Raw genomic sequence first — 55,982 nt, forward strand, 5'->3', positions numbered from 1 at the left:
CGGGCGCAGCCGTGGAGAACCTGGCCCATAGCGCATCCCTCCATGCCGGCGAGAAGACTGCACCATCAAAGCCCGGGACCAAACATCTAGGCTGCTCGGAGCGCCGGATGGGGCAGTCAGGTTAGCGCTGAACACGGCGGCCTTGGGGGCGACCACGTAACTGGCGGCTTTCTTCCGTAAGCCGCCCGGGAGCGGAAATGCCGCTACCGGACAACGATCCGCGGTAGCGAACGCTCGCTTCAGGTAGGACGCCGCCGGCCAATCCACGGGCAGGCTCCCCGCAAGAGTCCCAGCATCTCCCAGCGTTGGTTGTTGCTTTGCCGGCTGGCAGACGCGGCTTCAAGATAAGGACGCTAAGTCTCATGCTCACCCTCGACCTCCCGGCCGAGCCGTATTGGCTCGACCTGCCGCGCGGCGTGCGCGTTGAGATCCGGCCGGTGACGACCGCCGTGATGGCGGCCGCGCAGGCCACCGCCGCGCGCCGCCTCGCCGCGATCCGCATCGCCGACCCAGACCTCGACCCGGATATGGCGCGCGGCCTCTCCTTCGCCTTCCTGGTCAAGGCGCTCGCCCGCCACGCGGTGACGGCGTGGGAGGGCATCGGCGACGCCGCCGGCACACCGCTGGCGCTCTCGCCCGAGGCAGTCGAGCGCCTGATGGACCTCGACGACATCGCCGCCGCCTTCTGGGACCGCGCCACCGCGCCCGTCGCCGCGGTGACCGCCGAGGGAAACGGCTGAGGGCTCGCGCCGCCTGGCACTTCGGCCGCGGGCCCGACTACTGCCGCGGCTGCGCAGCGCTCGATCGCGACTGCGGTCTGGCCTGCCCCTACGCCGCCCACGCCCCCGCCAGCGTCGAGGGCCACGCCTGCTGGGCCGCCGGCACCGCCTGCGCTGAGGCGAGCATGGCCGGCCTGACGCTCGATACCGCTGGCGCACTCGCCGCGGCGCGCGAGATGGGCGCGTCCGGCTGGGCCACCGCCGAACTGCTGCTCGCCATCCGCATCGGCATGGCCGAGGGCAGCGCTGCCCGCCGCGAGGGGGAGACGACCTGACATGGCCGACGCCACCCGCCGCGTTTCGGTCCGCCTGTCGCTGGACGACGCCGCCCGGGTCAAGGCCGAGCTGCGCGAGGTCGGCGAGACCGGCCAGCGCTCGCTTGAGCAGATCAAGGGTGGCGCCGAGCGCGCCTCCCGCTCCCTCGACCTTCTGGATGTCGCCACCCGCGGCATCCAACTCGCTGGCGTCGCGGTCGCCGCGCGCGCCCTGGTCCAGGCCGGCGATGCGCTCACCCAGAGCCTCTCCAGCCTGCAGAACGCCACCGGCTCAGTGGAGCGGGCGAGTTCGGTCTACGAGGCGCTGTATCGCAACGCGCTGTCCACCGGCGTCGCGGTCTCCGAGAGCGTCGACGCCTTCCAGCGCTTCTCGATCGCCGCGCGCGAGATCGGCGCCACCTCCGACCAGGTGGTCCGCCTTGTCGGCGGCCTCCAGCGCGTCGCCATCGTCTCCGGCGCCTCGACCCAGGAGATCTCCTCGGCCACGCTGCAGCTCGCCCAGGCGCTGGCCTCCGGCGTGCTGCAGGGCGACGAGCTGCGTTCCATCCTCGAGGCCATGCCGCTGCTCGCCGAGGGCCTGGCCAAGGAACTCGGCGTCTCGATCGGCGAACTCCGCAAGCTCGGCTCCGAGGGCAAGCTCACCGCCGAGCGGGTGTTTCCGGCGCTGCTGCGCGCCACCGAGCGGCTCGGCGCCGAGCTCGACCGCGCCTCGCTCTCGCTCGGCCGCGCCTTCGGGCAGCTGACGGCAGCGACCGAGAACTTCCTCGGCCAGCTCGACCGCGCCATCGGCCTGTCCAATGCCCTGGCCCGAGCGCTGTCGGCTGCGGCCCGCGCGGTGGATGGCGTCCGCCAGGGTGCCGGCCTGCTCAGCGAGGAGGAACGCTTCGCCGGCATGCGGCGCCATGCCGAGGCGCTAGCCGCGCAGATCGCCCGGCTGGAAAGCCAGCAGGACGGCCGCGCCAGCCTCACCGCGCCGGTACGCCGTGGCAGCATCCGCCCCGGCCTGGTCGGCGCCGCCGAGCAGCAGGCCGGCGTGGATCGCGCAGCCCGGCTGGAGGAGCTGCGCCGGCAGTACACGGACCTCCAGGCCGAGATCACCCGCGGCGAACAGGCCGCCGGTGAGCGCCAGCGCAGCGAGCAGGAGAGCGCTGCCGCCCAGGCCGGTGAGGCCCGCCGGCGCCGTGCGACGCAGGACGTCCAGGAGCTCACCCGCGACCTCGATGACCGCTTCCGGATCAACCGGGAATACGAGGAGCGGGTCCGCCGCCTGCGCGAGGCCGAGGCGGCCGGTGGCGTCACCGCCGCCGAGCGCTCCCGGCTCGAGACCCTGGCGCTGCAGGAGCGCGACGAGGCGCTGCGCCGGCTGGAGCCGCGTGTCGCTGCCGTCCGCCGCGCCAGCAATGAGGGGGCGCGGGAGGCGCGCGAGGCCGAGCGCGAGCTCAACGAGCTGCTGCGCGAGCGCGAGCGGCTGATCCAGCAGAACGAGACCGCCTATGAGCGCGACCAGCGCCGTCTCGCCACCCTGTCCAGCCTGGTGGAGCGCGCCGAACGGGCTGGCCGGGCGGTGCCCGACGAGACCATCCAGCGCGAGGCGGTCGCGGCGATGGAGGAGCTGGAGCGGGCGGAGGAACGCGTGCAGCGCGGCGCGGAACGCACCTCCGATACTGTCCGCGAGCTGGGCCTGACTTTCTCCAGTGCCTTCGAGGACGCGATCGTCAAGGGCGAGAAGTTCTCCTCCGTGCTGGAGGGGCTGCTGCAGGACATCACCCGCATCCTCGCCCGCAAGGTCATCACCGAGCCGCTGGGCAATGCGGTCTCAGCCGGACTGTCCGGCATCTCCTTCGACAGCCTGTTCACCGATCTCGGCTCCTGGCTGGGCGGCCTGTTCCGTGCCGAGGGCGGGCCGGTCGCCGCCGGCCAGCCCTACGTCGTTGGCGAGCGCGGGCCGGAATGGTTCGTCCCGCGCCAGGCCGGGACGGTGCTGCCGAACGGTGTCGCCCCGGGCGGGGGCGGCCCGACCATCCACACCAGCATCACGATCGACGCCCGCGGTGCGGACGCCGGCGTCGAGGCGCGGCTGCGGCTGCTCGCCGGACAGATCGCCCGCCAGGCCTCGGCCATGACGCTGGATGCCATCCGCCGCGGCGGCGCGGCCTACGACACGGTGCGCGGATAGCGGGGAGGGCGAGCCATGACCGAATACGCCTGGCCCGCTGCGCTCCGGCCGTCGCGGCTGAGCTTCTACCTGCAGCACAATACGCTGCGCTTCGTCTCGCCGGTCAGCCGCGCGACGCAGGTGCTGCGCCGCGACGGGGCGAGGTGGATCGCCGAGGCCAGCTTCGATCCCCTCAACCACGCCCAGGCGGGCGTGCTGGAGGGGCTGCTGGCCGCCCTGGCAGGATCGGCCAACACCGTCCGCATCTGGGACTGGCGGCGCGAGTACCGCACCGGCGATCCCCGCAGCCAGGGGGAGGTGCCCTCGGGACCCTACTCCTTCTCGGACGCCACCATCTTCACCGATGGCACGGGGCTGGTTGTGGGCTCGGGCACGCCGTCGCTCGCCGTCGGCGCTGCACGCGGCGCTCTCTCCCTGCAAACCCAGGGCTGGTGGCCGAACGCGGTGGCGGTCGGGGCGGGCGATCATATCGGCCTCGCCGGCCGGCTCTACATGGCGACCGAGACGGTCAGCGCCTCCGGCACCGGTACGGCGACCATCCCGATCGCCCCGCCGCTGCGCGCGGCGGCCCCGCTCGCCGAGCCGCTGGTGCTGACCACCCCGACCGTCGCCATGCGCCTCGCCTCCGACGATGAGGGCGCCAACCCCACGCGGCCGGGCCGCTTCACCGCCATCACCATCCGCCTCGAGGAGGCCCTGCCGTGAGCGACGGCATCGTCGCCACGCCGCGGCTGTCGCCCCAGGCTGCGGCCGCCGCGACCGCGCCGGTCGCCACGCCCGTCGTCCTGGTCGAGCTCGACTTCGCCTCGGGCCCGATCCGCGCCTGGACCGGACTTGGGTCGCTCCATTGGGCCGGCGTGGTGTTCGAGGGCATGGGCACCATCGGTGCCGTCTCCGACATCGAGGAGACGGCCGAGCTGCGCGCGGTGCGCATCACCCTGACCCTCTCGCCGGTGCCGCAGGAGGTCGTGGACATCGCGCTCGCCGAGCAGTCCTTCCGGTTGCGCCCGGCGCGGCTGTGGGGTGCGCTGCTCGATGCCGAGGGCGCCTTCGTCGCCGACCCATTTCCGCTCTGGGCGGGGCTGATGGACACCATGCAGGTGGTGGACGGGGCCGAGCCACGCATCTCGCTGACCTGCGAGAGCCGCCTCGTCGACCTCGAGCGCGCCGAGGTGCGGCGCTACACCGACGCCGACCAGCAGGCGGAGTATCCGGGCGACCGTTTCTTTGAGTTCGTCCCCGCCCTGCAGGAGGCGGAGATCCGGCTGCCGGCCAGCTAATGGCCCGGCTGCCGGATTGGCACGCGCGGCTGGCAGCCCTGCTGTCGGCGGCGGAGACGCGCCCCTTTCACGCCCACCGATGGAACTGCGGGCGGTTTGCCCTGGCAGCGGTGATGGCTACGACCGGCCGCCGGCCGCGCTGGCGCAGCCGTCCTTCGCTGGAGACGACTGCGGATAGCGCCGGCTTCCCGCGCATCCCGCCGGCCTTTGCCCGGGCGGGGGATGTTGTCCTGGCGGGCGATCCACCGCGCCTCGGCGTGGTGGTCGATGGCGGCCGTGCTGCCTTCGTCGGGCCGTGCGGCCTGGTCCGCATCTCCCTGACCGATTGCACCACTGCCTGGCGCATCGACTGACGCCTCGGAGGATCGCGCCCGATGCCTGCCGCTGTCCCCCTCATCGCCGTCGCCGCGGCTGGCATCGCCTCCGCCGCGGTCGGTGGTGGCATCCTCGGCGCGGTGGTCGGTGCCGGCGCCGCCTTCATCGTCTCGGCCATCGGCCAGTCGGTCTTTCCGCAGAAACAGAAAAAGCAGGCCAGCCTCAGTCCGCAGGCCGCGGCGATCGCCGGCTTCGACGCCGGCCAGCCCGGCGCCGGCCGCACCCAGGCCTTCCGCCAACCGGTCACCGAGCACCAGCTCGTCCTCGGCCGCTGCAAGGTCTCGGGGCCGATCGTCTTCCTGCACTCGGCGACCGACGACGAGGGCCGCGCCGACGGCTACTTCTACTCGGTGGTCGTGCTCGCGGCGCACCGGGTGAGGGCGATCGGCGAGGTATTCCTCGGCGACAAGGTCGAGAGCGACGGATCGCTCGCCGGGCTGGTGCGCATCGACCGCCATCTCGGCGAGCCCGACCAGGTGGCGGACGGCAACCTGATCGCCGAGACCGGCGGCCAATGGACCGCCGAGCATCGCGGCCGCGGCCGCGCCTATGTTGCCGTCCGGCTCAAGCTCACCGCCGAGGCCTTCCCCGCCGGACCGCCCAACATCGCCGCCATCGTCGAGGGCGCCGACACCATCCTCGACCCGCGCACCGGGGCGACGGGCTGGTCCGACAACCCGGCCCTGCTGCTCGCCTGGTACCTCACCGCGCCCTTCGGCTGGCGGGCCGCCTGGTCCGACATCGACATCCCCGCGCTAATGGCCGCGGCCAACATCTGCGACGAGTTGGTCGGTACCAGGGCCGGGATCTACGAGCGCCGCTACACCGCCAACGGCGTGCTGTCGCTCGCCGAGGGCAAGATCGCCATCACCCGCAAGCTAGCCGCTGCCATGGCCGGGGCGCTGGTGGTCTCGGGCGGGCGGTTCTTCATCCATGCCGGGGCGCCGGCGCTGCCGGCAGCCACGCTCGCCTCCGACGATCTCCGCGGCGACGTCACCATCCAGGGGGCGCGGCCGCGGCGGGATCTCTTCAACGGGGTGCGCGCCGTCTATGTCGAGCCCACCGCCAACTGGCAGCCGACCGACGCGCCACCGCTGCTGGCCAGCAACTACGTCGCCCAGGATGGCGGCGAGATGATCTACCGCGACCTTGAGTTCCCGCTGACCACCTCCGTCAGCACGGTGCAGCGGCTGATGAAGGTCGAGCTGGAGCGCAACCGCCGTCAGCGCACCGTGGCCTTTCCCGCCAACCTCTCCGCCCTGCGGCTGCGGCCCTGGGAGGCGGCGACGGTCGCCCTCGATCGGCTAACCCCCTTCCCGGCGCGGGTCACCGCCTGGTCGCTCGCCGCCGAGGGCGGTGTGGATCTCACCCTGGAGGAGGAGGACGCCGCGGTGTGGGACTGGAACCCGGCGGTCGATGAGCGCGCCACCGGGGCGAACCCCGCCGTGGTGCTGCCCAACCCGGGCGTCATTGCCGCGCCGGCCGCCATCACGGTGGAGACGCCGCAGGCGACGGCCTTTGCCGCAATCTCTCTGTCCTGGGCGGCGGTCGGCTCCTCGCACCTCGCCGGCTACCAGGTCGAGTTCCTGCCGGCCTCGGTCGCGGCCTGGCAGGGCTATGGCGGCTCCCTGGGTGCCACCGCCGCCGCCATCCCCACCGCCGAGCCAACCGGCGTCCGGGTGCGCGCCGTGGCCCGCAGTGGGGCGGTGTCGGGGTGGCGGCAGGCCCTCGTCCCGGCCACGGTGGCGGCGCCGACCGCCACCGGCATCACTGGCGGCATCCGCCTCTCCGGCGGCTTCCCGCCCGATGCCGTGCGGCTGCAGGTGTTCGAGGCCAGCACGAACAGCCTCGCTGCCGCGGCCAAGCTGGCGGAGGAGCCGACCAGCCTCTTCTGGGACCGCATCGGCCTCAGTGCCGGCGACACCCGTTGGTACTGGCTGCGCGCCGTCTCGGCCGAGGGCAACGTCTCCGCCCTCGCCGGGCCGGTGACAGCGACCGCGCTGTAGGGAACTCCACCATGCCCGCCCGCATCGACGACCTGCTGGTGCTCGACACCGCGGTCAGCAAGACCGACCTCGCCAAGTACCTCCGCGACCGCGAGGCGGTGCTGCCCTCCGACTTCGGCGGCCTCGGCGACGGCGTCGCCGATGATCGCGCTGCCATCCAGGCCGCCTTCGACCGCGCCGCGGCGGACCAGAAGTTCGCGGTCATCCCGCCCGGTACCTGGAATGTTTCCTCCGGTGTCACCCTCGGCGGCAGCGCCCGCGGCCTGATCATGCACGGGGTCATCCGCTACACCGGCACCGCCCCAGCGACGGTGCTGACGCTCGGTGATGGCGGCACCGTCCGCAACGGCGAGAAGCACTATGCCGGGCTGCAGGTGGTGCGTGCCACTCAGTCCGACTGGCTCGACGAGGCCGACATCGGCATCCTGGTGCGCAACATCGACGCCTCGGTGGTCGAGCTGCGGTTGGTGTCAGGCTTCACCATCGGCATGCGCACCCTGGGCGACGGCCGCGGCGTCGAGGACAGCACCTTCCACCTCGGCCGCATCCTCAACAATCGCGTCGGCCTCGACATCCACTGCGCCACCGCGACCGCCTGGAACACGTCTGTTCGCTACTATGGCGGCCACTTCGCCATCGCGACCGGGATCAACCCCAGCCTGGACCGCTTCGGGATCCGGCTGTCCAAGGCGGATGGCGCCTATTCCAACCACAACCGGCACGTCTTCGACGCGCCGAACTTCGAGCTGCGCCAGCTCGATCCCAACGTCGCCATCCCCTTCCTGAATGAGACCAGCGGCTCGGCGATCATCGGCCGGGCGTTACGCATGGAGGCCTGCTCGCCGATCGTCGCCCGGCACACCGCCGCGGCACAGGATTGCGAGTACGAGGTCGCCTGGTCCAACACCTACCAGGTCGGCATCGACTACACCGCGCCGGCCACCCGCTGCGGCAACACGGTGCTCAACCGGCACCGGGCGCCGGCGTCGCGGCATCTGCGGCTGCTCGGGGCGGTGCCGAATGTCCGGGCCAGGGCCTTCCGCCACAGCGCGACCGAGATCGGCGTCGAGGGGTTGGCAGTCGTTGCGACCTCGACCACCAGCGCCACCACGCTGGCCGGGCTGTCCTTCAACGGGCTGGACGACATCACGCCGACCGGGCGCGGGCTGCTGCTCGCGGCGCAGCGGGGGTTGGCCTTCGTGGTGGAATGCAGCCAGGCGAAGGAGTTCGCCCTGGTGCATTCCCTCGTCGGTGGCACCGACGGTGGGCGGATCTTCGTGCGCTGCTTCGATGCGGCGATGAATGTGCGGGAGAACGTCGCCGGCGACGCGCTGGCCTCGATCACCACGCTGCTGTGGAACGTCCCCTCCAAGGCCTGGACCGGCGGGGCTGCCATGGCCGACGCCTCGCTGAACAGGCGCATGACGGTGCGGCTCGGTCCCGGCGTGGCCTTCGCGCAGATCGGCATCGTCGGCTTTGACGGGCAGATCGAGCTTGAGGCGCTGCGGCTCTGCGGCCTGCCGGAGGCGGCACCGGCGCTGCTCTGCGGCACGCCGGTTCTCCCGGTCGGGCAGCGGGAGTTCGCCGCAGAGGCGGCCTGGGACCTGCCGAGCCTGGCGCCTGGGGCGACCAGCCTGCTCGACGTCACCGTCAATGGCGCACGGCAGGGGGATCTCGCCCATGCGGCGCTGGCGTCCTCGACGCGCTTCATCGAGCTCGACGCCGCAACCTGGTCCAACAACACCGTCCGCGTCATGGCGCGCAACATCTCGCCCACGGCGACTTTCGATCTGGGTGCTGCGACGCTTTCGGTCAGTGCGCGAAAGCGAAGGGTGCCGTGACCGTTCAAAGCACCTGGTCGGTGATCACGTACGGCGTGCCGCGCAGCCCCGACGACCCAGCCGCTTGCGCCGCGACTTCATGGCGGGCACGGCGTCCACCCAAGCCATGCCCCTCTGTCGAGCATAGTGCCTGGCGAGAGCCAACACCGTTGTGCGCCCCTCGTCACCAAGTGCCTCCATCAGCCGAATGAACTCCTCCCGCTCATCAGGGCCCATCGGGCCGCGAGGAAACCGGGGATCGTCTTCTATGCCAGCCATCGCTGTCGTCTCCTGCGTCAACGCCATGGGAGATGATCCGATAGAACGGGGCATCAGGGAGGTGATGGCCCAATGCGCGCTCGGCAGAAGGCGTGCCCAGCGCTGTCACTGTGCCGGGCACGCTTCCACTGTTCGGCCGGTCCCATGGCGGCCGGCCTGGTGGGCACCAGCGGGTTCGCCGCCATCCCCACCACCACCCTCGATCCGCCCCACCGTGCGGCTTCTCCGGTGGTCCCCGCGCTTTCGGGTCCGGGTCCCCATCTCAACGGCCAGCCCCGCCCGGCCCACCGGGTGTCATGCTGCTGCTGTGTCGCCCTCGATGATCCGCTGAAACTCTGCGAGGAACTCAGGATGCTGCTGGGCAAGGTATCGAACCACGCGGGCGTTCCCGAGCAGCCTGCCGAGATAGCCGCGTGCGACGACGAGATGCATATGGTCCGGGCCGTAGCTCCGCTCAGCAACCCGCAACTCTCGCTCGAGCTGGCTGCTTTCGCGCTCCATCAGCGCCATCTGCTCGGGCGTCAGGCCGCGAACCTGCTTGGGTTGGTCGTCGGCCACGAGTTGGTTCTGTGGCGTGGCCGCCAGCAATGCTTCGGCATAGGTGATCGTGAAGCGATCCATCGCAATCATGAGCTCCACTGCCTCGATCTGGCGCAACGGCTGCATTCGCTTCAGGACGCGAAACAGGCCCTCCGCGATAGAGCGGTCCTTCAGCAGGTCTACTGCTTCTGGACACACGCCGGCCAGCATGCGCTTCTTTGCCCGAAGCGTCTGCACGTCGATATTCAGTGCGCGTGCGATGCGCTGCTCCGACGCGCCGTCCTCGATCGCCTTCAAGATCATGCGGTGTTCCTGCACGGCCGCGAGGCGGCTGATCCGCTTGTTGTACGTGAAGGCTTCGTCGTCCGTGGCCAACAGGCAAGCGACGTGCTCCGCTCCGCGAGATGCGAGGACATCAACGCGGAGGTGCCCATCCAACAGAAGGTACCGATCGTTGTTCGGCGAGCGTCGTGCAACGACCGGCGGCTCGATGATTCCGACTTCGTCAATCGACGCCGCGATGCGCGCATACTTCGCGGATCGGCGCACCTTTGGCGCAACGGGTCGCAGGAAGTCGATCTGACTGATCGGGAGCGAGACGAGCTTCTGCTCGAAGCACGCATGGACCGCTTGGCCTAGCGGGGATTTCGCCATCATGCGCCCTCCCGCGCACGGAGGCGCTCGGTGAGGCTGCGAGGCAAGGTCTCGATGCGCTCAGCCGTAAGCAGCGCGGCGAAGCTTGCGTCAGCCATGAGGGCGCGGAGCGCCTCAAGGACGAAGACAAGCCGATCGCGCGTCGCCTGGGCTCGGCGAACGAGAAGGCGCTTCTTTTCGGTGTCCTGCTGGTAGGTTCGTACCAGCGCGTTGAGCGATAGTGGGCGTGCGCGTGCCCCGCGATCGCGCTCTCCTTCGTAACCTCGCTTCCGGCGACGCTGCTCAACGAGGCGCTTGGCGGCCATGAGCTTGTGGCCGCGCAGCAAGTTCTTCTCGTAGGCTTCCTGCAGCACGCGCTGAGTATCGGTATCGGCGGCCAGGGCAATATCGACGGCGATGCTGACAGGGATGGTTCCCTTCTCCACCGCGGTGAGCAGGCGCGTCTCGCTTTTCGTGATCAGGCGGAGGACGCCGCGAACATACTCCCCGGTTAATCCTGTCTTCCGGGCGATGTCGGCCTCGGAATGCCCGCGCTCGCGCATGCCTTGGATGTCATGGAGAAGGTCAAGGGCATGGTGTTGACGCCGTGCCAGGTTCTCCACCAGGCTCATGATCTGGAGTTGCTCCGGGTCGGCCTCGACAATCACCGCCGGAATTGTCGTCTGGCCCAACTCTCTGAAGGCTTCGAGACGCCCTTGGCCGCAGACGAGGTCATACCGACTCCCCTCGGTGGAGGACCGCGCCGCAACTGTGATCGGCCGCTTCAGACCGACTGAGGCGATGCTGGCGACGAGTTCGTCGAAGGCGCGCGGGCTACGCGCCCGCGGGTTGGAGATGTGAATGAGGTCGACCGGGATGGCTTGCGCTTCGCTCCTGGTGTCTCGCTCGGTTATCATCCCACTCCCCTGATCGGCGCCCGTGCTGCCAAGTCGAAGAACGGCTCCAGCGTGTCGAACCGGAAGGCGTCCAGGCCGAAGCCGTTGGCCTGCCGCAGGCGCAGCGACGCAAGCTGCAGGTCGATCCAGGGCAGCAGGTAGTAATCGAGCGTCGTCGTCTCGCCCGGCTCCAGCCGAACGGCCACCGTGATGTCTGGGGTGAGGCCCTCATCCAACCGGATGAGCCAGCGCCGCATTCCGCTTGCAGCCACCCGACATCGCGAGATCACAACGGCCGCCGTGAACTCGTCATTGATCGTGAGCAGGTCGGTTTCGGGATCGCGCACAACCGCGCCCCCCGCACGCTCCAGGCCGGCCATGACCCCCGCCATCACGGATGGATGCATCTCACGCACCGCGCGATTGGCATCCAGAAAGGCGAAATCGCGCTCTGGCGTGTAGCCAATCAGCTGGTACGCCCTCAGCAGGCTCTTGAAGCGCTGCGCGTAAGCGCTGCTCGACGGCGTGTCATCGGCCTCGTCGATCAGGATTCCGGTCAGGCGCCCATGCGTGGCAAGCACCCGACGAAGGGCTTCCAGCATGTCGTCGTCCGTGAGCTTGCGCGAGCGTTCCTGGATGATGACCTGCGCCGCATCGAAGAGCAGCCGGTCCACCGCGGCTGGAAAGGCGCCATCGCGCCGGATCCACTCATCGGGCGTGTTCTTGCGCCGCCGCTCAGTGAGTTTGGCTGAGACGCGATTCCACACATTGTCGCCGACGTATTTCTCGTTGATCAGGACTTGGTGGATATTCCCTCGAGACCAGGGGTGGCCGACATCGTTCAGGATGCCGCGCCCGTTCAGCAGTCGCGCGATCGCCTCCTCGTTCTGGCCGTCCTCCACGAAGCTGCGGTAGATCCAGCGGACGGCTTCGACCTCATCGACAGGCCCCAGCGTCAGTACGACGCGGTCGGTCTGGATGCTCTTGTGTTGGCCGCGAGTGAGTTCGCCCTTCGGCGCTCCGGCGCCATCGATCAGGAATCGGCGCAGCCCGAAGCCTGCCGAGCCGCCCTGCCGAAAGCCCAACTCGATGAGACGGCACTGACCCTTGAACACTTTGTTCCCGAGTTGCCGACTGTACTCCCCTGACATGGTACGCTTGATGCTCTTCAGGAGCTCGGAGGCGATGCTGCCATCATTCTCGAATGGCTCCGCGCAGTAGATCACGCGGACCCCGGCCTTCTTGCACTTGTACTCGTAGTAGGCGCTTTCGTCCGTGTCCTGGAAACGTCCCCAGCGGCTGACGTCGTACACGAGGATCAGGGAGAAGTCGGCCTGTCCGGCCTCGACATCGGCGAGCATCTGCTTCATCGCGTCGCGCCCCGCGATGCTCAGCCCGCTCTTGCCGTGATCGGCATATGTGCGAACGATCTCGATGCCGTTCCGCGCCGCGTACTCGCGGATCTCATCTGCCTGGTTCTCGGTCGAGTAGCGCTGATGGTCGGTGGACATCCGCACATACTCGGCAGCCCTGGTGCGCGGGGGTGTCTGATCGAGTCCTCCCCCTGCGCCGGTTGCTGCTGCATCGACCACGGCACGTCCCCTTCGCACAGTCCTTCGGGAAGGAACGCAGCAGCATCGTCACGTCGCGACATGCCGGGCGGGGCGGTCGAGCGCATTGCACCTTCACTCTCATGATATCGGGAGTGGAATGTGCTGTGCGGACGAAGAAGGGCAACTTGTTGCACTCGAAGGGCAAGAAGTTGCCCTTCTTCGACATGGCTTCGCAGCCGCCGGTCGGCTATGCGCGCGCGATCGCCGACGCGCTGCGACGCGAAATGACCGCGGACGGCGCCTCAGCGAAGACCATCATGCGCTGGACCGGCGCCAGCGAACGCGCCGTGAAGGGATGGATCGGCGGAAAGCGTGGCCCGCGCGGTGAACACCTCATCGCCCTGATGGCCGGGTCCGATGCCGTCTTCCTCGCTGTGCTGCGCCTCGCGCGGCGTGATCGCTTTGAGCCTTCGCCGGATCTGGACGCAATCAGGGACCATCTCCGGCAGGCCTTGTCGGCGCTGGACGAGCCTGGCCCCAATGTCGACCCAGAGAATACCTAGTGATGGCCGCCAGTGCGGCAGCACGTCTCGCCACGCCGCTGCCGCATGGTCAGGATCGCGACGCCGGCCGGGCCATGGACGACGATGCCACCCGTCCCCAGACGCCGGGCGCCCGCCTCGTGGAGGATTCCGCCCGGCCGGGGACTGCCGTAGTATGCGGCGGAGGACGATTGACAGCCGAGATGGCACGAGCCGTGCAAATCAATCCCAGGGTTCTGTCCTGGGCCCGCGAGACCGCCGGGTTCGCACCCGAGGAGGCGGCGGCCAAGCTCGGCCTGAAATCCACGGCAAAGGCAACCGCCGTCGAGAAGCTCCTCCAGGCGGAGAGCGGTGAACGGCCGATCGGCCAGGGTATGCTGGAGAAGGCGGCTGCGATCTACCGTCGGCCCCTGGTGACCTTCTACCTGCCCCAGCCCCCCACACGAGGCGAGCGAGGCGAGGACTTCCGTACCATCGCCGGCGCGGCGTCCCCTCGCGAGGACGCTATTCTCGACGCTCTGATCCGCGACATTCGCACGCGCCAGCAGCTGCTCCGCGAGGCGCTCATCGAGGATGAAGATACCACTCCTCTGGACTTCGTCGCCTCTTGCCGAGTCGCCGACGGGGCGAAGGCTGTAGCCTCCCGCATCCGGAAGACGCTCGGCGTCACTACGGCTGAACAGCGAGGGGCCAGGGATCCTGCAGCCCTATTCAGCCTACTGCGCACCGCCGCGGAGCGGGCAGGCATCTTCGTGCTTCTCCTGGGCGATCTCGGCTCCCATCATTCCGACATCAGCGAGGAGACGTTCCGAGGCTTCGCTCTCGCGGATGACGTCGCCCCCTTCGTCGTGATCAACGACAACGACGCGACCCCGGCCCGTTCCTTCACACTGATGCACGAACTGGCGCATATCTGGATCGGTGCGACTGGGGTGAGTGGGCCGCTTCGGGGTGCTCCGGCCAACATCGTCGAGCGCTTTTGCAACGAGGTGGCAGGGGAGTTTTTGCTACCGCCGGAGGCGCTGAAACCAATCGCCGCGGCAGGTGCTGCCAGCTTCGATCTAGACAGCGCGCTGTCTCTCACCGACGACGTGGCTCGGATTTGGAACGTGAGTCAGGGCGTTGTCACATACCGACTTCTCCTGAACGGCTGGATCTCCAATCAGGTTGCGACGGCGATGTTCCGCGCCTTTGCAGACCGGTGGAGAGCGGAGCGTCAGCGGGCTCGTGAGGCTCGGGAGCCTGACGAGACTGGGCCAGGCTACTACATAGTTCGGCGTTCCCGCCTTGGGGCAGGGCTTATGGACGCTGTCCGACGCGCGCTGCAGGGCGAGATACTCACTCACACGAAGGCTGCTCGAATCCTTGGCGTCGCGCCCACCGCGGTGGATCAGCTTTTGCGCGAGCGGCCGCGCGCAGCATGACGGTCTATCTGATAGACGCGAACGTCCTCATCAGGGCGCACGGCGACTACTACCCAATAGATCGCATCAAGCCCTTCTGGGATTGGTTGCTCGCCGAGGCTGAGGCCGGCCGGGTTAAGATGCCGCGCGAGATCTACGATGAAGTTGCGAAGTCTTCCGATCTGCTGGGCCAGTGGCTGCGGCAGCCCGAGGTGAGGGCGGCGATCATCTTAGCAGAAGCCACGGATGGCACGACGGTAGCTACCGTCATTGCCAAAGGGTACGCCCCTGATCTTGATGACGTTGAACTCGAGAAGATCGGTCGCGACCCTTTCCTCATCGCGGCCGCGTTAGGCGGACCGGATCGGGTGGTGGTGACGCGCGAGGTATCGAGCCCAAAGAAGCAGCGCGCGAACCGAAAGGTTCCGGACGTCTGCGTGACCATGGACGTGGCATGGATCAACGATTTCGAGCTCTGGCGCCGCCTCGATTTCCGTATCGAGTAGGTCGGGGTAGCATCAATCTGCGGTCCCGTTGCATGCGAGGGGTGGTACCGGACCGACCGGGAGCCTTGGTCGGAGTATTCTGCCGCCGGGCAGACGAATCAGGGGCCGGGCACGGCGGCTGAGGTTAATATGTGCGTTTCCGAGGCATCTTCGGGTCCGATCTGGATGAAGCTGATCGCGCGCCAACCAACCTTGCCTGTCTTGTTGGCGCGCCGGATAGCCCAGCAGCGGACCTCACGGGCTTCGCCGGCGGTGAAGTCTTTCGCGAGATGAGGCGGGACGAAGACGTCGTCTGTATTGGTGCGAATGAAGGCGAAGTCCTGGTCGGGCCTACGTTCCAGCCAACCCCAAGCCGCCTCGTAGAGACCGGGCAGGCTCCCGTGTGGCGCTGAGCGCCATTTCTGTGGCGCCCCGCCCACCTCCGCGCAGCCGATTTCGACCAGCGTGCCTGGTGGCAACTCGGCGATAGTGGGGAAGGCATGATGCAACAGGGCGAACCCATCCGTTGCGCTGGTGGCGACGTAACTTAGGCGCTTTTCGGCGTTGACATGGTCGATGACGCCCTTCGTATAGGTGAGCTCGCGCGCATCCAACGCGTCAAGCAGGGCGTGAGCCGCCGTCGCCGCTGGTGGCACACGCCGCAGGCTGCCCGCCGCCACAGCGTGGTGATACCAATCGCTCGCTGCTAGCGCGGCCAGATCGGTGGGTACCTTGAAACCCTGCTGCTCGCGAAACGCCAGGGCTCGCTGCACTTCATACGCGGCCTCGTCGAATCGATTGGCATGGACGAGGAGTTGCGCAAGGCGTGGGCGAACTTTTGCGACCTCCAGCTCCTCCCGCGCGAGATGACTGGCATGGGTGAGGCAGATGAGCGCGTCGAGGGGCCGAGAGGCTTCCAAGATCAGGCCGAGCAACGACCAGGGCCAAGCCGCGCGGGGTTGCCGCCGCAGGATGGGGAACAGACGCTTAGCCGCCGGCTCGACCTCGCCCCGCAGGAGGTGCATCTTGCTGCTGTAGAAGTTCAGCCACTGGTCGTCGGGGGTCTCCCTCAGCGCTTCCGCGAGGACGCCCTGACCCCATTCAATCAGTTCCTGATCCACGCCAGGCATCCCCGCCATGGCGACTGTTTGCTTGGAAATCGCGCGCTTCAGGCGCGTCTGCTGGCTATCTAGTGTCTTGCCGTCCTCGTTGATGAAAGTACGGTTGGCCTCCGGATCCAGGTCTTCTGTCCCCGCCCAACGCGCAAAGATCAGGAAGTCAGTCCAGGCCCCGGACGCCTTCATCGCCAGCCGCACCATCTGGGAGAAGCAGGTATCCCGACGCAGCAGGCCCCCGAACTTGGAAAACTCCTTCATGTACGGCGTGATGCGCTGGGATAGGGCGGTAGCTGACAGCTGCTTCGCCTCGAAAGCATCCGTCGCCTTCTTCACATAGTCATAAAGCACCCAAGCATAGGCGCGGAGCACCCAGGTGTCCTTCGGATCCCGCGCATATTCGGTACGTGCAAGCCCGAGCGCCTCGTCGAGTTTGCCCGCCTTGCGCGCGGCGAAGATTTCCTTCGCTGCCACAGCGTTCAGGCCTTTGCCATGGCCATCAGCCCCTGCACCTCCTCATACAGGCCTCGGCTGCTTCCCGGCCCGCCGACTTCCTGTGCGGCCGTCCAGGTGGAAGCGTCGTTATGGATGAAATCTACTGCTCCGCGGCGGGTCGCATCAGCGAAGGTCACGCGCAGGCGGTTGCGCATGACCTCATGGCCGGTCCGTTGGATGGAGGCGCCCGTCATTGCGGCGTCGAGGCGGGAGAGGAATTCCTGGATGAAAGGTTCCGGCTGTCGCGCGTTCGGCCCACCCGAGAGCCTTTGGAAGGCGGCCAACGCCTCATCGGCGAGGGTCGCGTCATGGAAGGCTCCCGGCGCAGTGCCGGAGCGGCCGACGCGGAACTTACCATCGTACCAGTATTGGACGACCGCGCGCTTGCCCTCCCGCTGGAGGGAATAGCGCTCGCAGTATTGCAGGTGCTGTAGCTGCTCGATGGTGATGCCCTGTTCCTGCCACGCCCCACGCAGCTGCTGGTGCACGGTCATCAGGGCAGCGAGTTGGGAGGAGAAGGAGAGCCGGTTCCAATCGGGATCGGCCGTGAAATCCTTCCGCTCATCCAACTCAGTGCGGATGGAGGGAATGTTCCATTTCATGTCGCTGTCATCGGTGAAGTCGGGTGGATTCACGACGACAAGCCTTTTTACCGCGCGAGTGATGGCCGTATATGCCCAGCGGAAGGACGATGAATTTCGCCCGTCGCCGGGGAGTGAGAAGTGGACGATGCCGCTGTGCCATTCGCCGCCCTGGGCCTTATGGCAGGTCATGGCATAGCCATACTTCACTTGAAGCGCGTTGAAGTAGCCATCATCGGCAATATTCAGGCGGAACGCCGGCATGTGGGGTTTCAGCTGCGGGTACCGCATCCGGAAATGTACCAATAGTGCCCGCTGCTCCGCCGGGGAAATGTCGCGCATTGGCGATGCCAGGAGGTTCTCGAGCAGCAGGCACTCTCGCCTGATGACGGTGCCATCAACATCCCGGAAGGCGACCTCGGCCTCGCGGAATCGAAGCTCAACTGGAGCTATGCCCTTCATCGGCACCAGGACGCTCTCGCATTCCGCCCGCACCGAGAGGACCTTCACAAGGTCACCGTTGCTGAGCTGGTAGGGCCGCGAGTTGCGGTTGACCAATAAAGTGTCGCCGACCTGGATAGGGAGGTCCGCATCCCCCCAGAGCCGATCACGTACTGCGCGATTGTAGTCCAGTGCCATGGCATTCGAGAAGACCACCGCTACCGTGGATTCCTTCGCCCGAAGACTCTCGACGATCAGGTCGAGGGCTCGCTCCGGGTCCACCTTCTCGACCTCGGCGTCGAAGGGTTTCAGAGTGAAGGTATTGAAGCGCTTGGCGCGCAGTGCATCTCGGATTTCTGTCGCCCGAGCGAGGATGGCGCTCCCTGCCGCTTGGCGCACCACGGAGTTCAGTTCAGCGGTGGCGATGCGGAGCCCGAATTTTGTCTGGAGGTATTCCTCCGAAAGTGCTGGAGAGGTGTCCTCTCCCACCGGCGGCAGCTGTGCGGGGTCACCAACAAAGAGCAGTTTGGTGCGGTGATCGTTCCCCCGTCCTGGGCGCCTGATCCGGGCATAGGTTACCAGATCCTGGAGAAGGCGGCCGGAGCCAAATTGGACATAGTCGCCCGGGGTTTCTCGGTCACCAACCATGGAAGCCTCGTCGATGACGAAGAGAGCTTCCATCGCTTCTTCGGAGCTCAAGGGGAAGACGAGGCGGACGCCAGGGTCATTGGCGCTTTCCGCTTCCTCGTTCACCTCGACTTTGGGAGGCTTGAAAATTCGCGAATGAATCGTGCTCCCCTTGCCCTCGACCGTGCCCCTGATCAGGCGCACCTTGTTGCCGAGGATACGGGCCGCGCGGCCCGTGGGCGCAAGCAGACTGAAGGATAGCTCCATCTCCTCCAGCACGGCGGTCAAGGCGGCAATTAGTGTTGTCTTACCGGTGCCCGCGCTGCCACGAAGGATGAAGGCGTCCAGCGCGTCGTCGCGCAGAAAGGATCGAATGGTACGGAGCGCCGCGTCCTGCTCCTCGTTTAGTTCGATCACCATCTGTTAGGGCATTTCACTTGCTTGGTGACCGTTGGGCTCGAGGGTGCAGTAGGCAAATCGGGGAAAGGCGGCTGGAGGCTGGCGGGGGCAAAGGGAGTCTCGCTTGCCATCCCAACCGCCCACGGGCGCGGGCCTGCGCCAATGCTTCTCTTGCCGCGTCTGCCCAGCATGTTAAAATCATCGTCCCCGGCTAATTCTGTTCACATCCTGCCAATAAATAGATGTTGTTGGCAATCAGCGCGGCAGGTTCTTGCCAGCCCGGGCACTGGCAGATGCCTCGGCCGATAGTGCAGGGGCCGCTTACCATCCTGTTGATCGGAGCTGAAGTGCGGCGCCTATCGATTGAGCTTCTGATGGCGCGCGGCAGACTGCAACTGTACACGAATCTGTAGGCAGCCAGACCATTTCAGTGCGCGGTTCCCACCACTGCGTCACCGGGCCGGTTCCCGCGGGGGCGGCGAGTAGAGACGGTTCGAACCCGGGAGCACTTCCTCCGCCAGTTCCAATGGACGTCCGCTCGAGGCGCTCCCCCTCAGATCACCGCCGTCCACCGCGAGATGCTGCCGCGGCAGCCATTGGCTTGCACAGCTGCTGAACTTCTTGAAGGACCTTCCGGCGCTCCGTGAACAGCAATACTGCCCATTCCGACCGACCGGTAAGGCCCTCAGCATCTTCCGCCATGATGTGCCGCGCCGTCTCGGCCGCAATCCGGGCCAGGTGGTCGGTGTGACGATGAACAGTGCCGAGAGTGCCGTCGCCGCTTAGTTCGCCATTACTCGCCGGAAGAAACTCAAACCGGGAGGTCCAAATTCTTGCTGTCGAGCCCAGGCCGTTCACTCCCTGGCCATCTGCTCCGCGTCGCGGCGCCGCCTGGGCAGTTGCCGCCCGCAGAGGAGGCCGCCGTCCGAACTGTGAGGGTACGGCACAGCGCAAAAGCGCGAGCGACGCACCGCGGCCGTAAACTTCCGTTCGGCAGTGTTGTTTTGTCGTCTGATAGCAGAAAAGGGGAATGACCATGGCTCGCGCACTGGCAAGTCCGTCACCGCTGAAGCTGGCACCTCCGGCGAATGCCGCCGTGACACACCGCTCCTATCCGATCGGACAGCAACTCGCGAAGCTGTGCCCAGGCACGATCAAGAAGGCGCCGCCGCCGCGCATGGAGAGGACCTAGAGATCGATGCGCGGCTCTCGAAGTGCCTTCGTGAGCCTCTGGCTTAGCGGGGCGAACCGCGTTGCCGCTGCTGGATTGGAGATGGGCCTCGCCGCAGGAAGGCGCGTGCAAGCCGCGGTAGCCTCGGGGGGCGCGACGGGCCTTTTGGCACGTGCCCCGGCGCCGTCGAAACAGCGTCGGCGAAAGCGGAGGTAGCGAGGCAGACCATGAGGCCGCTCCCCCTCGTCATGCTCGTTCTCGCCGGCTGTGCTACCGAGGCCGGCTTCGATGCGCGCCTGCAGCCGCTCGTGGGGCGATCGGTGGATGAGCTTGTGCAGACCGTCGGCGTGCCAAACAGCGATTTCACCACGCCAGAAGGAAGGCGCTTCTTGCAATACGACCAGTTGGGATCGCAGGGGCCCTCCGTGGCACCAGGCATTGGTATTGGCATCGGCGGCTTTGGTTGGGGCGGCGGCGGCGCAGGCTTGGGGCTTGGCCTCGGGACCGGCTACCCGGCCTATCCGTCACCGTGCCGAACGACTTTCGAGGTCCGTGCGGACAGGGTCGTCGCATTCAGCCGATCAGGAGCAGGGTGCGTAGCCTAACCGCAGGCGTATTGAGGGCTCGCACGATCACACGACAAAGTCGCCGCCGCCTGGAGGCAGCAGGCTGCACTTCGACCTCGCGGGCCGGCACCCGGCGGGTTCCTTCGCGCCCTATCCCGGCACCGCACATCCTTCGCGAACAATGAACTGCAGCGGCGCCGCCGGGCCGCGCGGGAGAAGTCGCTGAACAGCGCACTGACCCGCGAACCTGCTTTCGGGCTTGGGTCCCTCATGTACCAGGACCCGGATTGCCTTTCCGCCCGGCCGCGCCCTTCACCGGGCCGTCCTCGACGGTAGCTCCGGGGGAGGATGCGGGGTCAAAGCTCGTCAATCTCGTCGCCTTCGACCATTTTCCCGATCAGCCATAATACTGCCTTCTGATCATCGGGACCGAGGCGACGGAGCTTCTCGCACGCTGCTTCGATCTGTTTCTTCGTCGGCTTGCGACCAAGCCGCGAGCCCTTCTCTTCGGCAATAGAATGCTTATGCATTGACCATCACTTTACGCGATCGTCACAGTTTGCTCTCGACACTACGATTCCGCCATCGCTTTCGTGAGCGTTCAGCGGATGTCGTCGTTAGCGAGCTTAGCGATCAGCCAAACTGCGACCTTTTGGTCGGCTGGCGGGAGGCGCCGGAGTTGCTCGCACGCTGCCTCAACTTCGGCCCTAGTGAGCTTGCGGTTCAGGCGGGCGGCTTTCCGAGCGTCATCGGGAAGGATGCGGCGCATCCCGTCGCTCGCCTGGGTTCGGGCGGGCATGCGATCACCATTTTCTTGCGGTTGAACCCACCGTCCTGCCGGACGGCATTCCACCCGGACGGCAGACTTCCTTGGCCGGGCTGGAGCAGACGCGCCAGCCGGTAGAGGCGTCACCGGCGGTGAGGAACTCGCGGCTGCCGTTAGGGCGGTGGACCTTTGGAAGAGAAGTGCAGCCCGATGACAGTTTGCTCGCCGAGAGCGTTAATAACGGGGCCTGCATGTCGATCCAGTTCCAGGATTTGGCACGTATCTTGGTCCAGACCGCTCCGAGTCCACCAGCCGAGATATGCACCTTCGCCTCTCGGTGCCCCGGCCTGCGAGTCTCCGCCTGAAGAAGGCAGGAGGTGACAGGAACAAGGCCATCCGCCAGCGGCGAAGGCGCACACGCGAATCGCATGCCTGGCTGGCCGGCCGCCCGCGCTGGAGCCTCCAGCGGCTGGGCGCTGGCAAGGCCATCAGGTCGCCGGTCCTTCCGTTCGACTAACGAGGCAGCCGATCCCGTTCACGACCGACTTCGGCGGCGATGGCCCCGTAGTCCAGACCCCGCGCGCTGTCGCGCAACCCCAGCCGAAGAAAGCGAATGGGGAAAAGGATCGCCTCGGCATTGGCGTTCCTTAGCGCCGCGGCTCGGGCAGATGCGCCCCCTTCAGCAACGGTAAATGCCCGCTCCAGATCTTCGTCAGTCAGCACGGCCCTGCGCCGCAACTCGGCGCAGAGGGCCGCAACCGCCAACAGCACACCTTCCATCTGCAGGTTTGCGGTGTTCATCCGAGTTCCTCCGATCGGTCGTTCAACGTGTTGCTGGGGCCAGTGGAGCGGGAGAAGCTCTCTCGCTGTCGCTCTCAGGATCCAGGACCAGGGCGCCGTCGAGCCGCCGGAACTCAAAAGCCAGGGATGAGCGCCCGTTGCATCTTCGCGGCTCTGTCGACGGCGCGGCGTGCTCCTGGCCACGGGCCGACACATAGGGGCGCCAAGGAACCATCGCAGACCGGCGTCAGATGCGCGGTGGTTCGCGCGATCATACCGCCGGCCCACAACCGAGGACCATGACGGACGAGCCAGGACGCGTCACCTCATACCTGACCGAAAGGCCGGCAACGCCGCTGCCCACGACGACCTCATCCACCGGGCAGGCCGCGATCAGACGCACCGCGTGCGGCGTCACTGCGATCTCCATCCGGTTCCGGACGTTCATGACGCCTCCGTCCAATGGGCCAGGAACGCGACGTCGCAGGTTTTGTTTCCGGAGAGGCGGCCGGCGAGCGTCGGCAGTCCGACCGTTTGCCGGCGCGGTTCTCTGGCGACGAGGTTCAGATCGGGTGTCGGCCGCGGCACCCCTACTGACCGCGCCGGAGCGGTTGGGTGGTCCCCAACGATACTGGCCGGAACCGGCCGCGCGGAGTTGGGCCGCCTGCGGCCCCCGACGATCGCCGGGGTGGGCGCCCGATCTGTTGCGCCCGCTAACCGCAACCTTTGCTTGCAGGTCGCCGCGATTCCCTATTCCAATTCTTCCCACGCCCTCCAAGGGGGCGGAGGGAGAAGACGCCATGACCATACGACGCCTCCTGGCGGGAGTTGCGATCGCCCTTGTCGCCATCCCGGCCTACGCACAACAGCCCGCGGTGCCCGGATGGGCCATCGGGCGTCCCGAAGGATCCACGCTGGCACCGCACGCGCCACGTCTGACGGTGACGCCGGCCGACCAGCTGCCGGTATCCTCCCTGCGCCTGCCCCCGGGCTTCCGGGCGGAAGTGTATGCGCACGGCATTCCCGGCGCCCGGATGATGGCCGAGGGGCCCAACGGCACGATCTTCGCCGGCTCGCGCGCCATCGGGCGCGTCTATGCCATCTCGCGCAATGGCGACGGCACGACGCGCACACGAATCATCGCGCAGGGCCTGCCGCAGCCGAACGGCCTCGTGATGATCGGCAACAACCTCTACGTCTTCGCCGTCAATCGCGTCCTGCGGTACGACAACATCGAGGCCAACCTCGACAGCGTGCCCGCGCCGGTCGAACTGACCCAAGCCTTTGCTCTGCCGACCGATGCCGACCACGGCGGCAACCATTCCTGGAAGTTCGCGGCACTCGGGCCGGATGGCCGGATCTACACGAATGTCGGGGTGAACTGTAATATCTGCGAGACGGACCGCGACAAGTTCGCGCTGCTCGTGTCCTTCAACCCCGATGGCAGCGACCGGCGCATCGAGGCGCGGGGCGTGCGCAACAGCGTCGGCATGGCCCACCATCCGGCGACGCGGGAACTCTGGGCCACGAACAATGCCCGCGACTGGGCCGGCAATGACTGGCCCGATGATACGCTGCACCGCGTTCGCCGCAGCGGGGAGGACCACGGCTTTCCGTTCTGCTCGGCCGGCCGCGCCGATCCGCAATACAATGCCAGCCGCGATTGCAGCGAGTTCGTGCAGCCCGCCGCGTTGCTCGGCCCGCATGTCGCGGCCCTCGGCATGCGCTTCTACACCGGCACCATGTTTCCCGAAGCGTATCGCAACCAGATCTTCATCGCCCGCCGCGGTTCCTGGAATCGCGAGAGGCTCAGCGGCTATGACGTCGTCGTCGCGCATCTCGACGCGCAGGGGAACGTCTCGCGCATCGAGGAATTCATGACGGGCCTGCGCGACGATGCCAACCAGCGCTTCCTTGATCGTCCCGTGGATGTGCACGTGATGCGCGATGGCTCATTGCTCGTCTCCGGCGAGCAGCTCGGCGCGATCTATCGTATCTCGTATCAGCAGTGAGATTGCGCCTGCTGACGGCGACGGCCGCGCTGGCCGTCGCATTCTGCGGTTCCACCGTGGCGCAGGATGCCGCCCGTGGCGGCAGCCTCGCGGCCGAACGCTGCGCCGCCTGCCATGGCGACAATGGCCGCAGCCAGATGCCGGAAACGCCTTCCCTGGCCGGGCAGCACGCCAGCTTCGTCACGCTGCAGATGATCCTGATCCGCGAGGGCATCCGCCAGGTTCCCGCCATGGCGGCCGTCACCGAGGGCATGGCCGACAAGGACATCGAGGATTTGGCCGCCTACTTCGCCAGCCTGCCGCCTGGCCCGCCCGATGATCGGCCGGCGCGAGACGCGGCCCTTTACGCCGCCGGCGAAGCGGTGATCGGCCCGCGGCGCTGCGGCGTATGCCACCTGCCGGCGCTGACCGGGCGCGAGCAGGTGCCGCGGATCGTCGGCCAGCGGGAGGAATACCTCCTGCGCGCTATGACGGAGTACCGCGACGGGCAGCGCGTCGGTGCGGACGCGCAGATGAACAGCGCCATGGTCGGCATATCAAATGCGGAGATCGCCGCGCTGGCGCACTTCCTCGCGCAGCACGACTGAAGTCGACGGTCAGCCGAACGCGCGGTACCGGAAATCGGCGGCGCCCGCCTCCGCTACCGCGTCCGCCAGCATGGCATGATGCGGCGACAGCGCGCAGGCAGGATCGGTCGCCGCCGCATCCCCGAGCAAGGCGAAAGCCTGGCAGCGACAGCCGCCCCAATCGCGCTCGGCATGCGCGCAGCCGCGGCAGGGGGCGGGCATCCATCCCGTGCCGCGGAACCGGTTGAAGGCCTCACTCTCCTCCCACGCTTCGCGCAGGGAGGTCTCGCGCACATTCGGGAACACCATGCCCGCAATGGATTCCGCGGCGTGGCAGGGCAGCACGCGACCGGCCGGCGAGACGGCGAGGAAGTTGTTGCCCCAGCCGCCCATGCAGGCCTTCGGCCGTGCCGCATGGTAGTCGGGCACGACGTAGTCGATGACGAGCCGGCCTCGGTGTGCCTCCCGCGCCGCGGTCACGATGCGCGTCGCGTCGTCAAGCTGGGCGCGCGTCGGTAGCAGCGCGTCGCGATTGGCCAACGCCCAGCCGTAGTACTGCACATGCGCCACTTCGAGCCGTGCGGCGCCCCACTCCAGCGCGGTGTCGATCAACAGCGGCAGATTGTGCAGATTCTGCCGATGAACGACGGCGTTGAGGGTCAGTGGCAGCCCCGCTTCGCGCACCATGCGCGCCGCGGCTTCCTTGCGTGCCTGCGCGCCCTTCATGCCGCCGATGCGTTCCGCGCCGGCCGGTTCGGCGTCCTGCACCGAGAGCTGTACGTGATCGAGCCCAGCCGCGACGAGCCGCGCCATCAGCACCGCATCGAGCAGCACGCCCGCGGTGATCAGGTTAGTGTAGAGCCCTGCGTCCCGCGCCGCGGCGGTGATGGCGACGATGTCGCGCCGTGCGGTCGGCTCGCCGCCGGACAGATGCACCTGCAGGCAGCCCAGCGCAGCCGCTTCCATGAAGACGCGCGCCCATTCCTCGGTCGTCAGCTCCGCCGAGGCACGGGTCAGCTCCACAGGATTCGAGCAGTAGGGACAGCGCAGGGGGCAGCGATGCGTCAGCTCGGCCAGAAGCGCGAGCGGAGCCTTCATCCTGCGAGCGCCCCGCGCGCCACCAGATCATCGAGCATCGCGCGCACGTCGGCGTCGATCTCCTCGCGCGGCGCGGCGAAGGCGGCTGCGAGGGCATCGACGATCGCCGCCACGTCGCGCGCGCCGTCGACCAGGCGCAGCACTTCCAGCGCCGTCTCGTCCGGGACGAACATCCGCTCGGGCGCCATGACGACCCAGCGTTGGCGCGCGGTGTCGTGGTGCAGGCGAACGCCGGGGGCGAAGCGCGGGGTCATGGCCGGAAGGCACCGGGTGGCGGCAGCCCCGGGGCGACATAGGCGAAATGCAACGCGTCGAGCTGCGCCCAGAGCAGGTCGCATTTGAACCGCAACGCTGCGAGTACCTGTTCCTGCCGTTCGACCGTGGTCGCGTGCTCGCGCACGTAGGACAGGGCGAAGGCCACGTCCTGCGGGGCCTGCGTCAGCCGCGGCGTGAAATATGCGAGCGTCTCCTCGGTGACGAAATCGTAGTTCCGCAGCATGCCGGAGACGCGCTGCGAGATGATGTTGGGCGAGAACATCTCGGTCAGTGAGGACGCGATGGCTTCCAGCAGCGACTTCTCCCGCACGAAGCGGACATAGGCATCCACCGCGAAGCGTGTCCCTGGCAGCAGGCCGTCGAGGGACACGACGTAGTCCCGGTCGAGCCCGAGCCCATCGGTCAGAGCAAGCCAGCGTTCGACGCCACCGGGGTGCACGCCGTCCCCGTCATGATCCTCCAGCCGGCGGCGCCATTCGCGGCGCAGCTCGGGGGTGGGGAGCCGCGCGACGAGCGATGCATCCTTCGCCGGGATCGAGGCCTGGTAATAATAGCGGTTGAGCGCCCACGCCTGAACCTGGGCCTTCGTCAGCTTCCCGCCGTGCAGCAGGTGATGGAAGGGGTGATGGATATGGTAGCGCTCCTCCCCGATGGTGCGGAGCGCGGCTTCGAGCCCATCCGGTGTCAGCAGTCTCACAGGCGGATCTCCATCCCGTCCTCGGCTACCTCCCACCCGGCGGCGTTGAGATGCGCACGCTCGGGGCTGTCGGCAAGCAGGGCGGGGTTGGTGTTGTTGACATGGACGAAGATGCGCCGCGCCACGGGGATCTCGGCGAAGGCCTCAAGCGTCGAACCCGGGCCGGTCATCGGCATGTGCCCCATCCTTCGGCCGGTCTTGGGGCCCGCGCCGAGGCGGATCATCTCGTCGTCGATGAACAGGGTACCGTCGAACATCACGCAGTCGGCCCCGGCAAGGCGGGCTCGCAGCGCATCGGTCATCACAGCGCAGCCAGGGATGTAGTGCAGCGTGCCGCCGCCGGCGGACAGGCGAACGCCGGCCGCCTCGCCATCCTCCGCCACTTCGGGCGTCGCGGTGTCCTCGGCGAACAGCGGCACCTTGCCGGGCACGGCGTACACAGTGACGTCGATGCCGAGCGTCTCGAAGGCGCTATCAAAACCGATCGTCCGGCGATGGACATGCGCTGGGTTGAGTGCGCGGAAGATGGGATTGGCGTCCAGCACCGCCAGCGTCGGCTGCGCGGCGAACAGCACCAAGTCCTGCCGCTCCCGCAGATGCAGGAGACCCGCGATGGCGTCCACTTCCGCCCCTGTCAGCAGGACGGCGCCGATCGGGGAATTGCGCAGCGAGGCGGGGCGGGGATGGAGCGCTGGTGTGGCGGCAATCTGCTGGCGCAGATCGGGGCTCGCGTTGATCAACAGCCACCGTTCGCCGTCAGCCGACACGGCGAGGCTTGCCTGGGTGCGCGGGGCCGCCAGCGGCTCGCCGGCGCGAGCGCGCATGCAGCCATCCCCGGCGGAGTTCCACTGCGGGAAGCCTCCGCCGGCAGCAGCGCCCAGCACAATGGCCCGGAGCATGCCGTAAGCCCCGGGGCGGTAACGTCAGCCGATCTCGGCGCAGGCGTAGCTGTTGATTTCGAGGGCGAGGGAGATCTCGACGATCTTGGGCTTCTTCCAGGCCATGAAACTTCCTCCTCCGATAGGCCGGCGGATTGCCGGCACAGGGTTAAAGATGACGCTGCCGCGCACCCGTATCAAGGATCGATCGGCCGGCGTGCTCACTGGCGGTTCGCCGGCGGCGCGCCGGGTTGCGCCGGCGCGACGCGCCAGACCGTGTTCGACAGGTCGTCGGCGACGATCAGAGCGCCGCGCGGATCAACGGTAACGCCGACCGGCCGACCACGGGCATTGCCCTGGTTGTCCAGGAAGCCCGTTACGATGTCGAGCGCCTCGCCGGCCGGTCGGCCGTCCCGGAACGGTACGAAGATGACCTTGTAACCGGACGGCACACGGCGGTTCCAACTGCCATGCTCGCCGACGAAGGCGCCTTCGGCGAACTGCGCGCCCATGGCAGGCGTGGAGAAGCTGAGACCGAGAGCGGCCACATGCGCGCCGAGCGCGAAGTCCGGCTGGATGGCGCTCGCGACCCGTTCCGGATTCTGCGGCCGGACGCGCGGGTCGATGTTGCCGCCCCAGTAGCTGTAGGGCCAGCCGTAGAAGCCGCCCTCCCGCACCGATGTCAGATAGTCGGGCACCAGGTTCGGCCCGATCTCGTCGCGCTCATTCACCGCCGCCCAGAGCTCGCCGGACGCGGGGTGGATAGCGAGGGCCGTGGGATTGCGGAGGCCCGTCGCATAGGGTCGGTGTGCACCGGTCTGCACATCCACCTGCCAGACCAGGGCGCGATCCACCTCGGCCTCCATGCCGCGCTCCGTGATGTTGCTGTTGGAGCCGATGCCGACATAGAGGAATCGTCCGTCGGTGCTGGCCGTCAGCGCCTTCGTCCAATGATGGTTGATGGCGGATGGCAGCGCCGCGACCGTCGTCGGTGGTCCGCTCGCCTCGGTCTGGCCATCGGTATAGTCGAAGCGTACCAGCGCATCCTGATTGGCGACGTAGATGACGTTGCCGATCATGGCGAGGCCGTATGGCGCGTTCAGGTTCTCCGCGAAGACCCGCCGCATCTCATAGCTGCCGTCGCCATCGGCATCGCGCAGCAGCGTCAGCCTGTTGCCGCCTTCCACCTGGCTGCGGCCAAGTCCCTTGATGAAGCCGGCGATGATGTCCTTCACGCGAAGGGCCGGTGCGCTCGCACCCCGACCTTCGGCAACGAGGATGTCGCCGTTCGGCAGCACCAGGGTCTGCCGAGGCACTCTCAGATCCGTGGCGATGGCCTGGATCGTGTACCCCTGGGGTACGGTGGGGCGTTCATTGCCCCAGCCTACCGGCCGCGGGATGGTCATCTCCGGCAGCAGGCTGCTTTGCGGTTGCGGCAGGTTCGGGTTCGCGCCGCGTTCGACCGGCCCGGGATCACCGTCGCAGGCACTCATGACGAGGGCGGCGCCGAGAAGAAGTGCGGTTCGCATCATGTCACCCCTCCCGGGAGCGTTCGGGAATAGCCCATCCAGGCGGCGATCGCCGCGAGCAGCGCGGTGGCGGCGGACAGGTAGAGCCCTTGGGGCATGGCGCCCCAGGCATCGCGCGCATGGACCAGGGCGTTGAAGAAGCCGAGTACCCACATGGCGAGCAGCACGACAAAATAGATGACGGCGCGCCCCCGATGCGGCGTGTGTGGGAACAGTTCGACCAGTGCCCAAAGCACGGCGAAGGCGCCCATGACGAGACCGCCGACGATCAGCCAGGATGCGAAGTTGGCCCACTGCACATGGTAGCTGCGGGCATAGGCGATGTCGCTCAGCAGCGCCCCGACGAACAGCGCCAGCGGAAACGCCAGCAGCATGGCGTGGATCGGATGGAGAGGCCTCACGGCCACGGTTTCTGTAAGTCCCGACACCCTTCTTCTCCTGGAGCTGACCGCGTCAGAGGATCAACAGACTGCGCCGGCTATGGTTGCGGCGCGGCGACCGTCGGAACGTAACTTTGCGACGCGTGGACCGGATCCGGTCATCGCATGACGGGCGCCGAGTCCCGCGGCGCAGCGTGCTGCTGTCACGTGAGGGGTGCGCGTGCCGCGGCTCTGGTCGTGGCCGCGCACGGAACCGACGCGGTTGCACCGCCGTCGCGCGACAGGGATGTGCATGAACGAGCATTGTTGGGGGCCATCGGCATCGGCAGCGACCCGCGGATTCGCTGCCTCCCGGCGCTCGCAGGGGATGTCGAGGACGAGCAGGACGCCGGCGTCGACCGGCGGCGCGACCATCGCTTCGTCGATCAGGGCGCGCCGCAGCGTCCTTACGCCGGGAAGACGTTCGACCAGTCGTCCGCCATCGAGATCAGGTGCCAGCCGCGCCGCGCCGCGTCGTTCAGCGCGCGATCGAGCCGCCCGAAATGGGACTGCCGATCATAGGCGTACTCCCGCAACGCATCGTCATGATGGACGATCATGCCGAGGCGTCGTCCCGGCCCGGCGGTGACGACCTGCAGCATCTCATAGTCGCCGTCCGAATTGCCGAAAGCCGCTTGCGGAAGGCCCCCGAGGAAGCGCGACATGCCGACCGGCTTGCCCGGCCCGTCATTGATGAGATCCATCTCCGGCAGCCGCAGAAGACGGCCATTCTCGAAGCTCATCTGGAAAGTGGTGCCCACCACGTTGCCGGGCGGGATGCCATAGACGCGCTCGGTCCAGGGCCGCATGAACTCGGCCGTTCCGCCGGAACAGATGCAGGTGCGGAAGCCGCGCGCCCGGAACAGGGCGAGGACCTCCAGCATCGGCTGGTAGATCAGCTCCGTGTACGGTCGCCCGAAGCGCGGATGGCGCGCCTGCCTCAGCCAGTCCTCGACGATGACATGGAACTCGTCGGGCGACATGCCGGCATGCGTCGCCTTCACGATCTCGACCAGTCCGCGCGTTCCGGCGCGCGACAGGCCCTCGCGATCATGCGCGAGCACGCTGCGGAACGGTTCCTGCGTCTGCCATTCCGGGTGTTGCGGGGCAAGCGCGTGCACGCGGTCCAGGGCGAAGGCCAGCTGGGTATACATGGGCTGTTCGACCCAGAGCGTGCCGTCATTGTCGAAGACCGCGAGGCGGTCCCCGGGCGGGACGAAGCCGGCATCGCCCTCGGTGGTCGTCGCGGCGAGGAAGTCGAGGATGGCGCGCTTGCGTTCCCCGTCGCGCCAGGACGGCAGCGGGTCGTCGCCGGCCTGGGCCGCGGTGGCCCGCGCTGACAGCGCGGCGAGCATCATCCCGGAAAGGCCGCGGCGGGACAACAAGGGCAGGGTGGACATCGTGGCGATCCTCGTCATCAGCGAAGCCAATACGGTTGGGTCAGGCGCGGAGCGCGCCGCGGCAGGCTGGTCGGATTGAGGGCAGGCAGCGCCACCCTTCCTGTGCGGGGTGCCGCGCGGTGCAGGCTGCGTTCCACGCGGCGCGCCGCGTCGAGCAGCGGCCGGCCTTCCCATCGGCCAGCGCCGTGCGAAGCGAGTTGCGCGTCGAGCCGCGCCGCCTGTTCCACCAGCTCCGGCACCTCGGCGCGGCGGGCCAGCGCGGCGATCGTGCGCTCGCTGCCCGGCGGCAGCAGGCCATCGGCCCAATGGTAGAGCGCACGCAGCGCCGCCTTCGGGTCCCGCGTGCGGCAGGCCGCGGCGAGGGCCCGGAAGGGCGCTGGCCTGGCCAGCCGCCGCCTGCGCCACGACCACAGCAGCAGCCCGGCCAGCGCGGCGGCGGCGCCGGTACCCGCGGGCAACAGCCAGCGTTCCCGGCGCTTCGGTTCGGCGGCCGTGGTCCCGCCGCCTGCGGCGGCTGGGAGTACGTCCAGCTGGAGGGGTTCGACCCGGACCTCGCGCGCGCGGCCACTGCGCGGCTCGAACCAGGTCACCGAGAAGCCAGGGAGCTCGAGCTTTCCCGGCCGCTGCGGCACGAAAGCGACGCGTTCGCTGCGTAGCGCATGGAGGTTGCCACGGTCACTGCGGTCCTGCAGCACCGGCGGATCGGGATAGGTCCGCACCCCCTCGGGTTCGCCCCAGGCGCCGGGCGGCAACAGCATGGCGGCGGTGTCCTCCGCCTCCATGCGGAGCGTCCGCACGACGGCCTCGCCGACGCGCGGTTGCTCCCCGCCCTCAACGCCGGCCGTCATGCGGAAGGCGGGCGCGACCACGAGCCGTGCGGCGTCCTCGACACCGGGCGGAAGGCGCGCAGTGATCGGCCGCACCTCCGCCGTCGCCTCCGCCGCCATGGCCTGCCCGTCCGGACCGCCAACCCGGACCGCCATGACGATCGGAGCGATGACCAGCGGACCAGGCGCCGCCGCGAAGGCCGAGACCGTGTGCTGGAGCACGGAGTAGGTCTGTCCGTCCACACGCTCGCTTCCCGGCACGGTGCTGGCCTCCGGCAGGACGAGGAGACGACCCGTCGATGCCGTGACATCGGGCCAGGCGGGGGGTGCGGCGAAGCGCACCGGCGTCATCGCCGTAAGTGTCACGGTGATGCGCTGGCCGACCCAGACCGGGCCTTCCGGAGAAACGACGACGCGCAGCACGAAAGGTGCCGCGTTCTGCGCCGGTATGGGCCGGTCCGACGGCACCTGCCCGGACCGCTGCCGCCAGGGCGGGTCGGGCGTCCGGTCCTGGGCCTGGGCCGGGATCGCGAGGATGAGCAGGAGGCCGACGCGCCGCATCATCTGCCGACTTCCGCTGCCTGGCGGGCGAAGCGCTGGCGCAGGAAATCCGCCGGCGTACCGCCGACGCGGCGCATCCACATCTGCTGGATCTGGTCGTCCGACAGGCCCTGCTGCCGGCCCTGCTGCGGTTCCTGCCCTTGTTGGTCCTGCTGCCGCCGGCCGTCGGCGACGATCTGGTCGGGATCGGGCGGGCGGGCGAAGGGATCGTCGGTCTGGTTCTGCTCGCGCTGGCGTTCGGCATCGGCCTGCTGCTGCCGGAAGGCTTCGGCGATGGCGCGGTTCTGCCGGGCCTCGGGGAAGTCCGGGCGAAGCTGCAAAGCGCGATCATAGGCCGGGATGGCGTCGTTCCACCCCTGCGGGCGCATCATCAGCGCATTGCCGCGGTCATAGGCGGCGACCGCGCCGGATGCCTGGGCGAAGGCCGCCGCCGCGCCCTCGTAGTCGCCGGCGGCGTAAAGCGCGGCGCCGCGCCTGACCGGGTCGGTGAACAGCGCCGCCGCCCGAGCCGGCTCGCCCCGATCGAGCAGGAACTGCGCGCGCTGGTCGGGTGTGAGCCAGAGCCGCCAGAACCAGCTGCTGTCGCCCTCCGCCGCCAGAGCAGGCCGGCCGCCCAGCAGCAGCGCGACCAGCGTCGCCGCAAGAAAGCCGCGCCGCGCGAAGAGCGCCGCGAGCGGCACCAGCAGCAGCGCCACCCACGGTCCCGCATCCAGCCACCGCATCGCCGGATCATCGGCGGGCGTGAGCGAGAAATGCCGCTGCGCCCGCGCCGCGATGGCTTCCACATCCCGCGTGTCGGGCGTCGGTGTCACGACCGGGGCACCGGGGGCGCCGTCGAAGGGGCCGCCCCCCGTCGCGAGCACCAGCCCGGCGTGCCGGCTCCCGCCCAGGGCCGCCGAGAAGGCCGTGGCCCCGTCCGCCGGGACTGACGGTGTCACGAAGACGACCGTCCCCGCGCCGGGATCCGCATCGAGCACGGCGATGGCGGCCGTCAGCGCGGCTGCCGCCGCCTCACCGTCGCGCGGCATCACGGCTGGTGTCAGCGCGGCGAGATAGGTCTCGATCAGCCGCGTATCGTCGGTCGGCGGCAGGACGCGATGGGCCGTGCCGGCATAGGCGACGAGTCCCGTGCGAGCGCCCGCTCGAGCCGCGACGAGGTCGCGGATCTTGCGCTTGCCGGCCTCGAGCGAGGGCTGTGCTGCGCGCGAGAGGTCGAGCGCGACCACCATGGTTGCGCGGTCCGTGACGAACGGATTGGGTTCGCGCTGCCAGCTCGGCCCTGCAAGTGCGAGCCCGGCCAGCGGAAACAGCGCCGCCGCGACGATGGCGGGGCGCAGCCTTGCGCGCGGCCCGTCGGCAACGAGCAGCACGTCGAGCAGATGCGGGGCGACCACGCTGCGCCATCCACCGGCTTCTCGCCTCCTTGCATGGTCGAGCCACAGCGCCGCCGGGCCGGCGAGCGCCAGCAGCAGCCACCATGGCCGGAGGAAATGGAAGGCGTGCAGCCAGTCGGTCATGCCGGCCTCACGATCCCACGCCGCCATGGCCGCAGCAGGAGCATCGCCGCGATCAGCGCGAAGCCGGCCAGCGGCCATGCAAACAACGGCGTGCGCGGCCGCCAGGACTGCGACTGCGCGGGCGTCGGTTCCATAGCGTCGATGCGGCGATAGATCTCCGACAGCGCCGTGGGATCGGCAGCGTGGAAATGCGCCCCGCCGGTCGCCTTGGCGATGGCTTCCAGTGCCGGGATGTCGAGCGCGGCTTCGCCGACGGCGGCGGGATCGCCAAGCGAGACGGTGTAGATCCTCACGCCGAGCCGGCCGGCGATCTCCGCCGCGCGCTGCGGCGGCACGCGGCTGCCGGTGTCGTTGCCGTCGGTCAGCAGGATCATCATCCGGCCGCTGACCTGCGCGCGTTCGAAGGCTTGCGCGGCGAGGCCGATCGCATCCCCGATCATGGTCTGCGGTCCGGCCATGCGCGGCGCCGTCTCGTCGAGCAGCGTGGTGAGCACCGCGTGGTCGGGGGTGAAGGGGGCGAGCACGAAGGCCGCGGTGCCGAAGACGATGAGGGCGAGGCGGTCATTCTTCCGGCGGGCGATGAAGTCCTTGAGTACCGTGCGCGCCGCATCCAGCCGGCTCGTCTCAGACCCGCCCGGCGCTTCCATGTCCTGGGTTTCCATCGAACCTGACAGGTCAAGGGCGAGCAGCACGTCGCGCCCGCCCGTCTCCCGCGTCACGGGCGGCTCGATGCGCACCGGCGCGGCGACGGCCGCGACCAGCAGCAGCCAGGCGAGGGAGGCCAGCGCGATGCGCAGCGCGCCGGGCCGCGCCGTCATCGGCGGCGGCGCTTGGCTGCCGGCGAGGCGGGTGAGCATCGGCAGGCGCAACGCCATGCTTTGCGCGCGATACGCTGGCAGGAGAAAGCGCACCAGCAGCGGCAGGGGCAGCAGGACAAGTGCCCAGGGGTGGTCAAAGGCGAGGGTCATGGAACCGGATCCAGCGTTCGGCGTCGCTGCGGGCCGATGGTCCGGCGGGCGCATAGGCGAGCATTGCAAGCCGCTCCGCTGCGGCGGCGTCGAGCCCCGCCCGCGGCGCGGTGCGGCGCAGGAAGGCGGCCCAATCCGCCCCGGCCAGCCCGGCCACCTGCGCGCGGGGCCAGGCGGCGAGCGCGGCCCGCTTGAGGATGGCGGCGATCTCCGCCGGTGCCGCACCTGCCACGGCGCGCAGCGCCTCCCGGCGGTAGGCATTCGCCCGCCAGCGGCGCCAGGCCAGCCAGCCACACCAGGCCAGCAGCGCCGCAACGATGCCGTACACCGCATACCAGGCCGGCGTTGCAGGCCAGAAGGCAACCGGCGGCGGCAGGATGAGGCCGTGCATCGCCTCCCGCGTCGGGGTGTCCGCCGTCATGGGGCGCGCCTCGGCGCCGCAGCGGCACCGAGCAGCCGGCGAAGCTGCCCCGCTGCCTCCGCGTCCGTGCCGATCGGCAGGACCGGTGTCTTGAGCTTCAGCCCGCCGGAGCGTAGCTCATCGAGCCGCGCGGCATGCGCCTGCCGGACGCGTTGGCCGAGGCCGCCTTGCCTCGGGTCCAACACGGCCCGCCGCGCGCCATCCGTCGCTATGCCGCGCCAGGGCGGCGCGGGCAGGTCGCGTTCGATGGGGTCGGACACCGCCACGGCCACCACGTCATTGTGTCGCGCGATCCGGCCGAGGATCGCAGCACTGTCGTCATCCGCCGCATTGAGGTCGCTGATCAGCAGGACCAGCCAGTCATGCCCGGCGAGACGCTCGGCACGACGCAGCGCCTCGTTCAGCGGTGCCGCGGAGACTGGCCGTACCGCCGCTGCCGCCAACGCCGCGGCGCGGATGGCGAGGCTGCCCAGCACCCGCATCACCGCGTCGCGGCTGCGGGCAGGGCGATACTCGTCGATGCCGTCATCGGCGAAGACCAGCGCGCCGATGCGGTCCCCGCTCTGCAGGCCGCGCCAAGCCGCGAGTGCGGCGGTCTGCGCGATGATCGCCGTCTTGGTCGCGTGCCGCGTGCCGAAGAAGGTCGCCGCGGTCATGTTCACCACGAGCAGCGTCGGGCGGTCTCGTTCCTCGGTGAAGACCCGCGTCTGGGTGCGCCCGGTGCGGGCGCTGGCGTGCCAATCGATGCTGCGGGGGTCGTCACCCGGGCGATAGGCGCGCAATTCCTCGAAGGCGAGGCCGCGGCCGCGAATGCGTGACGCACGCCTGCCCGCAAGCAGGCTGGTAACCGGCTGTCTGTGCAGGAAGGAGAAGCCGCGCGCCTCGTGCTGGAGAAGAATCAGGCTTTCCAGCGTCGGGACGATGCGGGGGTCCATGGCACCTTCACGCGACGGCGGTCAGGGAGATCAGCCGCTCCACCGCCCCATCGGCCGTGATGCGGTCCGCACTCGCCTCGTAGGAGAGAATCAGCCGGTGGCGCAGCACATCGGGCGCGACGGCGCGGATATTGTCCGGCGAGACGTGGTCCTGGCCGTTCAGCCAGGCATGGGCACGCGCCGCGCGGTCGAGCGCGATGGAGGCGCGCGGGCTGGCGCCGATCTCGATCCAGGTGCCGAGATCCTTGTCGAGCGCAGCCGCATCCCGCGTGCCGCAGACCAGGGCGACGATGTAGTCCTCGATCGCCTCGGCGACGGTAAGGCGCGACATCGCGGCACGGGCGTCGAACACCGCCTGCTGCGGGATGGGCGCCGGCGCCGTGGGGGTCGCGCCGTGCTTCGCCTGCTCCTCCCCCCGGACCAGGCGAAGGATGGCGCGTTCGTCCGTGGCGGGGGGATAATCCACGGACACCTTCATCAGGAAGCGGTCGAGCTGCGCCTCGGGCAGCGGATAGGTGCCTTCCTGCTCGATCGGGTTCTGCGTCGCCATGACGAGGAAAAGCGGCGGCAGCGCGTGCGTCTGCCCGCTGACCGTGACCTGCCGCTCCTCCATCGCTTCCAACAGGGCGGACTGCACCTTGGCCGGCGCGCGATTGATCTCGTCCACCAGCACTATATTGCCGAAGACGGGGCCGGGGTCGAAGCGGAACTCGCCGGTCTTCTGCTCGTAGATCTCGCTCCCCACGACGTCGGAAGGCAGCAGGTCCGGGGTGAACTGGATTCGCCGGAACCGCGCATCCAGGTTCTTAGCCAGCGCCTTGACCGAGCGTGTCTTGGCCACGCCCGGCAGGCCCTCGACCAACACGTTGCCATCGGCCAGCAGGGCGATGAGCAGGCGCTCGATCACCCGTTCCTGGCCGATGATGGCCTGACCCATGCGGACGCGCAGATCAGCGAAGGCCGCGCGGGCGTCGGTCGCGGCCTCCGTTCCGCTCACCGCTGCACCGCCCGCGCCGCCTGCGTAAGCTGCTGCAGGATCTGGTCGACGTTGAACGATGCCGGCGTCTGTCTCGGCGGGAATTCGCGGAAACTCGAAACCCACTGGGCGGTCGTCTCCTGCGCGACCAGGACCAGGAACGCGTTCTGGATCAGCCAGTGGTAGTAGTTGTTGGAATCGGTCGGCGCCCGCTCGAACGGGTCCATCTTCAGATCGATGATCAGGGGCACGCGCAGGTTTACGAAGGGGTCCATCCAGACGCGGAAGCCGCGGGAACGCTGCTCGCCGAAGATGTACTTGAAGCGCCCCTTCCGCACGGCAACCAGGCCGCCATCGTCGTTGAAGTAGAAGAATTCGTCGCGCGCGCTGGGCGTGTCGCCCGTCAGGGTCGGCAGTTGGTTGTAGCCGTCGAGATGGACCTTGAAGGTCTTGTCGCCGGCGGCGTATCCGGTGAGCAGCTTCTCCTTGATGTCCGGCACTCCGGCGGCGGCGAGCAAGGTCGGCATCCAGTCATTCGCCTGCACGATGCCGGTGATGCGCTTGCCGGGCTGGATGTGGCCGGGCCAGCGGACGGCGCAGGGCACGCGGAAGCCGCCCTCCCAGTTGGTATCCTTCTCGCCGCGATAAGGCGTGATCGCGCCATCTGGCCATTCGTTGAAATGCGGCCCGTTGTCGGTGGAGTAGATCACGATGGTGTTGTCGGCGATACCGAGGTCGTCGAGCTTCTTCAGGATCAGTCCGACATGGTCGTCATGCTGGACCATGCCGTCGGCGTAGAAGTTCAGCCCGGTGCGCCCGTCGTAATTCGGCGGGACATGCGTGTAGACGTGCATGCGCGTGGCATTGTGCCAGACGAAGAATGGCTTGTTCGCAGCATGCTGACGATCGATGAAGTCCATGCAGGCGGCGGTCGTCTCGTCGTCGATCGTCTCCATCCGCTTGCGGTTCAGCGGGCCGGTGTCCTCGATGCGACCATCGGCGAAGCTGCGGATGACGCCGCGCGGGCCGAAGCGGCGACGGAACTCCGGGTCGCGCGGGTAGTTAGGGCGTTCCGGCTCCTCCTCCGCGTTCAGGTGGTAAAGGTTGCCGAAGAACTCGTCGAAGCCGTGCTGAGTCGGCAGGAATTCGTCCTTGTCGCCCAGGTGGTTCTTGCCGAACTGGCCCGTGGCGTAGCCGAGCGGCTTGAGCAGCTCGGCGATCGTCGGGTCCTCCTTCTGCAGGCCGACAGTCGCACCCGGCACGCCAACCTTGGTCAGTCCCGTGCGCACGGGCGACTGACCGGTGATGAAGGCGGCGCGGCCGGCCGTGCAGGATTGCTCGCCGTAGTAATCGCTGAACGTCGCGCCTTCCGCATGGATCCGGTCGATATTGGGCGTGCGGTACTGCATGTCGCCGCGATTGTTGTAGCTGATGTTCCACAGACCGATGTCGTCGCCGAAGATCACGAGGATGTTGGGCTGACGCTGCTGTCCGGATGCCGGCGCGGGCGACGTCGGCCGAGGTGCCACCACGCCCCCTGTCGGGGCCTGCTGCGCCTGCGCCATCTGCGCGCCGGCTCCGAGGCCCGCCGCGCCGCCGAGCAGAATGTTGCGCCGATTCAACCTGCCAGCGGGATCACGGTCGTTCATGGCATTCCTCGTGCAGGCTCCGCGACAAAGCGTCGAGGAGGCGGTGCCTTCGTCCCGCGCATTGGCATTGCTTGGAGCAGCCGACGCGCAGCGCGGTGCGCGTCGGCAACATGGGCCTGAACGGTTAGCCGCCGCCCGACGCCGCACTCTCCATCTGTCGGAGGATCCCGTCGAGGTTGAAGCTGTCCGGCCGCTGGCGCGGTGGGAACTCCCGGAAGGTTTCGAGGAACTGTCGCGCCATGGCCTGCGCCGGAACCAGCAGGTACACCCGGCTCATGAACCAGTCATTGTAGGTGTTGCTGCTCTCGTCGGCGCGCTCGTAGGGGTCCATGCGCAGGTCGAACAGCTTGGGCACGCGCAGCGTCGTGAAGGGTTCCCGCCAGACGCCGAAGCCGACGCCGCGGTTCTCCATGAACACGACCTTCCACCGTTCGTAGCGCATCGCGACCATCTGGCCGTCGTCGTTGAAGTAGTAGAATTCCTTCCGCGGCCCGTCCTGCGTCTGGCCGGTCAGCAGCGGCAACTGATCGTAGCCGTCCAGATGCACCTTGTAGGTGCGCCCGCCGACCGCAAAGCCTTGCAGCAGCTTCTGCTTGATGTCGTTGTCGCCGGCAGCGGCGACGAGCGTGGGAAACCAGTCGAGGTTGGAGACGACCTGGTTCGACACGCTGCCCGGCTGGATGCGGCCCGGCCACCGTACTGCGAAGGGTACACGATACGCACCTTCCCAGTTGCTGTTCTTCTCGCTGCGGAAGGGCGTCACCGCCGCATCCGGCCAGGAATTGAAATGCGGGCCGTTGTCGGTGCCGTAGATGACGATCGTGTTGTCGGCGATGCCGAGATCATCGATCTTCTTCAGGATCTTCCCGACCCAATCGTCATGCTGGAGCATGCCATCCGCATATTCGTTCAGGCCTGACTGCCCGCGGAAGCTCGGCGGCACATGGGTGCGGAAGTGCATCCGCGTGGAATTCATCCACACGAACATCGGCCTGTTCGCGGCCTTCTGCCGGTCCATGAAGTCCATGCCGGCGGCGAGGAACTCGTCGTCGACGGTCTGCATGCGTTGCCGCGTCAGCGGGCCGGTATTCTCGATACGACCATCGGCGAAGCTCTTGATGACGCCGCGCGGGCCGAAGCGGCGGCGGAACTCCGGGTTGCGCGGATAATCCTCGTTCTCCGGCTCCTCCTCGGCATTCAGGTGGTAGAGATTGCCGAAGAACTCGTCGAAGCCATGCGCGGTCGGCAGGTGCTCGTCGCGGTCGCCGAGGTGGTTCTTGCCGAACTGCCCGGTCGCGTAGCCCATTCCCTTCAGGATCGTCGCGATGGTCGGATCCTCGGCCTGCATCCCGGCGGCAGCCCCCGGCAGGCCGACCTTGGACAGGCCGGTGCGCGCGACGCACTGGCCGGTGATGAAGGCGGACCGGCCGGCGGTGCAGGACTGCTCGGCGTAGTAATCGGTGAACGCCATGCCCTCGTTGAAGACACGATCGATGTTGGGCGTCCGATAGCCCATCAGGCCGCGCGACCAGTAGCTGATGTTCGACTGCCCGACATCGTCGCCCCAGATGACGATGATGTTCGGCCTGGTGGTCGCCGCCTGCGCCGCCTGAGGCTGCGCAGGCGCAACTGGCTGGGCCGGGGCCGGAGGCCGCTGCTGAGCTTGCGCCATCTGCGTCGTCCCGCCGAGCGTCGCCGCCCCGCCGAGCAGCATGTTGCGGCGGTTCACCCGGCCCGCCGTGTCGCGATCATTCATGCTGACTCTCCCATTGTGCCGTCCGGCCGTGCAATGCAGCGGAAGCCGATATGGCTCATCCCGCTGTCCACCATCTGCGCATGGCGCGCTGCCGGCCGGTATCGGCGGCAATAGCTTGGCGCGCAAAGGAAGGACCCGCCCTTCACCACCTTGCGCGGAATACGGATATTCACCTGCGCAGGGTCGTAGCTGCCTTCGAGGGTCGGACCGCGACCGCCGCCGCAGCAGGTCGGCTGATCCGGCATGTGGCGCAGCGCGAACCAGTCGCTCGTCCATTCCCACACATTGCCGCACATCCCGAACAGGCCGTAGGCGTTGGGTGGGAAGCTGTGCACCGGGCACGTACTGGCAAAGCCGTCGGCCTCGAAGTTGCGCCAGGGGAAGGGACCCTGCCAGGTGTTCGCCATGTGCACGCCGCCGGGCGTCAACTCGTCGCCCCAGGCGAATTCGGCACCGTCGAGGCCGCCGCGCGCGGCGTATTCCCACTCGGCTTCCGTCGGCAAATCTTTGCCGGCCCAGCGGGCGAAGGTTTCGGCGTCCTCATAGGCGATCTGCACCACCGGGTGCTCGGCGCGGCCGCTGACGTCGCTGCCCGGCCCTTCGGGGTGGCGCCAGCATGCACCGGGTACCCAGCGCCACCAGTTGCGATAATCGGACGTGTCGACCGGCCCATCCGTCATGTGGAAGACCAGACTGCCGGGCTGCAGCATCTCGGGCCTCGCCCCCGGATACGTCGCGGGGTCCAGTGGGCGTTCGGCGACCGTGACATAGCCGGTCGCGGCGACGAAGCCGGCGAATGCTGCGTTCGTGACCGGGGTCTCGTCCATCGCGAAAGACGCGACCGTTGCCTCATGCGCCGGTCGTTCCTCGGGATAATGCCTGTCCGACCCCATCCTGAAACGTCCACCCGCCAGGCGAACGGCCCTCCCTGCGCGGGCGTTCGTCTCGTCGAGCACCGGATCAACCCTCAACGCGCAGGACCGTGCGGCAAGCGCTATCGATGACATGAGACGCCGCGTTGATTCCTGGCGCGACGATCGTCATCAAGCAGGTCCTCCAGCGTCCTCATGCCGCATACGAGGGAGAGGTCACAGCAGACGCTCACCCCACCTCGCCGCGGCGCTGATGAGGCACTTTCTCCGAACCTGACCTGGTCGGCTACCGAAAAGTTCCGCGGGCCTTCACGATCCGTCGAGCGGCTCCGTGACGGCCTGCACGCACCCCATATCCCCCGCCCGGAGGCCTGATGCGATGAGCTTCCCGACCTTCTCGCGCCGCGAGGCATTCGCGGTAGCCGGCGCCATGGCCGCGGCCCCCGTCCGCGGCCAGACGGTGCCCACGTTGCTCAACGTCTCCTACGACCCCACTCGTGAGTTCTACCGCGAGTTTAACGCCGCCTTCGCCGCGCAGTGGGCAGCGCGCGGCAATCAGCGGCCGACGATCAACACCTCCCATGGCGGGTCGGGTCGACAGGCGCGGGCGGTGATCGACGGGCTGGGGGCCGATGTCGTCACCCTGGCGCTCGCCTATGACATCGACGAAATCGCCGGCCGGGGACTGCTCGCGCGCGACTGGCAGACGCGGCTGCCGGAGAACAGCACCCCCTACACCAGCACCATCGTCTTCCTGGTGCGGCGTGGGAATCCGAAAGGGCTACGCGACTGGGGCGACCTGCTGAAGCCCGGCGTCGCGGTGATCACGCCAAACCCCAAGACCTCGGGCGGGGCGCGGTGGAACTATCTTGCCTTATGGGCGTGGGCGCTGCGCCAGCCTGGCGGCAGCGCGGCTACCGCCGAGGAGGCGACGGGCCAGCTATTCCGCCAGGTGCCGGTGCTCGACACCGGCGCGCGCGGATCGACCACCACTTTCGTCCAGCGACGACAGGGCGACGTGCTGCTGGCCTGGGAGAACGAAGCCCATCTCGCGCTGCGGGAGTTCCCGCAGGCAGGGCTGGAGATCGTCTATCCCCCCTTCTCCATTCTCGCCGAGCCGCCGGTTGCGGTGGTGGACCAGAATGTCGAGCGCCGCGGCACGCGCAGCATCGCGGAGGCCTATCTGAACCATCTCTATTCCGATGAAGGCCAGCGCATCGCGGCCAAGCACTTCTACCGTCCCCGCCACGCCGACCTGCTGCGCGCGGCGGGGGACCGCTTCCCCACCATCGAACTCGTCACCATCGACGGTGCCTTCGGCGGCTGGGGCAGCGCCCAGCGCACGCATTTCAGCGATGGCGGCGTATTCGACCGCATCTACCGGCCCGGCCGCTGAGGCCATATGGGCGCGAGCGCGATCGCTCCTCGCAGCGCCTCGCGCCACCAGGCATTGCCGGGGCTCGGCCTGACGCTGGGCGTCACCGTCGTCTGGCTCGGGGCGATCGTGATCGTCCCGCTCGCCGCCCTTGCGCTCAAGCCCTGGGAACTCGGCGCCGCGGGGGTGCTCGCGGCGCTGTCGGAACCGCGCGTCCTGGCGGCCTTCCGCATGTCATTCGGCGGTGCGCTGGCGGCGACGCTCGCGAGCGTCCCGGTGGGCATCCTGCTCGCCTGGGCCATCACGCGGTACCGCTTCCCCGGGCGCCGGGTGCTCGATGCGCTGATCGACCTGCCCTTTGCGCTGCCCACGGCGGTGGCGGGCCTCGCGCTTACCGCGCTGTTCGCGACCAATGGCTGGCTCGGGGCGCCGATCGAGGCGGTGACGGGTTGGAAGGTCGCCTACACACCGGCAGGCGTGATCGTGGCCCTGTTCTTCGTCGCGCTGCCCTTCATCGTGCGCACGGTCGAACCGGTTCTGCGCGACCTGCCGGCCGAAACCGAGGAAGCGGCCGCTACGCTGGGAGCAACGCGGCTGCAGACCATCCGCCGCGTCGTGCTGCCAGCGCTGGCGCCGGCGACGGTGACCGGCTTCGGCCTGGGCTTCGCGCGCGCGGTCGGCGAGTACGGCAGCGTCATATTCATCGCCGGCAACATGCCGATGGTCAGCGAGATCGCGCCGCTGCTCATCATCGTGAAGCTCGAGCAGTTCAACTACGCGGCGGCGGCGGCGGTCGGCCTGGCGATGCTGGTGCTGTCCTTCGCGATCCTGCTCCTGCTCAATCTGTGGCAGCGCCGGCTGCGGCGAGGGCAGCGATGAGCGCCGCTACGCAGGACCCGGCGCCCGCGCGTATCGCGCTGGTGCTCCTCGGCGCGGCGCTCGCGGCCGCCATCTTCCTCCTGCCGCTTGCGGCCGTGTTGGCCGAGGCCCTGCGCCGCGGGTGGGAGCCCGCCTGGACGGCCATCAGCGATCCGGATTCCATCGCCGCCATCCGCCTGACGCTGCTGGTGGCCGCGATCGCGGTGCCGATCAACGCGGCCGGTGGCATCGCGGCCGCCTGGGCCATCGCGAAATGCGACTTCGCCGGCAAACGCGTGCTGATCACGCTGATTGAACTGCCCTTCTCCGTCTCGCCGGTCATCTCGGGGCTGGTCTACGTACTGCTGTTCGGTGCGCAGGGGTATTTCGGGCCCGCGCTGCGCGCTTATGGCTTCGAGATCATCTTCGCCCTGCCGGGCCTGGTGCTGGCGACCGTCTTCGTCACCTTCCCCTTCGTCGCCCGCACCCTGATTCCGCTGATGCAGGAACAGGGGCGGGAGGAGGAGGAGGCTGCCGCAACCCTCGGCGCCGGCGGCTGGCAGATCTTTCTCCGCGTCACGCTGCCGAATGTGAAGTGGGCGTTGCTCGCCGGCGTCCTGCTGTGCAACGCACGGGCGATGGGGGAGTTCGGTGCTGTGTCCGTCGTCTCGGGCCATATCCGGGGCCAGACGAACACCATGCCGCTCCATGTCGAGATCCTCTACAATGAGTACATGTTCGTCGGCGCCTTCGCGGTCGCCGCGCTGCTTGCGCTGCTGGGCGTGGTGACGCTCGCGGCGAAGACCCTGCTTGAGACGCTCACCGCGCGCCGGATCGGAGAGCACGCATGACGGTCGAGATCGAGAAGCTGGTCCGCCGCTTCGGTCACAACGCGGCGCTGGACGGCGTGAGCCTGGCGCTGCACCCCGGCGAGTTCGCTGCGCTGCTGGGGCCTTCGGGGTCCGGCAAGACCACGCTGCTGCGCATCCTCGCCGGGCTCGACTTCCCCGATGCGGGCAGCGTGCGCATCGCCGGCACCGATGTGGCGGGCGTGCCGGCTCGGCTGAGGGGCGTCGGCGTGGTGTTCCAGCACTACGCGCTGTTCCGCCACATGACGATCGCCGAGAACATTGCCTTCGGCCTGCGCGTCCGACCGCGACGGTTGCGGCCGGCGGCGGCCGATATCGCCCGACGCGTCGCGACGCTCCTGGAACTGGTGCAGATCCCGGACCTCGCCGGGCGCTACCCGGACCAGGTCTCGGGCGGGCAGCGGCAGCGTGTGGCGCTGGCACGCGCTTTGGCCATCGAGCCGTCGCTGCTGCTGCTGGACGAACCCTTCGGGGCGCTCGACGCGCTGGTGCGGAAGGAGGTGCGGCGTTGGGTGCGCGGATTGCACGACAGGCTGGGCATTACATCGGTGCTGGTGACGCACGACCAGGATGAGGCGATGGAACTCGCCGATCGGATCGCGGTGATGGATCGCGGACGGATCGTCCAGTTCGGCACGCCGCGCGCCCTGCTCGACGACCCGCAGACGGCCTTCGTGGCGGGGTTCATCGGAGAAGCAAACCGTCTTCGCGGCGAGGTGCGCGATGGTTGGCTCGAGATGCGGGACCTGCCCGTGCCGATGGTCCGCGTGAAGGGACGGGACGGGCCGGTCGAGGTGTTCATTCGCCCGGCGGACCTCCTGGTCGCACCATCCCCCCGTCGCCACGGCTGCGTCGAGGTAGCGCTGGTGCGCCCCGAGACGGAGAGCGCCAGGGTTGTCGTACGCTGCGGCGCGTCGCTGCTGGATGGGGTGGCGCCGACGCAGGTGGGCCGGATCCTTCCCGGCGTGCTCTGCGACGTGACGGTGAGGCGGCTGACGGTGTTCGGCGAAGACGGCGCGCGGGAGGATCTGCACCTGGTGGACGCCCCGGGTTGCGTCGGTGCGGGTGCTTCGATCTGATCGGACGATCCGCTCGATCTCCAAGCGCCGCGGCGCGCTTCGCACAGGTCTGCATGCATGCGAAGTCACAGGAACTTCATGCCGGACCCGCGGCAACTGCCTTAGACGGCCCAGCACCTTTCATGCGACAGCAGGCTGCATCTCAGCGGCTCCGAAGCCGCCCGATGCGGCGATCGAGCGCGGCGATCGAGCGGCAGTTGGCGGTTCGATGCAGGTGGATGCCGTGACGACGACCTACGACCAGACAGACCGCATCCTCGCGATGCAATCGGCGAAGCTCGGGACCGACAAGGCGGTGCTGACGCGGCTGCACGGCCGCGACGCGCTGTGCCGTCCCTTCGAGATGTCGATCAGCTTCGCGACGGCGGAACCGGTCGATGCCGTGAAGTCGATGCTCGGCGAAGCGGTGACGCTGGAGTTCGGCATCCCGCATGCGGAGGGTGAACTGGCCTCGCTCTACGCGCGCCGACCCTTCCACGGCATCGTCCGCAATCTGGCGCGCGGGCGCATGCGGCACGAGGGCGAGTACGAATGGCATGCCGAGATCGTGCCGGAGGTCTGGTTCCTCTCGCTCGATTCCGACTGCCGCATCTTCCAGAACGCCAGCATCCCGCAGATCATCCGGGAGGTGCTCGCGCGGCACAAGGTGACCCATCGCTCGCGCGTGGCGGAAGACGATTTCCCGAAGCTCGAATTCTGCGTGCAGTACCGCGAATCGACGCTCGACTTCATCACGCGGCTGATGGAGCAGGCCGGGCTGTTCTACTGGCACCAGCACACGGCCAGCTCGCATACGCTGATGCTGTCGGACATGAACAGCGACTGCCGCGACATGAACAGGCCGGCGATCCCGATCAGCCGGGACGGCGGATCGATCCGGCGGCTCGATGAGCATTTCGAGTTCCGCACCGGCGACTGGCAGGTGCGTGACCACAGCATGCTCAACCCGGTCGACGCGGTGGTCGCCGAGTCCCGCGCGGCGGGCACACGCAGCGTGCGCAAGATGAGCAGCCACAAGCGCATCGAGTATCCCGGCCGCTACCAGGCCGAGTACCACGGCGGGACGGACACGCTGCCCAAGGTCGACACGCAGGATGCGACGAAGCGCGCCGACCTGCTGATCGCGGTGGAGGAGGCCGGGTTCCACCGACGGATCGGCGATAGCGGTCTCGCCGGCTTCGACGCGGGCAGCCGTATCACACTCGAGGGTCCGCCGGTGGAGAAGCTGCTGGTCACCGCCGTGACCCACAAGGGCCAGGACTACAGCCATTGGTCCATGGAGGCGTGGAACGACCAGCTGGATGTGCCGCCCGCCTACGACAACGAGTTCGTCTGCATCCCCTATGCCACGCCCTTCCGGCCGGAGCGCACGACGGAACGGCCCTTCATCCAGGGGCCGCAGACCGCCATCGTCACCGGCCCTTCCGGCCAGGAGATCCACACCGACAAGTATGGACGGGTGAAGCTGAAGTTCGCCTGGGACCGCCACGGGCCGTCGAATGACGGGTCGTCCTGCTGGGTCCGCGTCTCGCAGGGTTGGGCCGGAGCGAAATGGGGGCAGATCCACCTGCCGCGGGTCGGGCAGGAAGTGATCGTGAACTTCCTCGAAGGTGACCCCGACCGGCCCATCGTCACCGGCCGCGTCTACAACCAGCAGAACGAGGTGCCTTACGACCTGCCGGGCAACAAGACTCAGTCCGGCATCAAGTCACGCTCCTCGATGCAGGGCTCATCGTCGAATTACAACGAGATCCGCTTCGAGGACCTGAAGGGGTCCGAGCATATCCTCGTCCATGCCGAGCGTGATCTGATCACCGAGGTCGAGAACTACGAGACGCACACCGTCGGCGGCGCCGCCGTCCCGAAGTCGGGCAATCTCGGTTCGGGCGATCGCCACACCGGCATCAAGCGCAACGAGACGCTCGACGTCGGTGGCAACAACGACGAGACGATCCACGGCACCGAGACCCGCAAGGTCCACGGCGATGTCGATGAGACCTTCCTCGCGAAGGAGACCCGTACCATCACCGGGCCTTTCGACGAGACAGTCACGAACGCTTACAAGATCTCGACGCCGTCCACCTATGAGCTGACGGCCACGACGTCGATCAGCCTCAATTCGAGCGGCCCGATCCTCGCCAACAGCGGGGAGATCATCAACGTCGTGGCTCCGACGGTGAATCAGGCCGCGCCATCCTGGTTCAAGTCCGGTGCCGCATCCGGCGACGCCTACGGCTTCAAGATGGGGATCGCGGGCATGAAGCTCGACATCGTCGGCCTGGCCGTCGGCTTCGTCGGCATCAAGTTCGACGTCGCTGCCGTCAAGTTCGACAATTTCGGCGTTGCGATCAAGACCGGCGGCCTCGAGATCAAGAACAAGGGGCTGAAGGCCGATACCTACAGCTTCGCGGAGATCAAGGCCGCCGTGATCAAGATCTTCGTCTGACGGCATCCAGGGAAAGGCGATGCCGCGCGTGTGGCTGAACGCACTCATCTTCGGCTCGCTGGCGCTCGTGGCGATCACCATCGTCGCCGTGCCGGCCATCGTCTGGGGCCCAGGCTACCTTCGCCACCGTGAGGAGATGCGTCTGCGGGCCGATGGCTTACCCGCGCGCGCCGTGATCCTCGGACTCGAGGATACGGGCAATCGCTTCAATGACACGCCGGAGATCATCGTGCGGCTCCAAGTCCGGGCCGAAGGCCGGTCGCCATGGCCTGCCTCGGTCCGGCGCATCATCTCGCTCGCGGAGATGCATGCCTTCACCCCGGGCCGGGAGGTGGCGGTGCGTTACGATCCACACCGCCCCGACCGCGTCGCCCTGACACCGTGAGGGCGTGATGAAGACCTTCAAGCCGCTCGCGCTCGCGAGCATGTCGCGGCCGATCGAGTTTCAGCGACGCTTCTTTCTCGGCGTCTCCGCGATCAGCTTCTGTCCCATCGGCGACGAGCCTGGCCTGCTGGGCGAGGTGGCGATGTGGAAGTTCCTCGCCGAAGTCCTTCCCCCGGGCGTGCCGCTCGACCCGGCCCTGCCGAAGATGGCTGCCGAGTTCCTCGTGACCGGCAGCGCCTTCGCACCGGGCGGCGTGCCGGCGCAGACCGTCACGGTCACCGCGCGGCTCGCCGGCGTCACCAAGCAACTCGCGGCGGTGGGCGATCGCTGGATCGAGGATGGCGTGCCGACGCCGCCGCGGCCCTTCCAGGAGATGCCGCTCGGCTGGGACCGCTCCTATGGCGGGCCGAACTACGCCGACAACCCACTCGGCCGCGGCATCGAGGAGATGCCGATCCAGGGTGTGGGCATGCGCGTGATGCTGCCCAACGTCGTCCTCCCGCAAGGGGCATCGCGGCCCGCGGCGCCGGCGCCGATCAATTTCGGGCCGATCGACATCGCCTGGCCGCAGCGCGCGAAGCTGTCCGGCACCCATAACCAGAGATGGCTGGAGCAGGAGTTCCCCGGCTTCGCGGGCGACACCGACTGGCGCATCCTGCTGGCGGGCCCGCCCGACCAGCGGTTCCCGGGCTTCCTGCGCGGCGACGAGGACTACGCCCTGACCAACCTGCACCCGCAGGAGCCCGAGTTGACCGGCCGGCTGCCCGGCATCCAGCCGCGCATTCTGCTCCAGCGCCGCGGGGCGGAGCGGCTCGAGGACGTGCCGCTGTCCCTCACGACCGTCTGGTTCTTCCCCGCGCACAAGCGGCTGGTGATGATCCACCATGGCCGGGTGCGGGTGGAGGAGGAGGATGCGCGCGACGTGACGCGCCTCGTGCTCGGCGCCGATATGCTGGGTGCGCTCCGGCCTGCGGCAGCCTTCGACGACGTCGTCGCGGCGCGGATGCACCCGGAAACCGGCGCTCTCGAGGCCCTGCGGGACAGTGCGCTGGTGCCCGCGGCACTCATCCTGCCAGATCCGGAGATGGAGGCCGAGCGCAAGCGGAACGAGGAGCAGGGCCTGCTCCGGATGCGCGGCCAGGCGCGCGAGCTCCGGGAGTACGAGCGGGAGCGTCAACGTCTCACCGCGCTCGGCCTCGATCCCGCCAGGTACGGCCCGCCGCCGCCGCGTCCGCAGGAGCCGGTGCCGAGCCTCGAGCAGCTTCCCGCGATCATCGAGCGTGTCCAGGCGGAAGCCAAGCGCGCGAAGGTGGACGGCGAGGCCTTCATCGCCGCGCGCGAGGCCGAGACCAATGCCGCGGCAAAGGCGGCAGGCATGGTGCCCGCCGACCCACGCAGGCCGCTGGCCGGCCCGCCGAGTTTCTCGGCGGCGGCGAAGCGTGCGGAGTTCGAGGCCGCTGCGGCGCAGGGCGAGGCGCGGGGCGAGGACATGAGCGTGCTGCGGCGCATGCTGGCTGACGCTGCGACCGAGAAGATGTGGCGCGAGGCCGAGGACGGCGAGCGCAAGGGCTATCTGCTGACCGCCGACGGCCAGCGCCCCGCGCCGCTGCGCGACCGGGCGGCTAGTGCCGTGTTGCGCGCACGGCTGATGGATGGTCGGCGGGATGGCCGCCGTCTCGACCTTTGCGGCGCCGATCTCTCGGGGCTCGACCTCTCGGGGTTCGACCTGTCGGAGGCTTGGCTCGACGGTGCCATTCTCACGGGCGCCAGGCTCGTGCGGGCCACGCTGAAGCGCGCCGTGCTCGCCCATGCGCGGCTCGAGAGCGTGAACTTCGCCGGCGCTGACCTCGAAGACGCCAATCTCGGCCGGGCCATGCTGGCCGGCGCCGATCTCTCGGGCGCGCTCCTCCGCGATGCAGCGTTGCGTGGCGCCGATCTCCGCGGCGCCCGGCTCGTCCAGGCCGACCTGACCAATGCCGCGGTGGGTGAGGCGATCTTCGAGGGTGCGGATCTGAGCGGGGCGCTCGCCGACAACATCGTGCTGAACGAGGCGCACCTCGCCGGCGTGACGGCGCGCGGCACCCGCTTCGGTGCCGCCGTGCTGATGAAGGTCAACATGGAGGGTGCGGACCTCTCCGGCGCGATTCTGGACAAGGCGAGCCTGCTGAGCGTGCGCGCGGCGGGCGCCGTCTTCGCCGGGGCGGCGCTGAGCGGCACGGTGTTTGTCGAAGGCTGCGACCTCTCCGGCGCGCGGTTCGACGGCGCGCGGGGCAGGAACACCAACTTCCGCGGCAGCAAACTCGACAGCGCGGCGTTCGACGGCGCCGTGCTGGATGGCGCGGATTTCTCTGATTGCTCGCTTCAGGGCGCCTCCTTCGACCTGGCCCGCGCGCGGGAGGCACGCTTCGTCGTCGCCGACCTGCGTGGTGCGCGGGTGACCCGGGCCGATCTGATGGGCGCATCGCTCGCCCGCGCGGACATCCGTGGCGCCGACTTCAGCGACACCAGCCTCTACGAGGCCGATCTCGCGCGCATCCACGGCGACACGGAAACCCGCTTCGATCGCGTCCAGCGCACGCGGGTGCGCCTCAACCCGCGTCGTGTGCCGGCATGAACCGTGCGACTATCGAGGCATTGGTGCGGAACGGCGAGGTGATCGGGCGCGAGCACGACTTCTCGGGCCTGGACCTCTCAGGCGCCGACCTCTCCGGCGCCGTCATCGAGCAGGCAAACTTCGCCAACGCCAATCTGCGCGGCGCCAATTTCCGGGAGTCGATGGCGTCCAGCGCGCGCTTCGACAATGCGGACCTCTCCGGGGCGGAACTGCCCCAGGCAAGCTTCATCGAATGCGCCATGTCCCATGCCCGGCTGGATGGCGTGACGGCACCGATGTGGAACGCGGTGATGTGCGGGCTGCGCGGGGCCACCTTCACGCGGGCGGACCTGCGGACGGCGAATTTCGCCCAGTCGCGGCTGACGCGCAGCGCCTTCGTCGGGGCGGACCTGACCAAGGCCCGCTTCCTGAAAAGCCGGACCGACAGCATCGACCTCTCCGGCGCCGTCTGCGAGGATGCGGTGTTCATCGAGGCGGACATGGTGAAGGCCGGGCTTGCCGGCACACGCCTGCTGCGGACGAACTTCATCGGCTGCACCTTCACCGGCCGATCGATGCAGGGGTTGCGCCTGGTCGGATGCCAGTTCACCGGCAGCGACCTCACCGGCTGCAACTTCTCCGGCGCCGACGTCACGCAGGGCGGCCTACAGAACGCGCAGGTGTCGGGCGCCAGCTTCGAAGGCGCGGTGCTGGCGAAGGCCATCCTGATGGGGGCGAATCTGCGCGGCGCGGTGCTGCGCGGCGCCGACCTGTCGAACGCCATCCTGAATGATGCCGATCTGACCGGGGCGGACGCCACGGGCGCGCGGATGTACCAGACGATCGGCGTCGGCATGAAGGCGCCGCAGGCGCGGCTTGGCGGCTGCGACATGACTTATGCCGATCTCAGCCACGCCGACCTCGAAGGCGCCGACCTGGCCGATACGACGCTCTTTCGCGCCAACCTTCACAACATTCGCGATGCCGGGGCGCGCATCCCCGGCCGTGGTCGCGCGCTGAAGCCCGACCCCGAGCGCACCGAGGCCGATGGGTGGCAGCAACGCTGGGCGGCGATGCGCTGAATGAGGAGAATCGACCGATGAACGCGATGACCGGCATGAGCCTGATGGGCGAGGTGACGCTGGCCGCCGAGGTGGTCGCCCGCGAGGGTGCCGGCCTGACCCTGCTCGCCGCTGGCGAACGGCTTGATGCCCGCCGTGCCTTCTCCTGCCTCGTGGATCCGGAGCCTGGTGATCGCGTGCTCGTTGCGCGGGACCACGATGCCGCGTTCGTGCTGGCCGTGCTGGAACGCCGCGGAGCGGCCCCGATGCGCGTCGCGTTGCCGGATGGCAGCGCGGTGACGGCGGGGGAGGGACGGCTCGACCTTTCGGCCGGAACGCTGGTCCTGCAGGCGCGCCAGGGAGAGGTGATGGTCGAGGATCTCGCCTTGCGCGGCGCGAAGGCCACAATGCGCGTCGGCACGGCAACCGCGATCGTCGAGGCGCTCGAGACCCTGGCCGAGCGGGTGATCGGCCGCTTTCGTCGCAGCTACCGCTTCGTCGAGGAGACGGAACAGTTGCGTGCCCGCGATATCGACCAGCGCGCCTCGGGGCACCTGCACCTGAAGGGCGATACGGCGACGATCCAGGCCGGCGCGGTGGTGAAGGTGGACGGCCACCAGATACATCTCGGCTGAACGGAGCGCGCCATGTTCGCCAATTGTCAGCTCATGGGCATGGACCTGGCCTTCCCGGATGTCTGCCTGACGCCCGCAGTGCCGGCGCCGGTCCCGATCCCCTATCCGAACATCGCCATGGGGCCGACCGCGATCCCCAGCCAGTTCAACACGCTCATCATGGGTGCTCCGATGCACAACATGGCGACGGTGACGCCCCTGACGAATGGCGACAATGCGGGCGTCGCGACGGGCGTTGCCTCGGGCACCGTGATGGGGCCGTCGCGCCACCTGCTCGGCGCCTTTACCATGCTGGTGAGCGGCATGCCCGTCACGCGGCTGACGTCGATGTCGATGCAGAACAGCACGAACATGGTGGGCATGCGCATCGTGCCGAGCCAGGTGAAGGTGCTCGTCCTCTCGGCCTGACGGGCGTGCCGGCATCGCTCGATGCCCGTCGTGCAGGCATGCAGGCCGGCAGCGTGCGGCGCAACTTCGCCGCGAGGCCCGGGGTTGTGCGACATAAAACGACATAAAATAGTGTAGAAGCGGGTGCTGTGGCTTCGCTCGCTCAGCACCCCCGACGAATCGGACCAGTTTCCACAGCAATCATCTTACCACGCATGGGGATGAATAGAGGGACCCTTGGCGATCCCGTCTGAACAAAGAAAACAACTAACTACAATCGCGAAAAGGGCCATTTTCTACCCGATCTTATTGACAAATAGCGATCAGACGATGTGAAATGCCTCTGCCGACATACGGCGCTCGTCGCCCGCGGAGATGGAACCGAATGCAGATCGCCCCACCTTCAGACAGATCCCGGTACCTCGGCTGCGGCCGGGTGCATGTGGGCTGTCGGCGCGGTCGAATGCATCTCACCGGCTGACGCGCCGGACGCCCACACCTTCGTTTCCTGAGGCTGAACCGGCGCCGACCAGCACCGGAGGAAGATCGGCATGATCCATTCGTGCACCATCACGGAGAATGGACGCCTGCTGGGCGTCGCGACCACGGCGGACCATGGCTGGATGTTCACGGCCATCGACCCGCGGGTCGAGGACCTTCACGGCAGCCGTTTTCGCAGCACGGCCGAGGCGGAGCGCGTAGCGCTGCTCGTCCTCGACCGCGGCCGGGGCGCCGAGAGGGGGCGGCCATGATGGCGCTCGCCCTGCGAGCCATCGGCGGCGGTGCGTTGCTCTTCGCCGTCCTCGCTGCCGCGGGTCTGCTGCGGATGCACGGATCATGACCAGCCTGCTTCTCGCGCCGGCTTTATCGCCCGATGCGATCGTCTGGCTGGCCGCCATGACCGCGGCGGTGGCCGGCACCGTGCTGCATGCCGCGTTCCCGCCGACCGATCCCGCGGTGAGCGAGGCACTACTGCGCGCGGCCTTCCATCCATAGACGCCGTATCCGATTGCCCCCTACCGGCGGCCTGCTTCTGGATGGTCTCAGGTAGCGGCGGCTCCGAACTCCGCCTGCCGTCGGCGGAGCGGCCTGCCATCCGGCGGGCCGGATCTTGACGGTCGTGATGGACGTTTCCTCCCGAGAACCTGGGCCGGGATTCCCGATGGGGATCCCGGCCGCTTTTTCCCCGCCGGGTTCTCGGTTCAATAGACGTCGCGCCGGTACCTGCCCTCCGCGGCCAGCGCTTCCATCCCATCCTCGCCCAACGCCTCGACCAGCACGTCATGCACCGCCGGCGCCATGCCTTCGAGGCTTCCGCAGACGAGGATGACCGCGCCGGCATCGACCCAGCGACGCAATTCTTCGCCGGCGTCGCGCAACGCGTCCTGCACGTAACGTCGCGGCGCCTCGCGGGAGAAGGCGAGGTCGAGCCGCGCCAGGCCGCCATCGGCCAGCCAGCCCTCGATCTCCTCGCCGCAGAGGAAGTCGCGTGCGCGGCTGCGCTCGCCGAACAGCAGCCAGTTGCGGCAGCGTCCGGCGCGCAGCCGCGCATGCATGTGCGCGCGCAGGCCCGCGATGCCGGTGCCGTTGCCGATCAGGATCAGGGGCACGTCCTGCGGCGGTGCGCGGAAGGCTTGGTTCGGCCGGAGCCGCAGCGTGGCCTCGCCACCCAGCGGCATGTGCACGGTCAGCCAGCCGGACCCGATACCCAACGCGCCATCCGCATCGCGGACCTGCCGCACCACCAGTTCGACCCGCCCATCCTCGGGGATCGAGGCGATGGAGTATTCGCGCCGCGGCAGGGGTGGCAGCCGGTCGAGCCATGCCTCCGGGCCGAGACCTGCCAACAGCAACGGATCCGCCGGCAATTGCCGCGTGGCGAGCGTCGCCGCGAGCGACGGGTCGGCGCCGGCCGTCGAAAGGAACGCCCCGACCGCCTCCGGCGCGTTGCGTGGCTCGAGCACGGCGATGTCGCCGGCCTGCCAACCGGTCTCGCCGGATACGCTTTCGAAGGCCAGCCGGAAGGCCGGGCCGCCGATGCCGTCCGGATTGAGCAGGCGGCGTTCCACCAGCCGCCAGGAGGAGAAGGTCTCCGGAACGGCCATACTGCCCGCCTCGGACAGCGCCCCGGCAAGGCCCTCGACTGCCGCCTGCCAGCGCTGCAGCGCGTCCACCGCGCCGTTGTCGACCTCTATCCGGTCGAACAGCGGCCGCGCGCCCTGCGCCTGCAGCCATGTGTCCAGGCGCCGTCCGAAGTCGCAATACTGGGCATAGCTGCTGTCCCCGAGCGCGAGCAGTCCGAAGTCCAGGCCCCGCAACCGCGCCTCGCTGCCCATCACCCGCCGCACGAAGCGCGCCGCGCTGTCAGGCGCGTCGCCCTCGCCGGTAGTGCTCACCAGGAATAGCGCACGACCCGCCAAAGCCAGCGCGGCGCCATCAAGCTGCGCGACGTCGCTGACCTGCACCGGCACCGACCCCGCCTGGAGCACCGCCGCCGTGCGCTGCGCCAGCTCCTCGGCGAATCCCGTCTGGCTGGAATAGGCGACCAGCATCGGCGGCACGCCCGGCGCGCCGGCGACCGGCACGGCATGACGGTGCCGCCGCGCCGCACGCCAGAAGATCAGGCCGCAGAAGACGGCATAGGCGGCCAGCACGGCCGAAGCGGCGAGGAGCCGCTCGCTTTCCGGCGACATCGTCGGTGTCCGTGGTCAGTCGAGCATCGCGGCAAGCGCGGGCGACAGGTGTTCGATGAAACGCCCCGCGGCATCCCGGGCGACGATCAGGGCGGCGATGCCATGCCGCGCGGCATGATCGAGGCCCGCCGGCAGGCCGAGCACGGCGAGCGCCGTCGCCAACGCGTCGGCCTGCATGCAGCGCCGATGCAGCACAGTCACGGCGGCGATGTCCGGCGGCGTCGGCCGTCCGCTGCGCGGGTGGATCGTATGGCCGTAGAT

General features: G+C 68.6%; 54 protein-coding genes (1 of these 54 running past the window's edge). 27 read left to right on the forward strand and 27 right to left on the reverse strand.

Annotation, left to right across the window (positions count from 1 at the left end; genetic code table 11):
- Positions 1-362: 362 nt before the first annotated feature.
- From GXW78_RS18935 to GXW78_RS18970, 8 genes are all read left to right on the forward strand, one after another.
- Positions 363-740: a hypothetical protein gene (locus GXW78_RS18935; protein WP_211870461.1), complete on the forward strand. Its 378-nt coding sequence runs from the start codon at positions 363-365 to the stop codon at positions 738-740.
- A gap of 164 nt (positions 741-904) precedes the next feature.
- Positions 905-1,054: a hypothetical protein gene (locus tag GXW78_RS18940; protein WP_211870462.1), complete on the forward strand. Its 150-nt coding sequence runs from the start codon at positions 905-907 to the stop codon at positions 1,052-1,054.
- A gap of 1 nt (position 1,055) precedes the next feature.
- Positions 1,056-3,230: a tape measure protein gene (locus GXW78_RS18945; protein WP_211870463.1), complete on the forward strand. Its 2,175-nt coding sequence runs from the start codon at positions 1,056-1,058 to the stop codon at positions 3,228-3,230.
- A 15-nt stretch (positions 3,231-3,245) separates the two neighbouring features.
- On the forward strand, positions 3,246-3,935 hold the full coding sequence (locus tag GXW78_RS18950; RefSeq protein ID WP_211870464.1) for a hypothetical protein: 690 nt from the start codon (positions 3,246-3,248) through the stop codon (positions 3,933-3,935).
- Positions 3,932-4,510 (forward strand): hypothetical protein, encoded by a 579-nt coding sequence (locus GXW78_RS18955; protein WP_338147787.1) that lies wholly within the window; start codon positions 3,932-3,934, stop codon positions 4,508-4,510. The genes GXW78_RS18950 and GXW78_RS18955 overlap by 4 nt, the downstream gene beginning before the upstream one ends.
- Positions 4,510-4,863, forward strand: a complete 354-nt coding sequence (locus GXW78_RS18960; RefSeq protein ID WP_211870465.1) for a DUF6950 family protein — start codon at positions 4,510-4,512, stop codon at positions 4,861-4,863. Before GXW78_RS18955 ends, GXW78_RS18960 begins: the two co-directional genes overlap by 1 nt.
- A gap of 21 nt (positions 4,864-4,884) precedes the next feature.
- The gene (locus GXW78_RS18965) at positions 4,885-6,891 is read left to right on the forward strand and encodes a phage tail protein (protein ID WP_211870466.1); all 2,007 of its coding nucleotides are present in this window, start codon (positions 4,885-4,887) and stop codon (positions 6,889-6,891) included.
- An 11-nt stretch (positions 6,892-6,902) separates the two neighbouring features.
- Positions 6,903-8,732, forward strand: coding sequence for a glycosyl hydrolase family 28-related protein (locus GXW78_RS18970; protein ID WP_211870467.1), 1,830 nt, complete (start codon positions 6,903-6,905; stop codon positions 8,730-8,732).
- Positions 8,733-9,284: 552 nt separating this feature from the next.
- Here GXW78_RS18970 and GXW78_RS18975 read toward each other — a convergent pair.
- The 3 genes from GXW78_RS18975 to GXW78_RS18985 are packed head-to-tail and all read right to left on the reverse strand — an operon-like array spanning position 9,285 to position 12,669.
- Complete coding sequence (locus GXW78_RS18975) at positions 9,285-10,187, reverse strand: plasmid partitioning protein RepB C-terminal domain-containing protein (RefSeq protein WP_211870468.1); 903 nt, start codon at positions 10,185-10,187, stop codon at positions 9,285-9,287.
- Positions 10,184-11,080, reverse strand: a complete 897-nt coding sequence (locus GXW78_RS18980; protein ID WP_211870469.1) for a ParB/RepB/Spo0J family partition protein — start codon at positions 11,078-11,080, stop codon at positions 10,184-10,186. Before GXW78_RS18980 ends, GXW78_RS18975 begins: the two co-directional genes overlap by 4 nt.
- The gene (locus GXW78_RS18985; protein WP_408904200.1) at positions 11,077-12,669 is read right to left on the reverse strand and encodes a recombinase family protein; all 1,593 of its coding nucleotides are present in this window, start codon (positions 12,667-12,669) and stop codon (positions 11,077-11,079) included. Before GXW78_RS18985 ends, GXW78_RS18980 begins: the two co-directional genes overlap by 4 nt.
- 107 nt (positions 12,670-12,776) lie before the next feature.
- Here GXW78_RS18985 and GXW78_RS18990 point away from each other — a divergent pair, with 107 nt between their 5' ends.
- The 3 genes from GXW78_RS18990 to GXW78_RS19000 all read left to right on the forward strand — a co-directional run bounded on the left by GXW78_RS18990 (position 12,777) and on the right by GXW78_RS19000 (position 15,063).
- The gene (locus tag GXW78_RS18990; protein WP_211870471.1) at positions 12,777-13,175 is read left to right on the forward strand and encodes a hypothetical protein; all 399 of its coding nucleotides are present in this window, start codon (positions 12,777-12,779) and stop codon (positions 13,173-13,175) included.
- A 74-nt stretch (positions 13,176-13,249) separates the two neighbouring features.
- The gene (locus GXW78_RS18995) at positions 13,250-14,578 is read left to right on the forward strand and encodes an ImmA/IrrE family metallo-endopeptidase (protein ID WP_246522400.1); all 1,329 of its coding nucleotides are present in this window, start codon (positions 13,250-13,252) and stop codon (positions 14,576-14,578) included.
- Positions 14,575-15,063, forward strand: coding sequence for a DUF4411 family protein (locus GXW78_RS19000; protein ID WP_211870472.1), 489 nt, complete (start codon positions 14,575-14,577; stop codon positions 15,061-15,063). The genes GXW78_RS18995 and GXW78_RS19000 overlap by 4 nt, the downstream gene beginning before the upstream one ends.
- Before the next feature lie 98 nt (positions 15,064-15,161).
- Here the strand turns inward: GXW78_RS19000 and GXW78_RS19005 are convergent, their stop codons facing one another.
- Together GXW78_RS19005 and GXW78_RS19010 are read right to left on the reverse strand one after the other, a co-directional pair.
- The gene (locus GXW78_RS19005; protein ID WP_211870473.1) at positions 15,162-16,631 is read right to left on the reverse strand and encodes a tetratricopeptide repeat protein; all 1,470 of its coding nucleotides are present in this window, start codon (positions 16,629-16,631) and stop codon (positions 15,162-15,164) included.
- A 5-nt stretch (positions 16,632-16,636) separates the two neighbouring features.
- Entirely contained in the window at positions 16,637-18,721 is a 2,085-nt protein-coding gene (locus GXW78_RS19010) for an ATP-dependent DNA helicase (protein WP_211870474.1), read from the reverse strand.
- Between the two features lie 1,015 nt (positions 18,722-19,736).
- On the opposite strand from GXW78_RS19010, the gene GXW78_RS19015 reads away from it, so the two are divergent.
- Both GXW78_RS19015 and GXW78_RS19020 read left to right on the forward strand, forming a co-directional pair.
- On the forward strand, positions 19,737-19,892 hold the full coding sequence (locus tag GXW78_RS19015) for a hypothetical protein (protein ID WP_211870475.1): 156 nt from the start codon (positions 19,737-19,739) through the stop codon (positions 19,890-19,892).
- A 227-nt stretch (positions 19,893-20,119) separates the two neighbouring features.
- Entirely contained in the window at positions 20,120-20,476 is a 357-nt protein-coding gene (locus GXW78_RS19020) for a hypothetical protein (protein WP_211870476.1), read from the forward strand.
- 317 nt (positions 20,477-20,793) lie between these two features.
- Here the strand turns inward: GXW78_RS19020 and GXW78_RS19025 are convergent, their stop codons facing one another.
- From GXW78_RS19025 to GXW78_RS19035, 3 genes are all read right to left on the reverse strand, one after another.
- A complete protein-coding gene (locus tag GXW78_RS19025) occupies positions 20,794-20,967 on the reverse strand; it encodes a hypothetical protein (RefSeq protein WP_211870477.1) in 174 nt (57 codons plus the stop codon).
- A 749-nt stretch (positions 20,968-21,716) separates the two neighbouring features.
- Positions 21,717-22,004, reverse strand: a complete 288-nt coding sequence (locus tag GXW78_RS19030; RefSeq protein ID WP_211870478.1) for a hypothetical protein — start codon at positions 22,002-22,004, stop codon at positions 21,717-21,719.
- 250 nt (positions 22,005-22,254) lie between these two features.
- Complete coding sequence (locus GXW78_RS19035) at positions 22,255-22,431, reverse strand: hypothetical protein (RefSeq protein WP_211870479.1); 177 nt, start codon at positions 22,429-22,431, stop codon at positions 22,255-22,257.
- A 352-nt stretch (positions 22,432-22,783) separates the two neighbouring features.
- Between GXW78_RS19035 and GXW78_RS19040 the strand changes: the two genes are divergently transcribed.
- Together GXW78_RS19040 and GXW78_RS19045 are read left to right on the forward strand one after the other, a co-directional pair.
- Positions 22,784-23,995 (forward strand): PQQ-dependent sugar dehydrogenase, encoded by a 1,212-nt coding sequence (locus tag GXW78_RS19040; protein ID WP_211870480.1) that lies wholly within the window; start codon positions 22,784-22,786, stop codon positions 23,993-23,995.
- Entirely contained in the window at positions 23,992-24,582 is a 591-nt protein-coding gene (locus GXW78_RS19045) for a c-type cytochrome (RefSeq protein WP_211870481.1), read from the forward strand. The genes GXW78_RS19040 and GXW78_RS19045 overlap by 4 nt, the downstream gene beginning before the upstream one ends.
- Positions 24,583-24,591: 9 nt before the next feature.
- Here GXW78_RS19045 and pqqE read toward each other — a convergent pair whose 3' ends face one another.
- The 17 genes from pqqE to GXW78_RS19130 all read right to left on the reverse strand — a co-directional run bounded on the left by pqqE (position 24,592) and on the right by GXW78_RS19130 (position 41,475).
- Positions 24,592-25,659 carry a pyrroloquinoline quinone biosynthesis protein PqqE gene (pqqE, locus tag GXW78_RS19050; RefSeq protein ID WP_211870482.1) on the reverse strand — a complete coding sequence of 356 codons (1,068 nt, stop codon included), beginning with the start codon at positions 25,657-25,659 and terminating at the stop codon, positions 24,592-24,594.
- Positions 25,656-25,913 (reverse strand): pyrroloquinoline quinone biosynthesis peptide chaperone PqqD, encoded by a 258-nt coding sequence (gene pqqD, locus GXW78_RS19055; RefSeq protein WP_211870483.1) that lies wholly within the window; start codon positions 25,911-25,913, stop codon positions 25,656-25,658. The genes pqqE and pqqD overlap by 4 nt, the downstream gene beginning before the upstream one ends.
- Positions 25,910-26,632 (reverse strand): pyrroloquinoline-quinone synthase PqqC, encoded by a 723-nt coding sequence (gene pqqC / locus GXW78_RS19060; protein ID WP_211870484.1) that lies wholly within the window; start codon positions 26,630-26,632, stop codon positions 25,910-25,912. Before pqqC ends, pqqD begins: the two co-directional genes overlap by 4 nt.
- Positions 26,629-27,531 (reverse strand): pyrroloquinoline quinone biosynthesis protein PqqB, encoded by a 903-nt coding sequence (gene pqqB, locus GXW78_RS19065; RefSeq protein WP_211870485.1) that lies wholly within the window; start codon positions 27,529-27,531, stop codon positions 26,629-26,631. Before pqqB ends, pqqC begins: the two co-directional genes overlap by 4 nt.
- A gap of 24 nt (positions 27,532-27,555) precedes the next feature.
- Positions 27,556-27,735, reverse strand: a complete 180-nt coding sequence (gene pqqA, locus GXW78_RS19070) for a pyrroloquinoline quinone precursor peptide PqqA (RefSeq protein WP_211870486.1) — start codon at positions 27,733-27,735, stop codon at positions 27,556-27,558.
- Entirely contained in the window at positions 27,732-29,042 is a 1,311-nt protein-coding gene (locus GXW78_RS19075) for a PQQ-dependent sugar dehydrogenase (RefSeq protein WP_211870487.1), read from the reverse strand. The genes pqqA and GXW78_RS19075 overlap by 4 nt, the downstream gene beginning before the upstream one ends.
- On the reverse strand, positions 29,039-29,440 hold the full coding sequence (locus GXW78_RS19080) for a DUF2231 domain-containing protein (RefSeq protein ID WP_338147789.1): 402 nt from the start codon (positions 29,438-29,440) through the stop codon (positions 29,039-29,041). Before GXW78_RS19080 ends, GXW78_RS19075 begins: the two co-directional genes overlap by 4 nt.
- Before the next feature lie 425 nt (positions 29,441-29,865).
- Positions 29,866-30,858, reverse strand: a complete 993-nt coding sequence (locus GXW78_RS19085; RefSeq protein ID WP_211870488.1) for an HAD family hydrolase — start codon at positions 30,856-30,858, stop codon at positions 29,866-29,868.
- A gap of 17 nt (positions 30,859-30,875) precedes the next feature.
- On the reverse strand, positions 30,876-32,249 hold the full coding sequence (locus GXW78_RS19090) for a BatD family protein (protein ID WP_211870489.1): 1,374 nt from the start codon (positions 32,247-32,249) through the stop codon (positions 30,876-30,878).
- Entirely contained in the window at positions 32,246-33,763 is a 1,518-nt protein-coding gene (locus GXW78_RS19095) for a VWA domain-containing protein (RefSeq protein ID WP_211870490.1), read from the reverse strand. The genes GXW78_RS19090 and GXW78_RS19095 overlap by 4 nt, the downstream gene beginning before the upstream one ends.
- A complete protein-coding gene (locus tag GXW78_RS19100; RefSeq protein WP_211870491.1) occupies positions 33,760-34,731 on the reverse strand; it encodes a VWA domain-containing protein in 972 nt (323 codons plus the stop codon). Before GXW78_RS19100 ends, GXW78_RS19095 begins: the two co-directional genes overlap by 4 nt.
- The gene (locus tag GXW78_RS19105; RefSeq protein ID WP_211870492.1) at positions 34,715-35,152 is read right to left on the reverse strand and encodes a DUF4381 domain-containing protein; all 438 of its coding nucleotides are present in this window, start codon (positions 35,150-35,152) and stop codon (positions 34,715-34,717) included. The genes GXW78_RS19100 and GXW78_RS19105 overlap by 17 nt, the downstream gene beginning before the upstream one ends.
- Positions 35,149-36,087, reverse strand: a complete 939-nt coding sequence (locus tag GXW78_RS19110; protein WP_211870493.1) for a DUF58 domain-containing protein — start codon at positions 36,085-36,087, stop codon at positions 35,149-35,151. Before GXW78_RS19110 ends, GXW78_RS19105 begins: the two co-directional genes overlap by 4 nt.
- Positions 36,088-36,094: 7 nt before the next feature.
- Entirely contained in the window at positions 36,095-37,084 is a 990-nt protein-coding gene (locus GXW78_RS19115) for a MoxR family ATPase (protein WP_338147790.1), read from the reverse strand.
- A complete protein-coding gene (locus tag GXW78_RS19120) occupies positions 37,081-38,712 on the reverse strand; it encodes an arylsulfatase (RefSeq protein ID WP_211870494.1) in 1,632 nt (543 codons plus the stop codon). Before GXW78_RS19120 ends, GXW78_RS19115 begins: the two co-directional genes overlap by 4 nt.
- Before the next feature lie 124 nt (positions 38,713-38,836).
- The gene (locus tag GXW78_RS19125; protein ID WP_211870495.1) at positions 38,837-40,468 is read right to left on the reverse strand and encodes an arylsulfatase; all 1,632 of its coding nucleotides are present in this window, start codon (positions 40,466-40,468) and stop codon (positions 38,837-38,839) included.
- A complete protein-coding gene (locus tag GXW78_RS19130) occupies positions 40,465-41,475 on the reverse strand; it encodes a formylglycine-generating enzyme family protein (protein WP_272876873.1) in 1,011 nt (336 codons plus the stop codon). The genes GXW78_RS19125 and GXW78_RS19130 overlap by 4 nt, the downstream gene beginning before the upstream one ends.
- 244 nt (positions 41,476-41,719) lie before the next feature.
- Between GXW78_RS19130 and GXW78_RS19135 the strand changes: the two genes are divergently transcribed.
- The 12 genes from GXW78_RS19135 (at position 41,720) to GXW78_RS19190 (ending at position 54,024) form a co-directional block, all read left to right on the forward strand.
- Positions 41,720-42,736 (forward strand): sulfate ABC transporter substrate-binding protein, encoded by a 1,017-nt coding sequence (locus GXW78_RS19135; protein WP_211870497.1) that lies wholly within the window; start codon positions 41,720-41,722, stop codon positions 42,734-42,736.
- A 6-nt stretch (positions 42,737-42,742) separates the two neighbouring features.
- A complete protein-coding gene (gene cysT, locus GXW78_RS19140) occupies positions 42,743-43,594 on the forward strand; it encodes a sulfate ABC transporter permease subunit CysT (protein WP_211870498.1) in 852 nt (283 codons plus the stop codon).
- On the forward strand, positions 43,591-44,424 hold the full coding sequence (gene cysW, locus GXW78_RS19145; RefSeq protein WP_211870499.1) for a sulfate ABC transporter permease subunit CysW: 834 nt from the start codon (positions 43,591-43,593) through the stop codon (positions 44,422-44,424). Before cysT ends, cysW begins: the two co-directional genes overlap by 4 nt.
- Positions 44,421-45,521 carry a sulfate/molybdate ABC transporter ATP-binding protein gene (locus tag GXW78_RS19150; protein WP_211870500.1) on the forward strand — a complete coding sequence of 367 codons (1,101 nt, stop codon included), beginning with the start codon at positions 44,421-44,423 and terminating at the stop codon, positions 45,519-45,521. Before cysW ends, GXW78_RS19150 begins: the two co-directional genes overlap by 4 nt.
- Before the next feature lie 223 nt (positions 45,522-45,744).
- Positions 45,745-47,967, forward strand: a complete 2,223-nt coding sequence (locus tag GXW78_RS19155; RefSeq protein WP_211870501.1) for a type VI secretion system Vgr family protein — start codon at positions 45,745-45,747, stop codon at positions 47,965-47,967.
- A 19-nt stretch (positions 47,968-47,986) separates the two neighbouring features.
- Positions 47,987-48,352 carry a DUF3592 domain-containing protein gene (locus tag GXW78_RS19160; RefSeq protein WP_211870502.1) on the forward strand — a complete coding sequence of 122 codons (366 nt, stop codon included), beginning with the start codon at positions 47,987-47,989 and terminating at the stop codon, positions 48,350-48,352.
- A gap of 7 nt (positions 48,353-48,359) precedes the next feature.
- On the forward strand, positions 48,360-50,966 hold the full coding sequence (locus GXW78_RS19165) for a DUF2169 family type VI secretion system accessory protein (RefSeq protein ID WP_246522419.1): 2,607 nt from the start codon (positions 48,360-48,362) through the stop codon (positions 50,964-50,966).
- A complete protein-coding gene (locus tag GXW78_RS19170) occupies positions 50,963-52,027 on the forward strand; it encodes a pentapeptide repeat-containing protein (protein ID WP_211870504.1) in 1,065 nt (354 codons plus the stop codon). The genes GXW78_RS19165 and GXW78_RS19170 overlap by 4 nt, the downstream gene beginning before the upstream one ends.
- Positions 52,028-52,044: 17 nt before the next feature.
- Positions 52,045-52,641: a DUF3540 domain-containing protein gene (locus GXW78_RS19175; RefSeq protein ID WP_211870505.1), complete on the forward strand. Its 597-nt coding sequence runs from the start codon at positions 52,045-52,047 to the stop codon at positions 52,639-52,641.
- Positions 52,642-52,653: 12 nt separating this feature from the next.
- Complete coding sequence (locus GXW78_RS19180; RefSeq protein WP_211870506.1) at positions 52,654-53,049, forward strand: DUF4150 domain-containing protein; 396 nt, start codon at positions 52,654-52,656, stop codon at positions 53,047-53,049.
- Between the two features lie 530 nt (positions 53,050-53,579).
- A complete protein-coding gene (locus GXW78_RS19185; protein ID WP_211870507.1) occupies positions 53,580-53,780 on the forward strand; it encodes a hypothetical protein in 201 nt (66 codons plus the stop codon).
- Positions 53,781-53,865: 85 nt separating this feature from the next.
- Positions 53,866-54,024, forward strand: coding sequence for a hypothetical protein (locus GXW78_RS19190; RefSeq protein WP_211870508.1), 159 nt, complete (start codon positions 53,866-53,868; stop codon positions 54,022-54,024).
- Between the two features lie 206 nt (positions 54,025-54,230).
- On the opposite strand, the gene GXW78_RS19195 is transcribed toward GXW78_RS19190, so the two are convergent.
- On the reverse strand, positions 54,231-55,721 hold the full coding sequence (locus tag GXW78_RS19195) for a sulfite reductase subunit alpha (RefSeq protein WP_211870509.1): 1,491 nt from the start codon (positions 55,719-55,721) through the stop codon (positions 54,231-54,233).
- Positions 55,722-55,736: 15 nt separating this feature from the next.
- Positions 55,737-55,982, reverse strand: partial view of an FAD:protein FMN transferase gene (locus tag GXW78_RS19200; protein ID WP_211870510.1) — the final stretch only. 744 nt of this gene lie beyond the right edge of the window; the window shows 246 of its 990 coding nt (coding positions 745-990); its start codon lies beyond the right edge, outside the window; the stop codon is at positions 55,737-55,739.

Origin of the sequence: Neoroseomonas terrae (genome assembly GCF_018129025.1) — a bacterium.
Lineage (GTDB): Bacteria > Pseudomonadota > Alphaproteobacteria > Acetobacterales > Acetobacteraceae > Neoroseomonas > Neoroseomonas terrae.

What these genes read in the sequence shown, in the direction of transcription:
- GXW78_RS18935 (WP_211870461.1), top strand. Translation starts at nt 363, where the DNA reads ATGCTCACCCTCGACCTCCCGGCCGAGCCGTATTGGCTCGACCTGCCG.
- GXW78_RS18940 (WP_211870462.1), top strand. Translation starts at nt 905, where the DNA reads ATGGCCGGCCTGACGCTCGATACCGCTGGCGCACTCGCCGCGGCGCGC.
- GXW78_RS18945 (WP_211870463.1), top strand. Translation starts at nt 1,056, where the DNA reads ATGGCCGACGCCACCCGCCGCGTTTCGGTCCGCCTGTCGCTGGACGAC.
- GXW78_RS18950 (WP_211870464.1), top strand. Translation starts at nt 3,246, where the DNA reads ATGACCGAATACGCCTGGCCCGCTGCGCTCCGGCCGTCGCGGCTGAGC.
- GXW78_RS18960 (WP_211870465.1), top strand. Translation starts at nt 4,510, where the DNA reads ATGGCCCGGCTGCCGGATTGGCACGCGCGGCTGGCAGCCCTGCTGTCG.
- GXW78_RS18965 (WP_211870466.1), top strand. Translation starts at nt 4,885, where the DNA reads ATGCCTGCCGCTGTCCCCCTCATCGCCGTCGCCGCGGCTGGCATCGCC.
- GXW78_RS18970 (WP_211870467.1), top strand. Translation starts at nt 6,903, where the DNA reads ATGCCCGCCCGCATCGACGACCTGCTGGTGCTCGACACCGCGGTCAGC.
- GXW78_RS18975 (WP_211870468.1), bottom strand. Translation starts at nt 10,187, where the DNA reads ATGATGGCGAAATCCCCGCTAGGCCAAGCGGTCCATGCGTGCTTCGAG.
- GXW78_RS18980 (WP_211870469.1), bottom strand. Translation starts at nt 11,080, where the DNA reads ATGATAACCGAGCGAGACACCAGGAGCGAAGCGCAAGCCATCCCGGTC.
- GXW78_RS18995 (WP_246522400.1), top strand. Translation starts at nt 13,250, where the DNA reads ATGGACGACGATGCCACCCGTCCCCAGACGCCGGGCGCCCGCCTCGTG.
- GXW78_RS19000 (WP_211870472.1), top strand. Translation starts at nt 14,575, where the DNA reads ATGACGGTCTATCTGATAGACGCGAACGTCCTCATCAGGGCGCACGGC.
- GXW78_RS19010 (WP_211870474.1), bottom strand. Translation starts at nt 18,721, where the DNA reads ATGGTGATCGAACTAAACGAGGAGCAGGACGCGGCGCTCCGTACCATT.
- GXW78_RS19015 (WP_211870475.1), top strand. Translation starts at nt 19,737, where the DNA reads ATGGCTCGCGCACTGGCAAGTCCGTCACCGCTGAAGCTGGCACCTCCG.
- GXW78_RS19020 (WP_211870476.1), top strand. Translation starts at nt 20,120, where the DNA reads ATGCTCGTTCTCGCCGGCTGTGCTACCGAGGCCGGCTTCGATGCGCGC.
- GXW78_RS19025 (WP_211870477.1), bottom strand. Translation starts at nt 20,967, where the DNA reads ATGCATAAGCATTCTATTGCCGAAGAGAAGGGCTCGCGGCTTGGTCGC.
- GXW78_RS19030 (WP_211870478.1), bottom strand. Translation starts at nt 22,004, where the DNA reads ATGAACACCGCAAACCTGCAGATGGAAGGTGTGCTGTTGGCGGTTGCG.
- GXW78_RS19035 (WP_211870479.1), bottom strand. Translation starts at nt 22,431, where the DNA reads ATGAACGTCCGGAACCGGATGGAGATCGCAGTGACGCCGCACGCGGTG.
- GXW78_RS19040 (WP_211870480.1), top strand. Translation starts at nt 22,784, where the DNA reads ATGACCATACGACGCCTCCTGGCGGGAGTTGCGATCGCCCTTGTCGCC.
- pqqE (WP_211870482.1), bottom strand. Translation starts at nt 25,659, where the DNA reads ATGAAGGCTCCGCTCGCGCTTCTGGCCGAGCTGACGCATCGCTGCCCC.
- pqqD (WP_211870483.1), bottom strand. Translation starts at nt 25,913, where the DNA reads ATGACCCCGCGCTTCGCCCCCGGCGTTCGCCTGCACCACGACACCGCG.
- pqqB (WP_211870485.1), bottom strand. Translation starts at nt 27,531, where the DNA reads ATGCTCCGGGCCATTGTGCTGGGCGCTGCTGCCGGCGGAGGCTTCCCG.
- GXW78_RS19075 (WP_211870487.1), bottom strand. Translation starts at nt 29,042, where the DNA reads ATGATGCGAACCGCACTTCTTCTCGGCGCCGCCCTCGTCATGAGTGCC.
- GXW78_RS19085 (WP_211870488.1), bottom strand. Translation starts at nt 30,858, where the DNA reads ATGTCCACCCTGCCCTTGTTGTCCCGCCGCGGCCTTTCCGGGATGATG.
- GXW78_RS19090 (WP_211870489.1), bottom strand. Translation starts at nt 32,249, where the DNA reads ATGATGCGGCGCGTCGGCCTCCTGCTCATCCTCGCGATCCCGGCCCAG.
- GXW78_RS19095 (WP_211870490.1), bottom strand. Translation starts at nt 33,763, where the DNA reads ATGACCGACTGGCTGCACGCCTTCCATTTCCTCCGGCCATGGTGGCTG.
- GXW78_RS19100 (WP_211870491.1), bottom strand. Translation starts at nt 34,731, where the DNA reads ATGACCCTCGCCTTTGACCACCCCTGGGCACTTGTCCTGCTGCCCCTG.
- GXW78_RS19105 (WP_211870492.1), bottom strand. Translation starts at nt 35,152, where the DNA reads ATGACGGCGGACACCCCGACGCGGGAGGCGATGCACGGCCTCATCCTG.
- GXW78_RS19110 (WP_211870493.1), bottom strand. Translation starts at nt 36,087, where the DNA reads ATGGACCCCCGCATCGTCCCGACGCTGGAAAGCCTGATTCTTCTCCAG.
- GXW78_RS19120 (WP_211870494.1), bottom strand. Translation starts at nt 38,712, where the DNA reads ATGAACGACCGTGATCCCGCTGGCAGGTTGAATCGGCGCAACATTCTG.
- GXW78_RS19125 (WP_211870495.1), bottom strand. Translation starts at nt 40,468, where the DNA reads ATGAATGATCGCGACACGGCGGGCCGGGTGAACCGCCGCAACATGCTG.
- GXW78_RS19130 (WP_272876873.1), bottom strand. Translation starts at nt 41,475, where the DNA reads ATGTCATCGATAGCGCTTGCCGCACGGTCCTGCGCGTTGAGGGTTGAT.
- GXW78_RS19135 (WP_211870497.1), top strand. Translation starts at nt 41,720, where the DNA reads ATGAGCTTCCCGACCTTCTCGCGCCGCGAGGCATTCGCGGTAGCCGGC.
- cysT (WP_211870498.1), top strand. Translation starts at nt 42,743, where the DNA reads ATGGGCGCGAGCGCGATCGCTCCTCGCAGCGCCTCGCGCCACCAGGCA.
- cysW (WP_211870499.1), top strand. Translation starts at nt 43,591, where the DNA reads ATGAGCGCCGCTACGCAGGACCCGGCGCCCGCGCGTATCGCGCTGGTG.
- GXW78_RS19150 (WP_211870500.1), top strand. Translation starts at nt 44,421, where the DNA reads ATGACGGTCGAGATCGAGAAGCTGGTCCGCCGCTTCGGTCACAACGCG.
- GXW78_RS19160 (WP_211870502.1), top strand. Translation starts at nt 47,987, where the DNA reads ATGCCGCGCGTGTGGCTGAACGCACTCATCTTCGGCTCGCTGGCGCTC.
- GXW78_RS19165 (WP_246522419.1), top strand. Translation starts at nt 48,360, where the DNA reads ATGAAGACCTTCAAGCCGCTCGCGCTCGCGAGCATGTCGCGGCCGATC.
- GXW78_RS19170 (WP_211870504.1), top strand. Translation starts at nt 50,963, where the DNA reads ATGAACCGTGCGACTATCGAGGCATTGGTGCGGAACGGCGAGGTGATC.
- GXW78_RS19175 (WP_211870505.1), top strand. Translation starts at nt 52,045, where the DNA reads ATGAACGCGATGACCGGCATGAGCCTGATGGGCGAGGTGACGCTGGCC.
- GXW78_RS19180 (WP_211870506.1), top strand. Translation starts at nt 52,654, where the DNA reads ATGTTCGCCAATTGTCAGCTCATGGGCATGGACCTGGCCTTCCCGGAT.
- GXW78_RS19185 (WP_211870507.1), top strand. Translation starts at nt 53,580, where the DNA reads ATGATCCATTCGTGCACCATCACGGAGAATGGACGCCTGCTGGGCGTC.
- GXW78_RS19190 (WP_211870508.1), top strand. Translation starts at nt 53,866, where the DNA reads ATGACCAGCCTGCTTCTCGCGCCGGCTTTATCGCCCGATGCGATCGTC.
- GXW78_RS19195 (WP_211870509.1), bottom strand. Translation starts at nt 55,721, where the DNA reads ATGTCGCCGGAAAGCGAGCGGCTCCTCGCCGCTTCGGCCGTGCTGGCC.